We start from the raw sequence: 57,671 nt of genomic DNA, 5'->3' as shown, positions 1-57,671 counted from the left end.
CGTGCGCCAGCAGCGGACCGGCGGCCTTCTGGCAGCCCTTGCCGAAGGCGGTGGCGTCGGCGAGGTACGCCTGCTCCTCGGCCGGGGTGTCCGGGGTGGCGTCGACCGACTCGGCCGCCTGGATCTCCTTGTCGCTCCGGCAGCGGACGCCCTCGCTGGCGCCCACCCCGCGCGGGTCCCAGCTCACCAGGTCGTAGCGCTCACGCAGGGAGGAGACGGTGGAGGCGAATCCGGGCAGACCGGACACGCCCGAGCCGCCGGGGCCGCCGAAGTTGAACAGCAGCGATCCGATCCGGTCGCCGCCGCTGGCCTTGGCGCGCACCAGTGCGAGATCGATCGTGGGGCCGTCCGGTGCGGACCAGTCCAGCGGTGTCCTCAGCTTCGTGCACTGCCACTCGCGGCCGGGCGCGGGGGAGTCGGCGGTGCTCCCGCACCGGCCCCAGTGGAGCTTCTGTCCGGTCAGCGACGCGGGCAGGGCCGTCGTGGCCGGCGAGGTGCTCACCGGTGGTGTCGCGGTCGGTGACGGGTGGTCCGCCTTGTCGTCCTTGCCGTCGCCGGACGCGCCGCTGCAGCCTCCCACCAGCAGCGCGGCGGCGGCCCCGAGCGCCGCCAGGCGTACGAAACGCGCCATGTGCTCTTCCCCCCTCGTGAGCCGTCCGCACGGTGCGGCGAAACGGCGGTCCGGCCATCCTAGGCGGATCGGGCCGACCGCATCGAAGCCTGTGGATAACGCACTGACCTGCGGATTCAGTGGTCGGGTCAGGAGCAGACGGTGCCCGCGGCGGGCACCTTGCCGTCCAGGAGGTAGCCGTTCACCGCGGTCTGCACGCACCTGTTCTTGCTGTCATAGGCGCCGTGCCCCTGGCCCTTGTACGTCAGCTCCACCCCGACGCCCCCGCCGAGGGCGTCCACCATCTTCCGGGCCCCTTCGTACGGCGTGGCCGGGTCGCCGGTGTTGCCGACGACGAGGATCGGCGCCGCTCCCGGGGCGCTGACGTCCGGGTGGTCGGCGGCCCCCGGGACGGCCCAGTCGGTGCAGCTGACCAGGGACCAGGCGAGGAAGTCCCCGAACAGCGGGGACGCGGCCCGGAAGGCGGGCAGCCGGCCCTCGACGTAGGCGGGGGAGTAGCGGGGCCGGTCGTCGGCGCAGTTGATGGCGATGTTGGCGGGGACCAGGTTGCTGTACTCGCCGTTCTCGCCGCGGCCGTTCATCGAGTCGGACAGCAGCATCAGGGTGCGGCCGTCCCCGTCGTAGGCCTGCTCCAGGCCCTCGGTGAGGTACTCCCAGAAGTCCTTCGAGTACAGGGCCTGCGCGATGCCGTTGGTCGCCGCGCTCTGGGTCAGCTCGCGCGGGAAGACGCCCGGGAGGGGGTTGGTGTCGAGCTGGGCCAGCAGCCGGGCGATACGGTTCTTCACGTCCTCGGGGGTATCACCGACGGGGCAGTCCTCGGGCTTCGACGTGCAGTCCTCGGCGTAGTTGTCGAGGGCGCGCTGGAAGCCGCGGGCCTGGCCGAGCGCGCCCTGCTCCGACGTCTGGGTCGGGTCGACGACCGCGTCGAACACGGCCCGTCCCACGTGCTGCGGGAACAGGTGGGCGTAGACCCCGCCGAGCTCGGTGCCGTAGGAGATGCCGAAGTAGTGCAGCTTCTGGTCGCCGAGGACCTGGCGCATCAGGTCCATGTCGCGGGCCGCGTCGGTGGTGCGCACGTGCGGCAGGACTTTTCGGCTGTTCTTCTCGCAGGCCGCGTTGATCTGCTTGGTGTTGTCCAGGTACGTGGTGCGCTCGGCGGCGTCGTCGGGCGTCATGTCCTGCTGGAAGTAGGCGTCGAGCTGCTGGTCGTTCTCGCACCTGACCCCGTCGCTTCGGCCGACGCCGCGCGGGTCGAAGCTCACCAGGTCGTAGCGGGTGCGCAGAGCCGCGTAGTCCTCGCCGAACGCGGGCAGCGTGGTGACGCCCGAGCCGCCGGGGCCGCCGAAGTTGAACACCAGTGAGCCGATCCGCCGGGCGTCCCCGCCGCTCGCTCGGGCGCGGATCAGTGCGATGCCGAGGGTGTCGCCCTCGGGGTCGTCCCAGTCCAGGGGCGCCTTCATGGTGGCGCACTGCCACGCGTCGCCGTCGGGCAGCGGGGAGGGGGCGCTGCCGCCGCCCTCCGCCCGGGACGGGGCCGGGCAGTCCTTCCAGTGCAGCTTCTGCGCCGTCAGGTCCTCGTCCCGGGAGTCGTCGTCCGAGCACCCGGCCACCAGCGACGACAGCAGGACGAGGGCGGTCAGCGCGGCGGCGCGCGGGCGCGAGGTGGGCATGCCCCCATCGTGGCGCCGCACTTCGCCACGCGCGCGGGACGCGGGCCGTCCGGGGGTACCGACCGCGCCTCGTGGCACGGACCGTCGCTACAGCGCGCCCTTGCGGGTGAGCTGGGTGAACGCCAGCCAGCCCGGCAGCACCGGCAGCCACAGCGTGAGCAGCCGGAACAGCAGCACGGCGGGGGCGGCGACCTCCTTGGGCAGGCCCACCGCGATCAGGCCGACCGTCAGGGTGGCCTCCACCGCGCCGACACCGCCCGGCGTGGGCGCGGCCGAGCCGAGCGCGTTGCCGGCCAGGAAGACGACGGCGACGCTGGCGATGCTCAGCGAGGTGGAGTCGTCGCCGAACGCGCGGATCGAGGCGTCCAGGCACATCACGAAGCAGGCCGTCAGCAGCAGCATCCCGCCGATGCCGGTGACGAGCTTCTGCGGCCGCTGGAGCACGTCCAGCATGCGCGGCACCACCCCGGCGAACAGCGACCGCACGCGCGTGACGACGAACTTCCGCAGGAACGGCACCGACGTCACGACGAGCACCAGCACCGCCACGGTCAGCAGGCCCGCGATGACCGTGCGGGACGGCGACAGCGACGGCGTCTTCTCGGTGCCGGTCAGATAGCCGAACGACAGCAGCATCAGGATGTGGCACCCGAGCCCGAACAGCTGCGAGGCGCCCACGCTCGCCACCGCGAGCCCCGGACGCACCCCCGCGCGCTGCAGGAAGCGCGTGTTCAGCGCGACGCCGCCCACCGCGGCGGGCGCCACGATCTTCACGAACGACCCGGCGACCTGCGCCGCCACCGTCCGCGGGAATGGCACCCGCTCCGGGACGAAGCCGAGCAGGCTCATCGCGGCGGCCACGTAGCTCAGCGCCGAGAACAGCACGGCCGCCGCGACCCAGCCCCACTGCGCGTTCGCGACGAGCGGCCCGAACTCGATGTGGGTGAGCTGCGTCAGCAGGAAGTACGCGCCGATCGCCCCGGCGATGAAGCTGATCAGCGTGCGCGGGCGCACCCGCTCCAGGCGGGCCGGCTCGACCGGCGCCTGCGGCCGGATGCGCAGCACCTGGTGGCGGATCTGGGTGAGCAGGTCCTCCTCGCGGGCCTCCTCCAGCGCCTCGTCGATGGCCCGCTTCTCGGCCCGCGCCTGCGCGCGTACGGCCTTCTTGTCGGTCTTCTCCGGGACGGCCTCGGCGCCGTCCTCCCCGGCGGCCTCCAGGCGGGCCTGCCGGGACAGCCGGGACGCCTCCAGCACCGCCTCGCGCTCGCGCTGCGCGCGCTCCCGGGCCAGCCGGCGCAGCGTCGCGCGCGTGGAGCGGGTCAGCGCGATCGGCTGGAGCATCGGCAGGCAGTCGGCCACGGCGTCCGGCCCCAGCACGCCCACCGCCGACGCCACCGCCCGCTCGGCCCCCGCCCGCAGGGCGAGCGTCGTGACCAGCTGGGCGACGTCCATGCGCAGCAGCAGGTCACCGGCCGCGATCTCACCACCGCGCAGATCGGTGAGGATCACCGCGCCGGAACGATCCACCAGGATCGCGTCACCGGCGAGCCTGCGGTGCGCGATGCGCCGGGACTGCAGCGCTTCCACCTGGCGCCAGGTCGAACGCAGCAGGTCGTCGGTGATCTCCTCGTCCGCCAGCGAGTCCAGGGTGCGTCCGCCGGTGTGCTCGTAGACGAGCATCACGGCGTCCGGTCCGAGTTCGCTCGTGGCGATGAGCTTGGGCGCGTTGGCGCCGGCCGCGATCGCCGCGTAGGCCAGCAGCGCCTCCTGCTCCAGCGCCTGGCGCAGCGACTGCAGGCTGCTGCGGGTCGCGAAGCCGCGCAGCGTCAGGTTGCGCCACGCGCGGTAGAAGAAGCCCTGGGCCTGCTGCTCGCGGTCGACGACCGTCACGTCCAGCGGCGGGCCGTCCTCCAGGGTGACGAAGTAGCGCCGGCCGCGGTCGCCGTTCTCCGCGGTGTCCGCCACCGCCTCCTCCCGGGCCGCGCTCACCGGGTGGAAGCCGACGGTCCGCAGGCCCGCCATGAGGGTGCGGCCGGTGGGCCGGACGTTCGGCGAGCCGACGGCGTACAGCGTGCCGTAGGCCACGCTCCAGCCGATCAGGACGGTGAGGATGATCGAGAACGGCGTCGTGTACCCGGTGACGAGCATCGAGAAGGCGTCGAGCATCAGCACGATCCATAGCACCGCGCGCCAGCGCGGGCGCCGGGACATGCCGACGGCGGTCATGTACGCGATGACCGGGGCCAGGTAGCCGTGCACCGGGTCGGTCAGGGCGTGCACGTCACCGGGGGAGGGCTGCGTCAGCGCGTCCTGGATGGAGTGGGGGGCGGCCTTGGCGACCCACAGGTCGGTGGCGAGTGTCACACCGTGGGCCAGTACCGCGGCGAGCACGCCGTCGGCGATCCGCAGCCCGTCCCGTTTGATCAGCCGCTCGATCGCGAACGCGACCGGCACCAGCAGGATCGCGATGCTGGACACCAGCCCGGCGAACTTGATCAGCAGGTCGGGCGCCTGGCCGGTGCCCTTGTTGATGTCCTGTTCGAGGCCCGAGGTGGTTCCGTGGGCGAACGCCGCGACGGCGAGCAGCACCACGATCGCCAGCACACCCACCAGCAGCCGCATGAGGTCGGAGGGGCGGTGCACGCGCGCGGGGAGCAGCGGTTCGTCGCCCTCCACCTCGTCGGCGTGGGTCACGTCCCCGGACTCCGCGTGCGGGGTGCCCGCGGCCTCGGGGTCGCCCCCGCCGGCCGCCGGGTCAGCGGCGTCCGCGGAGGGCTGCGCCTGGCCGTCGTGACCTGCGGAAGCGGCCTTCTTCGCGGTGTCCGGGCGCGACGCAGCATCAGAGGTCCCCTCCGCGTCCTCGGGGTGCACGCCCTGCTGCTTCATCGACTCTTCTTGATCTCGTATCACCGGTCACCGCCCGCACGATGGTGGCACGTCCCACCGGCACACGGGGCATTCAGGGTGCGCGTGCGGGGCGCACAGTCTGCCCGAAGCGACGCCGTGGGGGCGAGGGTCACCCACCGTCGCCGGCCCGTCGCACTGTCGGTGGGGTGGGGCAGGATGGGACGGATGAGCGAGCTGAGCCCTCCGGACGACGACGCCCGCCCGGAGTACACCGACGCCCTGCCGGAGTACGCCGAGCGGGTCCTCGACGTGGCCGACCGCATCCCGCCGGGCCGGGTGATGACGTACGGGGACGTCGCGGAGTGGCTCCAGGAGGGCGGACCGCGCCAGGTCGGCCGGGTGATGGCCCTGTACGGCGGAGCCGTCCCGTGGTGGCGCGTGGTGCGCGCCGACGGCGTGCTGCTGCCCGGGCACGAGCTGGACGCCCTCGGCCGCTACCGGGCGGAGGGCACACCGCTGAAGGAGGCGGGCCGGGCCGCCGAGGGCCACCTGCCGCGCCTCGACATGAGACGGGCGCGCTGGGACGGCGGCGAACACGCGCAGGGTCACACCTGACAGCTTCCGCCATCGGACGGCGCGCCGGGCGACCTCTGCTCCGAACGGGGGAAAGGGGGGACGTCCGTGGCATGACGTACGTTCGAGGGGCGAGGGGCCCACGTGGCCGGCGAGGCCCACGGGAAAAAGCGGAAGTCCTGCTTCCGCTGACGTCCCGGGCGTAGCGTCGGCTGCACGCGTCCCCCTCATCCCGCCACCACCGCCCGGCACGAGCGGCGGACCGACCACCAGCACACCCACCAGGACCGGCGAACCACGTGAGCTCCTCCTCCTCCACCGGACGACTGCCGCACCCCCAGGCGCGGCAGGGGAGCCGTGGCGCTTACCGACTGGTCCGTACTCCTGTGGCCCGTGTGGATCCCCCTGAACTGGACGCAGCCCAGCGCGCCGTGGTTGACCACCTCAGCGGACCGCTGCTCGTCCTCGCGGGTCCGGGCACCGGGAAGACCACCACCCTGGTGGAGTCCGTGGCCGCGCGCGTCGCCCGCGGCGCCGACCCCGCACGGATCCTGGTGCTCACCTTCAGCCGCAAGGCCGCCGTCGAGCTGCGCGACCGCATGGCCCTGCGGATGGGCGCCGCCCACGCCCCCCAGGCGACCACCTTCCACTCGTTCTCCTACGCCCTGGTCCGCGCCCACCAGGACAGCGACCTGTTCGTGGAGCCCCTGCGCCTGCTGTCCGGCCCCGAGCAGGACGTCACGGTCCGTGAACTGCTCGCCGGCCAGGTCGACCTCCAGCGCCTCGGCCTCTCGCACGTCCGCTGGCCCGACGACCTGCGCGCCTGCCTCACCACGCGCGGGTTCGCCGACGAGGTCCGCGCGGTGCTCGCCCGCAGCCGCGAACTGGGACTCGACCCCGGCGCCCTGGACGCCTTCGCGCGCCGTATCGGCCGCCCCGACTGGCGCGCCGCGGCCGCCTTCCTCGCCGAGTACCTGGACGTCCTCGACCTGCAGGGCGTCCTCGACTACGCCGAACTCGTCCACCGCGCGGTGCTCCTCGCCCGCCGTCCCGAGGCCGCCCGGCGGCTCGCCGGGCAGTACGACGCCGTCTACGTCGACGAGTACCAGGACACCGACCCCGCCCAGGTACGCCTGCTGCACGCCCTCGCGGGCGGCGGCCGCACCCTGGTCGCGTTCGGCGACCCCGACCAGTCGATCTACGCCTTCCGGGGCGCCGACGTGAACGGCATCCTCGACTTCCCGCGCGCGTTCCCCCGCGGCGACGGCCGTCCCGCGCCCGTCGAGGTGCTGCGCGTCTCCCGCCGCTCCGGAGCGGCGCTGCTGGCCGCCACCCGGCTGCTCACCCAGCGCATGCCGCTGACCCGCCTCCCCGCCGAGAAGGTGCGCGCCCACCGGGACCTCACCCCCGTACGCGACGGCGGCCGCGTCGAGGTCTACACGTACCCGACGCCCGGCACCGAGCTGGACAACGTCGCCGACATCCTGCGCCGGGCCCACCTGGAGGACGGCGTCCCCTGGGGCGAGATGGCCGTCCTCGTACGCGCGGGTGCCCGCACCATCCCCACGGTCCGCCGCGCCCTCACGTCCGCCGGCGTTCCGCTGGACATAGACGGCGACGACCTGCCCCTGCGCCACGAACCGGCCGTCGCCCCCCTCCTGACGGCCCTGCGCGCGGTGGCCACCGCGGAGGCGGCGGAGCGGACGGAGGACGCGGCGACCGTCGCACCGGACGATGCGGCGCCCCCCGCACCGGACGATGCGGCGCCCCCCGCACCGGACGATGCGGACGGACCGGTCGCCGAAGGGCGCCCGGCGGACCCGGCGGACCCCGGTGCGGACGAACACGGCACCGGCCCGCAGGACCGGCCCGAAGCCGTCACCCCCTGCTGGCTCGACACCGAGACCGCCCTCACCCTTCTCACCTCCCCGCTCGCCGGGATGGACGCCGCCGACCTGCGCCGCCTCGGGCGCGCCCTGCGCGACGAGGAGCGCGCCGGGGGCAACCCGCTGCCCCCGCCCTCCGACGCGCTGCTCGCCCGGGCACTCGCCGAGCCGGAGCGGCTGGCCGTGCACGACCCGACGTACGCGCGCGGGGCGCAGCGCCTCGGCGCGCTGCTCCGCAAGGCCCGCGAGCGCCTCGCCGGCGGCGGCACGGCCGAGGAGGCGCTGTGGGACCTGTGGGACGGCACGCCCTGGCCGAACCGCCTGGAGCGGGCCGCCCGGCGCGGCGGCGCGGCCGGACGCAACGCCGACCGTGACCTCGACGCCGTGTGCGCCCTGTTCGCCACGGCCGCACGCGCGGAGGAGCGCACCGGAGGCCGGGGCGCCCTGAACTTCCTCGAGGAGCTCGAGGCCGAGGACATCGCCGCCGACACCCTCACCCGGCGGGCCGTGCGCCCGGACGCCGTGCGCCTGATGACCGCGCACCGCTCCAAGGGACTGGAGTGGCGGCTGGTCGTCGTGGCCGGCGTCCAGGAGGGGCTGTGGCCCGACCTGCGCCGCCGGGGCTCGCTGCTGGAGGCCGACCGGATCGGCCGCGACGGGCTGGCCGAACCGCTCACCCCGGGCGCGCTGCTCGCCGAGGAACGCCGCCTGTTCTACGTCGCCGCCACCCGCGCGCGGGAACGCCTCGTCGTCACCGCCGTGAAGGCCCCCGCCGACGACGGCGACCAGCCCTCCCGCTTCCTCGCCGAACTCGGCGTCGAGCCGCGGGACGTCACCGGCCGCCCGCGCCGCCCCCTGTCGGTCGCCGCGCTCGTCGCCGAACTGCGCGCCACCACCGTCGACCCGCGCGCCTCCGCGCCCCTCAGGGAGGCCGCCGCCCGGCGCCTGGCCCGCCTGGCCGCGCTCGCCGACGAGGACGGCCGCCCCCTGGTGCCGTCCGCGCACCCGTACCGCTGGTGGGGCATGTGGGACCCGACCGAGAGCAAGGTGCCGCTGCGCGACCGCGACGAGCCCGTGGTGCTGTCCGGCAGCGCGCTCGACCAGCTCGCCAACACGTGCTCCCTGCAGTGGTTCCTGGGCCGCGAGGTGAAGGCCGACGCGCCCGCGACCGTCGCACAGGGCTTCGGCAACGTGGTGCACGTCCTCGCCGACGAGGTCGCCTCCGGGCACACCCCGGCCGACCTCGACGTGCTCATGGAACGCCTGGACTCCGTGTGGAACGCGCTCGCCTTCGACGCGCCCTGGAAGTCGCAGCAGGAGAAGGACAACGCGCGCGTGGCGCTGGAGCGGTTCCTGAAGTGGCACGTCATGGACCGCACCGGCCGCACACCGGTGGCGAGCGAGCACGACTTCGACGTCACCCTGGAGGCCGGCGACTACCAGGTGCGCATCCGCGGCCAAATGGACCGCGTCGAAGTCGACGGCGACGGCCGCGCCTACGTCGTCGACTTCAAGACCGGCAAGCAGGCGCCGACCGCGCGCGAGGTGGAGCGCCACCCCCAGCTGGCCGTCTACCAGCTCGCGGTCCGCGCCGGAGCCGTCGACGACGTCTTCGACGGGGTGCGCCCCGAGCCCGGCGGTGCGGAACTCGTCCACCTCCGCCAGGGCGCCGCCCAGCGCGACGGCGGCGAGACCCTGCCCAAGGTGCAGGCGCAGGAGCCGCTCGAAGGGGAGTGGGTCGGCGACCTGCTCGCCACGGCGGCCGGCAAGGTCCTCGACGAACGGTTCACCCCGTCCGCCGGCCAGCACTGCACGCACTGCGCGTTCCGGGCGTCGTGCAGCGCACGGCCCGAGGGTCGCCACGTCGTCGAGTGACGAGGGCCGGGGCAGGGGCCGTCGGCGTGCGGGGCCCGGAAGGAACGAGGGCCCGGTCGGCGGACGCAGCGCCCGGACCGAGACCCCCGCGTCGAACGGGAGTGACGTATCGCACCACACGGGCTGACCTGCGCTTCTGGCGCCTCGCAGCGCTGAACGGGCCCCGGCTGTCAGTGCCCGCCGCTAGCCTCTGACGACATGCCCGCCCGTATCACCGACCCCGAGCAGCTCAAGGAGCTCCTCGGCATCCCCTTCACCCCGGAGCAGACGGCCTGCATCACCGCGCCGCCCGCGCCGCAGGTGATCGTGGCCGGCGCCGGGTCGGGCAAGACGACCGTGATGGCCGCCCGCGTGGTGTGGCTGGTCGGCACCGGACAGGTCGCCCCCGAGCAGGTCCTCGGCCTGACCTTCACCAACAAGGCCGCGGGCGAGCTCGCCGAGCGCGTGCGCAAGGCCCTGGTCCGGGCGGGCGTCACCGACCCCGACGTCATCGACCCGGACAACCCGCCCGGCGAGCCGGTCATCTCCACCTACCACGCCTTCGCCGGCCGCCTGCTGACCGACCACGGCCTGCGCATCGGCCTGGAGCCCACCTCCCGCCTCCTCGCCGACGCCACCCGCTACCAGCTCGCCGCGCGCGTGCTGCGCGAGGCACCCGGCCCGTACCCGGCGCTCACCCGCTCCTTCGCCGACCTCGTCAGCGACCTCCTCGCCCTCGACGCCGAACTCGCCGAACACCTCGTACGCCCCGAGCAACTGCGCGCCTGGGACGCCGAACTGCTGCTCAGCCTGCAGAACGCCAAGCTCACCAACGCCGACCTGCGCAAGGTGCCCGAGACCGCCGCCGCCCGGCGCGACCTCGCCGAGCTGGTGATCCGCTACCGGGCCGCCAAGCGCGAGCGCGACCTGCTCGACTTCGGCGACCAGATCGCCCTGTCGGCGCGGCTCGCCGGCATCCCCGAGGTGGGCCGCGTCCTGCGCGACGAGTTCCGCGTGGTCCTCCTCGACGAGTACCAGGACACCTCCGTGGCCCAGCGCGTCCTGCTGGCCGGCCTGTTCGGCGACGGCACCGGCCACCCGGTCACCGCCGTCGGCGACCCCTGCCAGGCCATCTACGGCTGGCGCGGCGCCTCCGTCGCCAACCTCGACGACTTCCCCGAACACTTCGCGCACGCCGACGGCGGCCCCGCCGGCCGACGGGCCCTCAGCGAGAACCGCCGCAGCGGCGGCCGCCTCCTGGACCTCGCCAACGGCCTCGCCGCCCCCCTGCGCGCCCTGCACGCGGGCGTGGAGGCCCTGCGCCCGGCACCCGGCGCCGAACGGGACGGCGTGGTGCGCTGTGCCCTGCTGCCCACCCACGCCGAGGAGATCGACTGGCTCGCCGACTCCCTCGCCCACCTGGTGCGCACCGGCACCCCGCCCGGCGAGATCGCCGTCCTGTGCCGCACGGCGACCGACTTCGCCGAGATCCAGGGCGCCCTGGTCGCACGCGACGTGCCGGTCGAGGTGGTCGGCCTGTCCGGGCTGCTGCACCTGCCCGAGATCGCCGACCTGGTCGCCGTCTGCGAGGTCCTCCAGGACCCCGGCGCCAACGCCTCCCTGGTCCGCCTGCTGACCGGCCCGCGCTGGCGCATCGGCCCGCGCGACCTCGCCCTCCTCGGGCGGCGGGCCCGGTTCCTGGTGGCGCACGCGCGCACGGACGACGCCGGCGACCCCGACCGCCGCCTTGCCGAGGCCGTCGAGGGGATCGACCCGGCCGAGGTGATCTCGCTCGCCGACGCCCTCGACACGTTTCTGGAGACCCCGCTGGACAACGCCGGGGACGACGACGGGCTGCCGTTCTCGCCGGACGCGCGCGTGCGCTTCGCCCGGCTCGCCGCCGAGCTGCGCGACCTGCGGCGCTCGCTGTCCGACCCGCTGATGGACGTCCTGCACCGGGTCCTCGCCGTCACCGGCCTCGAGGTCGAGCTGTCGGCGTCCCCGCACGCGCTCGCCGCGCGCCGCCGTGAGACCCTGTCCAACTTCCTCGACGTCGCCGCCTCCTTCGCGGCCCACGAGAACGAGGCCAGCCTGCTGGCCTTCCTCGGCTTCCTGCGCACCGCCGCCCAGTACGAGAAGGGCCTCGACAACGCGCTGCCGGGCGGCGAGAACACCGTCAAGGTGCTCACCGCGCACAAGTCCAAGGGCCTGGAGTGGGACGTCGTCGCCGTCCCCGGCCTGGTCACCGGCACCTTCCCCAGCACACAGGGCCGCGAGAAGTGGACCTCCCAGGCCAAGGTGCTCCCGCACGCACTGCGCGGCGACGCCGACACGCTCCCCGACGTCGCGTCGTGGGACGCGCGCGGCATGCGCGCCTTCCACGAGGCCATGAAGGACCACCAGCACACCGAGGAACTCCGCCTCGGCTACGTCACCTTCACCCGCCCCCGCTCCCTCCTGCTGGGCTCCGGCCACTGGTGGGGCCCCAACCAGAAGAAGCCCCGCGGCCCGTCCGACTTCCTGATGGCGCTGTACGAGCACTGCGCGGCCGGCCACGGCGAGATCGAGGTCTGGGCCGACCCGCCCGAGGACGACGAGGAGAACCCCACCCTCCACCGGGTCACCGTCGACCAGGTCTGGCCCCTGCCCCTGGACGACGCCGCCCTGGCCCGCCGCCGCGCCGCCGCCGCGACGGTCCTGGCCCACCTCGACGACCTCGCCTCCCACCAGGACACCCACCCCGCCGCGGCCCACGAGCGCGACACCTACGACGACCCGGACTGGCCCCCGCCCCCGGAGGAGGACGACGAACCCCCGTACGACGAGGAGCCGCCGCAGGACCCGCCCCACGACGAGCTCCCGCCGCAGGAAGAACCGCCGTACGACCCCGAGTCGCCCTTCGCCGGGCCGACCCACGACCCCGCACCGCGCCCCACCGTCCCGCACCAGGCGGCACCCCCCGAGGTTCCCCCGGCCCGCGAGCGGCTCACCCCCGAGGAGGCCCGCGCCGTCGCCTCCTGGGACCGCGACCTCGACGCGCTCACCGGGGAGCTGCTGCGCGCCCGGCGGGCCGTCACGGACGTGCCGCTGCCCACGACGCTCACCGCCTCGCAGATGATGCGCCTGGCCGCCGACCCGGACGGGTTTGCGCGGGACCTCGCGCGGCCCATGCCGCGCCCCCCGCAACCGGCCGCGCGCCGGGGCACCCGGTTCCACGCGTGGGTGGAGGCCCGCTTCGAGGAGCTGACCCTGCCCCTGCTGGAACCCGAGGACCTGCCGGGCGGCGACGCGGAGATCGCCGACGAGCGCGACCTGGAGGCCCTCAAGGAGGCGTTCGAGCGCACCGCGTACGCCCGGCGCACCCCGTACCGGGTCGAGGCGCCCTTCCAGCTCGCCCTCGCCGGGCGGGTCGTGCGCGGCCGCATCGACGCCGTCTACAAGGAGGGCGACGGCGCCAGGGCGACGTACGAGATCGTCGACTGGAAGACCGGCCGCGGCCGCACGGGTGACCCGCTGCAGCTCGCCCTGTACCGGCTCGCGTGGGCCGAGCAGCAGGGCGTCCCTGTGGAATCGGTCACGGCGGCGTTCCTTCATGTCCGCACCGGGGAGGTCGTCCGTCCGGCCGACCTGCCGGACCGGGCCGCGCTGGAGCGGCTGTTGACGCAGGAAGAGGCCCTCACGCACGCGTACGCCGACGGCTCCGGGCCGGCAGGTGGTGCGCAACCGCCCGGCGGGGATGCCGGCGCGGGCCGATAGGCTCGTGACCATGAGCCATTCCGTTGACAGCGACGTCAGCGCCGTCCGCAGCTACATCGAGCGGCACCGCGCCGCGTTCCTCGACGACCTCGCCGAGTGGCTGCGCATCCCGTCGGTGTCGGCCCAGCCCGACCACGCGGACGACGTGCGGCGCAGCGCGGACTGGCTCGCCGCCGCCCTGCGCGCGACCGGCTTCCCCACGGTCGAGGTCTGGCCCACCCCTGGCGCCCCCGCCGTCTACGCCGAGTGGCCCTCCGACGACCCCGGGGCCCCCACCGTGCTCGTCTACGGCCACCACGACGTGCAGCCCGCCGCACGCGAGGACGGCTGGGACAGCGACCCCTTCGAGCCGGTCGTCCGCGGCAACCGGCTGTACGCGCGCGGGGCCGCCGACGACAAGGGCCAGGTGTTCTTCCACACCCTTGGGGTGCGCGCCCACCTCGCCGCCACCGGCCGGACCGCCCCGGCGGTCCACCTCAAGCTCCTCATCGAGGGCGAGGAGGAGTCCAGCTCCCCGCACTTCCGGGCACTGGTGGAGGCGAACGCCGAGCGGCTCGCCGCGGACGCCGTGATCGTCTCCGACACCGGCATGTGGTCCGAGGACACCCCGACCGTGTGCACCGGCATGCGCGGCCTCACCGACTGCGAGATCCGCCTGTACGGCCCCGACCAGGACATCCACTCCGGGTCGTTCGGCGGTGCCGTGCCCAACCCGGCCACCGCGGCCGCCCGCCTGGTGGCCGCCCTGCACGACGAGCACGCACGCGTGGCCATCCCCGGGTTCTACGACGGCATCGTCGAGCTGACCGAGCGCGAGCGCGCGCTCTTCGCCGAGCTGCCCTTCGACGAGGAGCAGTGGTTGCGCACCGCCAAGTCCCACGCCACCCACGGCGAGGCCGGGCACACCACCCTGGAGCGCATCTGGGCCCGCCCCACCGCCGAGGTCAACGGCATCGGCGGCGGCTACCAGGGTCCCGGCAGCAAGACGATCATCCCCGCCTCCGCCATGGTCAAGCTGTCGTTCCGGCTCGTCGCCGGACAGGACCCCGACCACGTCGAGAAGGCCGTGCGGAACTGGGCGGCCGGGCAACTGCCCGCGGGCATCCGCCACGAGATCGAGTTCAGCCCCGCCACGCGCCCCTGCCTGACGCCACTGGACCACCCGGCGCTGCAGTCCGTGGCCCGCGCCATGGGACGCGCCTTCGGCACGACCGTCCGCTTCACCCGCGAGGGAGGCTCCGGCCCGGCCGCCGACCTCCAGGAGGTCCTCGGCGCCCCCGTCCTCTTCCTCGGCATCTCCGTCCCCTCCGACGGCTGGCACGCCCCCGACGAGAAGGTCGAGCTGGACCTGCTGCTCAAGGGCGTCGAGACCACCGCGTACCTGTGGGGCGACCTCGCCGCGACCTGGCGCCGTGCGCCCTGACACCCGCGCACGGGCCGCGGCGGACGACGGCGGGGGCACACTGGAAGGGCCACCCCACCCCGGCCGCGCACCGGACCCGGTCGCCCCCTGCCGCACGCCCCGCTGAACCGCCGCCCGAAACCACCGTTCCACCGGGGGAGTTGGAAGCACCCGTGACCACCTGGACCGACCAGAACGCCGATCGACCCATCTCGCTCACCGCTCCGAGCGGCATCGACCGGGCCGCGCACCACCGGCTCGACGAGGCCTGGCTCGCGGCGGCGTGGAGCCACCCCACGACGCGCTGTTTCGTGGTCTCCGGTGGTCAGGTCCTCATCGACGAGACACCCGACGGCCGCACCGAGCTCGTCATGACCCCGTCCTTCGAGGCCCCGCTCACCGAGGCCCACCGCTACTTCCTCGGCATCGACGCGGACGGCGTCAGCTACTTCGCCCTCCAGAAGGACGCGCTGCCCGGACGCATCGACCAGTCCGCGCGCCCGGCCGGGCTGCGCGAGGCGGGCCTGCTGCTGTCGCCGCGGGACATCGGCCTGATGGTGCACGCCGTCGGCCTGGAGAACTGGCAGCGCACCCACCGCTTCTGCTCCCGCTGCGGCGAGCGCACGGTGATCGCGGCGGCCGGTCACATCCGCCGCTGCCCCGCGTGCGGTGCCGAGCACTACCCGCGCACCGACCCGGCCGTGATCATGGCCGTGACGGACGAGGACGACCGCATCCTCCTCGGCCGCCAGGTGCACTGGCCGGAAGGCCGCTTCTCGACGCTCGCCGGTTTCGTCGAGCCCGGCGAGTCCATCGAGCAGGCGGTGCGCCGCGAGGTGGCCGAGGAGGTCGGCGTCACCGTCGGCCCGGTCGAGTACATCGCGAGCCAGCCCTGGCCCTTCCCGTCCAGCCTGATGCTGGGGTTCATGGCCCACGCCACCACCACCGACATCGACGTGGACGGCGACGAGATCCACGAGGCCCGCTGGTTCTCGCGGGACGAGCTGGGTGCCGCCTTCGAGGCCGGTGAGGTCCTGCCGCCCTACGGCATCTCCATCGCGGCCCGGCTGATCGAGCTCTGGTACGGCAAGCCCCTGCCGACCCGCGGCTTCGTCTGAGCAAGGCCGCTGCCGGCCCCCGGACACGGCGAAAGGGCGGCCCCCCGCACGGGGGGCCGCCCTTTCCCGTGGCCGTTCAGGCGTTCACGGGGCCGCTCAGGCGCCGATCTTCTGCTTCACCTGCGCCAGCGACGGGTTCGTCAGCGTCGAACCGTCCGCGAAAAGCACGGTCGGGACCGTCTGGTTCCCGCCATTCGCCTTCTCCACGAAGGCCGCGGACTCCGGGTCCTGCTCGATGTTGATCTCGGTGTACGCGATGCCCTCGCGGTCCAGCTGCTTCTTCAGCCGCTGGCAGTAGCCGCACCAGGTGGTGCTGTACATCGTCACAGTGCCCTGCATGTCTCGCGCGCTCCTCAGCCGGCTCGGGAACAGGTCCTACACAGGCACGAACGCACACCACCGGCGGACCATTCCCGCCCGGGGTATGCCGGGCGGCCGGGCAGCCCGACCGCGGCTCACGTGACGCTCGCCGCATTCGTACGACCATCAGTGCCCGCCTGTGGACAACCGGCTCGGCCGTCTCCCGCGACCTGGCAGCATGGCGGTGTGACAGCAGCAACGCACTCCTCCCTCTTCCCGCAGGTACCGGACTCGGCCGACGCGGTGCTCGAAGGGCTCGACCCCGAGCAGCGCGAGGTCGCCACCTCCCTGCACGGACCGGTGTGCGTGCTGGCGGGAGCCGGCACGGGCAAGACCCGCGCCATCACCCACCGCATCGCCTACGGCGTCCGGGCCGGCATCCTCCAGCCCTCCAGCGTCCTCGCCGTCACCTTCACCGCCCGGGCCGCCGGCGAGATGCGGGGCCGGCTCCGCCAGCTCGGCGCCCACGGCGTCCAGGCCCGCACCTTCCACTCCGCCGCCCTGCGGCAGCTTCAGTACTTCTGGCCGAAAGCGATCGGTGGCTCCCTGCCCCGGATCATCGACCGCAAGGTCCAGCTCGTCGCCGATGCGGCCGCCGCCTGCCGCGTCCGCCTCGACCGCGGCGAGCTGCGGGACGTCACCGCGGAGATCGAGTGGTCCAAGGTCACCCAGACCGTCCCCGCCGACTACCCGCTCGCCGCCGCCAAGGCCGGCCGCGAGACCCCGCGCGACCCCGCCGAGATCGCCCAGCTCTACTCCGCCTACGAGGACCTCAAGCGCGACCGCGCCGTCATCGACTTCGAGGACGTCCTGCTGCTCACCGTCGCCGTCCTGCAGGACCGGCACGACATCGCCGAGCAGGTCCGCGCCCAGTACCAGCACTTCGTCGTCGACGAGTACCAGGACGTCAGCCCCCTCCAGCAGCGCCTGCTGGAGCTGTGGCTGGGCGACCGCGACACCCTGTGCGTCGTCGGCGACGCCAGCCAGACCATCTACTCCTTCACCGGAGCCACCCCCGACCACCTCCTCGACTTCCGCACCCGCCACCCCGGTGCCACCGTCGTCAAGCTGGTCCGCGACTACCGCTCCACCCCCCAGGTCGTCCACCTGGCCAACGGCCTGCTCGCCCAGGCCCGCGGCCGGGCCGCCGACCACCGGCTGGAGCTGGTCTCCCAGCGCGCCCCGGGCCCCGAACCGGTCTACGCCGAGTACGCCGACGAACCCGCCGAGGCCGAGGGCGCCGCCCGCCGCATCCGCGACCTCCTCGACGCCGGGGTCCCGGCCTCGGAGATCGCCGTCCTGTTCCGCACCAACGGCCAGTCCGAGACCTACGAGCAGGCCCTCGCCGACGCCGGCATCCCCTACCAGCTGCGCGGCGCCGAGCGCTTCTTCGACCGGCCCGAGGTGCGCAAGGCGGGCATCGCCCTGCGCGGCGCGGCCCGCTTCGGCGGCAACGACTCCGCCCTGGAGGACGCCGTCGACCTGCCCTCCCAGGTGCGCGCCGTCCTGTCCGGCGAGGGCTGGAGCCCGCAGCCCCCGGCCGGCTCGGGCGCGGTCCGGGAGCGCTGGGAGTCGCTGGCCGCGCTGGTGAACCTCGCGCAGGACTTCGCCGCCGCGAAGCCGGACGCCACCCTCGCCGACCTCGTCGCCGAACTCGACGAGCGGGCGGGCGCCCAGCACGCGCCCACGGTCCAGGGCGTCACCCTCGCCTCCCTGCACTCGGCCAAGGGCCTGGAGTGGGACGCCGTGTTCCTCGTCGGGGTCGCCGAGGGCATGATGCCGATCACCTACGCCCGGACCGACGAGCAGATCGAGGAGGAGCGCCGGCTGCTCTACGTCGGGGTCACCCGGGCCCGCGAGCGGCTGCACGTCTCCTGGGCCCTGTCCCGCGCACCCGGCGGCCGCCCGAACCGCCGGCCCAGCCGCTTCCTGGACGGCCTGCGCCCCGGCTCCGGCACGGCGGCCGGCCGGACCCCCGCCGGAGCCGGCGGGGGCATCGAGCGCGGCTCGGCCGGCACACCGACGACGAGCACGCCCGCCGTGCCCCGCCGCGGCCAGCGCGCCCCGGCCCGCTGCCGGGTGTGCGGACGGACCTTGACCGACGGCGGCGAGCTGAAACTGCTGCGCTGCGAGGACTGCCCGTCCGACATGGACGAGGGGCTGTACGAGCGACTGCGGTCCTGGCGCGCCGTCCAGGCCCGGCGCTCGGGCCAGCCGGCGTTCTGCGTCTTCACCGACAAGACCCTCATGGCCATCGCCGAGACCGTCCCCGAGGAGCCCGGCGAGCTCGCCCGCATCCCGGGCGTCGGCGTGCGCAAGCTCAACCGCTACGGGGCCGATGTCCTGGCCCTCTGCGCAGGCCAGGACCTGGGCGGGGAGGACGAGGAGGAATGATCCGAACTCTTCGAAAAAATAGTTTGCGCATGCCCCAGCGATCCCCATAGGTTCTTAGGCACGGGAACGGCGGCCTTCTCGAAGGCCCTGATTCCGTGCTGTACTTGCGTATCCGCCGGATCGGGCTCACGCCCGGTCCCTTGAGACGCCGAGAGGAGGCGATTCCAGTGATCAGCATCAACAACGCCGGTTCCATCAACAGCGCCAAACTGACCGATCGCTCGGTCGTCTCCCTGTGCCTGCTCGGCTCCTCCCACCGTGGCACCGGTCTGTCCGGCATTCGTGTCGAGCGTCCGGCGTCCTCCGTCGCCCCCGCGGGCCTTCCCGTCCGTGAGCGTGACGAGCGACCGACCAAGGCACTGGAAGCAGCAGTAATGGCGCAGGCGCAGGCCTATGCCTTTACGGCGACCGGTGCCGGATTCCGGAAGCAGACGACGCAGCACCACCTGATGTGGGCCTTCCGTGGGCCAGAACCCTGGAGTGATCCAGCCTGATCTCGATCAGGCCGGCGCCTTCAGGGCCGCGGAACCCCATCCGGGATCCGCGGCCCTTCTGTTTTCCCCGAACGGGGACGGCAGAGCGAAGGGGCCTCGGGACAAGAAAAGAACCCGGTACCCAGCCGACACCCGGCCCCACAGGGCCGGACCGACCAGACGAGGAAGACCACCCGTGCAACTCGAAGCGCACGCCCCGTCCGTACCGCCTTCCGAAACGATCCCGCCGCCCGGCCTCACGGAGGACTCCACCTTGACCCCGCTCACCCCCCTCACCGCGCTCACCGCGCTCGACGACGCCATCGAGAACCTCGGCGTACCCGTCCCCTGCCGCACCTACGACCCGGAGGTCTTCTTCGCCGAGTCGCCCGCGGACGTCGAGTACGCCAAGTCCCTCTGCCGCACCTGCCCGCTGATCGAGGCCTGCCTCGCCGGCGCCAAGGAGCGGCGTGAGCCCTGGGGTGTCTGGGGTGGCGAGCTGTTCGTCCAGGGGGTCGTCGTCGCCCGGAAGCGGCCGCGTGGCCGCCCGCGCAAGAACCCGGTCACGGCATGAACACCACCGGAACCATCGACCGTCCCCTCACGCACGACCCCAAGAAGCAGGCCCCGATGAAGCCGTCCACCAGCGAGCCCGCCGGCTCCGTGATCGAAGACGTCACCACCACCAGCGCGATCGACTCGCGCCAGAACAGGACCCGAGAAATGCAACTCATCCCAGAAGCCCTGGCTCGTGCGCATATGCACGAGCGACTGCAGGAGGCCGAGCGGGAACGCCGGGCCGTGCGCCTGGCCACCGCCCGCCGGATGCAGCGCCGGGCCGAGCGCGCCTCGATGCGTGCCCGCCGTGCGCTCGCCATGGCCGTGATGCAGTGACCCAGTCCACCTGAAGCGGTGGCCTCCCCGACCCCGGGGAGGCGAAGCTCTCCTCGCGGGGGCCGGTCCGACCGAACGGACCGGCCCCCGCGGCGCGTCCGCCGTCAGACCTCCGTGGGCGGCCCGGGCACCCGCCAAAGGCTCACGCCTGCGCCACCGAGTCCCCGTCCGCCCCGCCTTCTTCGTACGCCTCGTCCGCCGGCAGTTCCTCCTGCGGGACGAAGCCCGGCAGCCACTCCTCCAGCTCCTCGCGCAGCCGGACCGTCGCGCCGAGCTGGCACAGGACGCCGATGGTGCTGAGGGTGACGCGGTGGATCAACAGGTACGCCGGGGGCAGGTTGAGCCGCTTGCCCAGCTGGTAGGCGGGGGAGCGGGGGTCGGCGATCCGGGCCGCCTGGCTGCGCATCCAGCCCCGGGTGAAGGTGAACTCCTCCACCTGGGCCGGCTCGATGATCGGCAGCAGGTAGTCCAGGACCGCGTCCGGGTCCAGCTCGATGGAGTCCTTGACGAAGCCCTCCGTGCGCAGCAGCTCATAGACGGCGTCCGCGCGGCCGTCGAGGGTCTTCCGCAGCGACTCGCCGATCGTGATCGGCAGTCCGCCGGGCAGCCGGTCGACCGTGCCGAAGTCCAGCACGCCGAGGCGCCAGTCGTCCTCGCCCTCCGGGCCGCCGGGCAGCAGCCGGAAGTTCCCCGGGTGCGGGTCGGCGTGCAGCAGGCCGGTGCGGGCCGGACCGGAGAACAGGAAGCGGGCCAGCAACTGACCGGCGCGGTCGCGCTGCTCCGGCGTGCCGTCGGCGATCACCTCGGACAGCGGCACCCCGTCGATCCACTCGGTGATCAGGACCTGGTCGCACTGGTGCACCACGGCCGGCACCACCACGTCCGGGTCGTCCGCGAACTCCTGCGCGTGGGCCTGCTGGGCGCCGGCCTCCAGCGCGTAGTCCAGCTCCTCGGAGACACGGTCGCGCAGCTCGGCGATCAGCGGCTTGATGTCCATGCCGGGGATGAGCGGACCCAGCAGGCGCGCGAACCGGCCGAGCTGGTTCAGGTCGGACAGCAGGGCGTCGCCCGCCCCCGGGTACTGGACCTTGACCGCGACCTCGCGGCCGTCGTGCCACACGCCCCGGTGCACCTGGCCGATCGACGCGGCCGCGGACGGCTTGTCCTCGAACTCCAGGAAGAGCTGGGGCCAGTCCTCGCCCAGGCGCTCCGCCAGCACCGCGTGCACGGTGCGTGTCGGCATCGGCGGCGCGGCCTCCTGGAGCTTGGTCAGGGCCGCCCGGTAGGGGCCGGCGACCTCCTCGGGCAGCGCCGACTCGAAGACGGACAATGCCTGCCCGAACTTCATCGCACCGCCCTTGAGCTCGCCGAGCACCTTGAACAGCTGCTCGGCCGTGCGCTGCTGCAGCTCGCGGCCGACGATCTCCGCGGACTCGCCGACGATGCGTTTGCCCAGCCCCCAGGTCGCCCGGCCGGCGAAGCCGAGCGGGAGCGCGGCGAGCTTGGCGGTCCGGGTGACCGCCTTGCGGGGAAGATCAGACATGCGCCCTCCAGGTCCCAGCCAGCCGCGCCGTGTGTGCCGTACGGCCCAACTCCTCAGAATGCCGTTGCTCCCCCATTGTCTCGTGTGTGCCCGCGTCCTCCGAGGGGTGTTCTCCCTCACCTTCCTCGGCTGGGCCGTCCGCACGGTGGTCCGCCGCTCCACAGGGGCAGGCCGGGTGCGCCCACACCGGTCGAGCATGCCACTGGAAGACCGGTGCGGAGACCTCCCAGCGGGCCCCGGCGCTCGACGGGCCGCGGCCGTCGAGGAAGGCCAGGGCGTGCGCGGCGGCCAGACCGGCGACCGTCGTGGCCAGCGCCAGGTCGCAGGCGCGGGCCGGGCGGCGGGGCCCCGAGCGCCACTGGGTGACCAGCCGCGGCCAGGTCGGATCGCGGTCGACGCGCTCCTGCTGCAGACAGCCGGCGCAGCCCGTCTCCCCCGGGAGGACCAGCGGCCCGACGACGCCCGTGGCCTCCACCACCCCGGCGTACAGATGAGGGATGCCGGACGCGATCAGCGGCTGCGCGGCCGCCGGATCGGGGGCGTGCACGGCGACGTCGTCGCGCGGGGCGAGGACCACGAGGGAGAAGGCGCCGGGCTCGGTGCCGGCCGAGGGGCCGGGACTGCGGCGGGGCGGCTGGTCGGGCGCGGACCGGCGCACCGCGCGGCGGGCCGCCTCGTCCCGGCGCTCGCCGACCGCCTCGGCCGGCAGGCCGCCCGGTGCCACGTCGCCCGGCTCCACCCGGCCGCCGTCGCGCACGTCGACCTCGCCGACGCCCGCGCCGGACAGCAGCGAGGCGATCACCGCGCCGACCCGGCCGGCCCCGCGCACCTGCACCCGTAGCCGGCGGCGTGCGGCCAGCAGTTCCATCGCCTCGCCCGGCCCGGGCGCCACCAGCGACAGCGCCGCCAGGTCGGGCCGCAGCCGGTCCAGCGCCTCGGGTCTGGCGCGCAGCGCGTCCGCGTCCGCACCGCCCCCGCGTGCGTCGTCGACCAACCCGGCCCGCGCAAGCCGTCGCACCAGCAGGTCGACGTGGCCGTCCGGCAGGTCCATCCGGCGGCCCTCCTCCCGCAGGAGCGGCAGCCCCCGGGTGCCGTCCAGCAGGTCGAGGAAGCTGCCTGTCGCCGTGTCCATCGGCCCGAGCGTCAGCGCGTGCGCCGGGGTCATCCCGAACTGCACGGTGTTGAGATCACGCCAGCCGCGCCGCAGCGCGGGTTTCACCATCGGATGCATGCACGGCCCCCGTAGCCATCGATCGTCCCCGTACCGGCGGCGGAGCGGGGGTGGGAGGCCCGGGCTCCGCCGACGAGTGCCAGCATGCCGGGGAACGCCGAGCGGTGCGCCGAGTTGTCCACAGGCGCCCCGATTCGTCGTACTAATCCGTCGTACGCCGCACCCAGGGGGTGCCGCTTCGGCACCGAACCGTCCCGGAGCCGGGACTTCCCCCAGGTGCAGCGGGTAACGTCGGGGCGTGCCCGCCGACCCACTGCACCGCGCCGGAACCCCACAGCGCAGCACGACGAGCCAGCCGCCGAGCGGCTCGGGGGCGAGCGCGATCGAGGTGCGCAGGAGTACCCGCCGACGGCGGACGGTCTCCGCGTACCGCGAGGGCGATCGCACCGTCGTGCTCATCCCTGCCCGCATGTCCAAGGCCGAGGAGCAGCGCTGGGTCAGCGTCATGCTCGACAAGCTGGCCGCCCAGGAGAGCCGGCGCGTGCCCGGGGACACGGAGCTCGCCGAGCGGGCGGAGCGGCTGTCCGCGCAGTACTTCGAGGGCCGGGCCCGGGCCCGCTCGGTGCGCTGGGTGACCAACCAGAACACCCGCTGGGGCTCGTGCACCCCGGCCGAGGGCAGCATCCGCCTGTCGCACCGGCTCAAGGGCATGCCCGAGTACGTCATCGACTACGTGCTCCTGCACGAGCTCGCCCACCTCCTGGTGCCCGGGCACGGCCCCGACTTCTGGCGGCTGCTGGAGGCCTATCCGCGCACCGAGCGCGCCCGCGGCTACCTGGAGGGAGTGGTGGCCGCCGAACGGCTGCCGCACCTGCCGGGCACGCGCGGACAGTGAGCACGTCCGCCCACGCGCGCGTTGTGTACCGGCTCTGTACCGACATCGTTCGATGTCAGGGTTTGCCGTTAGCCTGGCGCGACGCACTCACTTCGGGATGGGGGACGGTCGTAACGCATGCCCAGGGAATTCCAACGCGGCCACAAGGCCAGGATCAGTGACCTCACCGCGGGCACGGATCTGTACGTAGGCGTGCAGATCTCCGCCCCCGGCCTGAACTTCGACATCAGCTGCTTCGGACTGGACGCCGACGAACGGCTCTCGGACGACCGGTACTTCATCTTCTTCAACCAGCCGAAGTCCCCGGAGGAGTCCGTCCAGCTGCTGGGAGCCCAGGCCGGCGACACGGAGTCCTTCCGGGTCACCCTCGACCGGATCCCGCCGCAGATCCAGAAGCTGTCCTTCACCGCGACCGTCGACGGCGCCGGACAGATGTCCCAGATCGGCCCCGGGTACCTGCGCATCGTCGCCGGCGGCGAGGAGGTGGCCAGGTACTCCTTCGACGGCTCGGAGTTCACCACCGAGCGGGCCGTGATGCTCGGTGACTTCTACCTGAAGGACGTGTGGCGGTTCGCTGCCGTCGGCCAGGGCTTCGACGGCGGCCTGGAGGCGCTGCTGAAGAACTTCGGCGGCGAGGTCCTCGAGGAGGAGGCACCCGCCGCACCGCAGCAGCCGCAGCAGCCGCAGCAGCAGCCCGCGGCCGGCGGCGCCCCCGGCTTCGCCCCGCCCGCGCAGAGCGCCGCCCCGCCCGCCTTCGGCGCCCCGTCGGCACCGGCGTCCGTGCCGCCCGCACCCCAGCCGCAGCCCGCCGCGCAGGGCTTCGCGCCTCCCGCGCCCCCGCCGGGCACCACACCGCCCCCGCCGTCCGCGCCGCACCCCAACGTGCACGGCGCGCCGACCCTCATCGCCCCCATGACCCCGCCCGGCGGCGTCCAGGTCCCGCCGCCGGGCCCGGCTCCCGCGCCCTACGGCCAGCCGCCCCAGCCGCCGTACGGCCAGCCCCCGGCCCCGTCGGCGCCCCCGCCGCCCGGTTACGGCCAGCCCCCGGCCCCGCAGGCCCCCATGCCGCCCGGCTACGGCCAGCCCGGCCCGCCCCCCGGCTACGGGCAGCAGCCGCCGTTCGGGCAGATCCCCGGCCAGCACACGTACGGTGTGCCGCAGGGCGCGCCCCCCGGCGGCGCCGGGGTGGGCGCCGCGCTGCAGAAGTTCCGGGAGACGCCCACCGGACAGCGCTGGACCCAGCAGAACAGCAAGCTGATCCGCGTGGACCTCGGCATCGGCGGACAGCCGGTGCTGGCGCGGCAGGGCAGCATGGTGCTCTACCAGGGCAAGGTCGACTTCAGCTACAAGGGCGCCGGGTTCGCCGGCCGGATCGTGGGCAACGCCACCGGCCAGGAGATGCAGCTGATGCGCTGCACCGGCCAGGGGCAGGTGTTCCTCGCCGAGAACTCCACGATGCTGCACCCCATCGAGCTGCAGGGCGACGGCATCTGCGTCTCCGCCGAGAACGTCCTCGCCTTCGACGAGAGCCTGCAGTACGAGGTCCGCCGCATCGAGGGCCACGGCATCCCGGGCGGCGCGCTGTTCACCATGCAGTTCCAGGGCACCGGCACCATCGTCGTCAAGACGCACGGCACGCCCGTGGTGCTCCCGGTCACGCCGACCACGTTCGCCGACTGCAACGCCGTCGTCGCCTGGTCGTCCGCCGCGCAGGTGATCGTCTCCAGCCAGGTGCGGATGCGCCGCAACGCCTACCCGGGCGACACCGGCGAGAGCATCAACCTCCAGTTCCGGGGCGCCCCCGGCAACTTCATCGTCGTCCAGCCGTACGAGGTCTGAGGGAGCCCGTCATGAACCAGCAGCTCGCGGGCTACGCCCCCGCACCCGTCACCGCCCGCATGGAGAACCACGGCAACCACATGCTGAAGGTCGCCCTGCAGACCGGGAACGACCTCCTCGCGCGCGTGGGCTCGATGGTCGCCTACGAGGGCTTCGTCCAGTACGAGCCCAACCCGCCGGCCGTGCGCCAGATCGCCCGCGACTGGATGACCGGTGAGGGCGCCCCCTTGATGAAGTGCTCCGGCGACGGCCTGCTCTACCTCGCCGACTACGGCGCGGACGTGGTCGTCATCAACCTCAACGGCGACGGCATCTCCGTCAACGCCACCAACCTGCTCGCCTTCGACGCGCACCTCACCTGGGGCGTGGAGCGGGTCAAGGGGCTCGCGAAGTTCGCCGGGCAGGGCCTGTGGAACACCAAGATCTCCGGGCAGGGATGGGTGGCCCTCACCTCCCGGGGCAAGCCGATCGTCGTCGACTGCGGCGGCGGCGAGGACGAGACCTACGTCGACCCGGACGCGCTGGTCGCCTGGTCGCCGAACCTCAAGGTGAAGGGCAAGCGCAGCTTCAAGGCGCAGTCGCTCATCGGCCGGGGCAGCGGCGAGGCCTACCAGATGGCCTTCTCCGGCCAGGGCATCGTCGTCGTCCAGCCCAGCGAGGACAGCACCGACCGCCTCCGGTTCCGGGGCTGAGGGGGAGCCAGAACACCATGCAGAGCCCGCTTTTCGCGTACAACGACCAGCAGACCCAGGAACGCTGGAGCCTGCAGAACAAGCACATGCTCCGCGTCACCCTGGAGGGCCACGACGACGTCCTCGCCCGCAAGGGCACGATGGTCGCCTACCAGGGCCTCGTCGAGTTCGACGCCGAGTGGCAGAACACCAGCCAGCGCCGCGCTCGCGCGCGGACCGGCGAGGGCCTGGACCTGATGCGCTGCCACGGGCAGGGCACGGTGTACTTCGCCAACCTCGCCCAGCACATCCACGTGATGGAGGTGGAGCAGGACGGCCTGACCGTGGACAGCAGCTATGTCCTCGCCATGGACTCCTCGCTGCACCACGAGGTCATCGCCGTCGACAGCGTGTACGGCATCTCCGGCTCCGGGAAGTACCAGCTCAACATCACCGGGCGCGGCCGGGTCGCCCTGATGACCTCGGGCGCCCCGCTGCTGATGCAGGTCACGCCCGACAAGTACGTCAACTGCGACGCGGACGCGATCGTGGCCTGGTCCACCGGGCTGCGCGTGCAGATGCAGGCCCAGACGCACTCCTCGGGCGTCTGGCGCCGGCGCGGCAACACCGGCGAGGGCTGGGAGCTGAGCTTCATGGGCAGCGGCTTCGCGCTCGTCCAGCCCAGCGAACTGCTGCCGCCGCAGAACGCCCAGATCGGCCAGGGCCTCGCCGCGCAGTACGGCATGGGCCAGCACGGGGCGCGCGCACAGAACCAGGGCAACGTCTGGAGCTGAGCCCCGGGCCGACGCCCGGGGCGTCACGTCACCGCAGCCGCACGTGAGGGGCGACCGCCCGGGCGGTCGCCCCTCACGCCTTCACAGCCGGGCGCGCGTCGCCTCCACCAGGCGTACGACCGAGTCGTCGGCGACCGACGCGACCTCCGCGTAGGGGAACCAGCGCAGGTCGAGGGACTCGTCACTGATCGCCTCCACGGCGCCGGCGGGGGCGAGCGCGGCGTACTGCACGTCCAGGTGCCAGGCGCAGGGCGTGAGATGACGGTCCAGGCGCACCGGGCCACCGGGCAGCAGCGCCAGCCCGGGGATGCCCGACTCCTCGCGTCCCTCGCGCAGGGCGGCCTCGGCCAGGGTGGCGTCGACCGGCTCGCAGTGACCGCCCATCTGCAGCCACATCCGCAGCTTCCTGTGCAGCGTCAGCAGCACACGGCCCCGCTCCGGGTCGACCACCAGGGCGCTCGCCGTGATGTGCCCGTCCCGGCAGGCCTTCCACATCCCGTCCGGGTGCGCGGCGAGGTGGTCGAGGTAGAGCCGGCGCAGGCCGCCCTGGTCCTCGTACTCCTTGAGGACCAGGACCGCGTCGTCGTACAGGCTCACTCGGTGCCGTCGCCCTTGCCGCCGTCGCCCTTGCCCGGGGCGTCCTCGCCGGAGTCGTCCGCCTGCTGCCCGCCCTGGTCCGGGCCCTTCGTGAGGTCGGGCTTGCCGGCCGCCTCGCCGAGCATCTTGTCCAGCTCGGAGAAGTCCATCTGCTCACGGTGGACGAAGCCGTCCGGGTCGTCGAGGTCGCCGGCCGTCGGCAGCATGTCCGGGTGGGCCCACAGGGCGTCGCGTCCGTCGACCCCGCGCGCGTCCGTGAGCGAGGCCCACAGGCGGGAGGCGTCGCGCAGCCGGCGCGGGCGCAGCTCCAGGCCGATCAGCGTGGCGAAGGTCTGCTCGGCCGGACCGCCCGAGGCGCGGCGGCGGCGCAGCGTCTCGCGCAGCGCGTCCGCTGACGACAGGCGCGGCTTGGCGGCGGCGTGCACCACCGCGTCCACCCAGCCCTCGACGAGCGCCAGGGCCGTCTCCAGACGGGCCAGCGCCGCCTTCTGCTCGGGCGTGTCCTCCGGCTGGAACATGCCCTGCTGGAGGGCGTCCTGCAGCTGCTCGGGGTTCTGCGGGTCGAACTGGCCGACCACGTCCTCCAGCTTGGCGGTGTCGACCTTGATCCCGCGCGCGTAGCCGTCGACCGCGCCGAACAGGTGCGAGCGCAGCCACGGCACGTGCGCGAACAGGCGCTGGTGGGCCGCCTCGCGCAGTGCGAGGTACAGCCGCACCTCGTCCCGGGGGACGCCCAGGTCCTTGCCGAACGCCTCGATGTTCGCCGGCAGCAGCGCGGCGCGGCCCGCCGGGCCGAGCGGCAGGCCGACGTCGGTGGAGCCGACGACCTCGCCCGCGAGGACGCCGACGGCCTGCCCGATCTGCGAGCCGAACATCGCGCCGCCCATCGAGCGCATCACGCCGATCAGCGGGCCGGCCATGGCCTGCATCTCCTCCGGCAGGACGTCGCCCATCGCCGTGCCCACGCGCTCGGCGACCGGGTCGACCAGCTCCTGCCACGCCGGCAGCGTCGCCTCGACCCATTCCGCGCGCGACCAGGCGACCGCGGAGGCCGCGCCGGACGGCAGGGACGTCACGTCGTCCAGCCACAGGTCGGCCAGGCGGACGGCCTCCTGGACCGCGCTGCGCTCGGCGGGGCCGATGCTCGCGTCCTTCACGCCGTCCGGCGTGCCCTGGGCGACGGTCTGGCGGGCGATCTGCTTGGCCATGTCCCAGTTCACCGGGCCGCCCTCGTAGGACAGCATCTGGCCGAGCTGCTGGAAGGCGGCGCCCAGGTCGGTGGGGTTCAGCGAGCCGAACATGGCCGCGAACGGATTGTCACCGCCGGGGCCGCCCGCTCCGGGCAGCCCGAATCCGAACGGGTTGGCCGGGCCCTGACCACCACCGCTCTGCGGGTCCTTCTGCTTGCCCTCGTCGCCGTCTTCCGGCTCCTCCGGCGGAAGGCCGAAGCCGAATGGGGTGTCACTCACGGGATTCCTCGGCTGGTAAGGCCGCCGGTTCTCGTCCGGCGGCGCGGCTGCCCTGCAACACCACCCAGCGTAGACACCCCGGGCCCGATCGGGCCTCGGTGCTTCGCCGACTCGCGGCCTGCGGCAGGATGGATGCCACCTGGTACGTACGCGTCACTCGCGCTCGTATGGATGACAACCGCTGGAGACGCCTGGTGAGTTCCCCAGATCCGCAGGTTCGCGCAGCGCGAAACCACGCAACCCCCGCCGGCGGGCGGCGCCCCGTCGTCGCCGTGACCGGCGCCGCGACCGGGGTGGGCGCGCTGCTCACCGAGCGGCTCGCCGCCTCCGAGGAGATCAAGCAGGTCGTGGCCGTCGACGAACGGCGCGGCGAGTGCGACGCGGCGGAGTGGCACATCCTCGACGTCCGCGACCCGGCGATCGCGGAGAAGCTGCGCGGTGCCGACGTCGTCGTGCACCTCGCGCTCGATCTCGACCTGGGGAGTGACGCCGCCGCCCGGACGGCGTACAACGTGCGCGGCACGCAGACCGTGCTGACCGCCGCCGCGGCGGCCGGTGTGCACCGGGTCGTGCTGTGCACCTCCGCGATGGTCTACGGCGCACTGCCCGACAACGAGCTCCCGCTGTCGGAGGACGCGGAGCTGCGCGCCACGGCCGAGGCGACCGGCGTCGGGGACCTGCTGGAGATCGAGCGGCTGGCCCGGCGCGCCCCGCGCGCGCACCCCGGCCTCAACGTCACCGTCGTACGGCCCGCGATCCTGGTGGGCGGCACCGACACCGCCCTGACCCGGTACTTCGAGTCGCCCCGGCTGCTGGTGGTGGCCGGGTCGCGGCCGGTCTGGCAGTTCTGCCACGTCGAGGACCTGTGCAGTGCCCTGGAGTACGCCGTCCTGGAGAAGGTGGACGGGGAGCTCGCGGTCGGGTGCGACGGTTGGCTGGAGCAGGAGGAGGTCGAGGAGCTCAGCGGCATCCGGCGCATGGAGCTGCCGTCCGCGGTGGCCCTGGGGGCCGCGGCCCGGCTGCACCGCATCGGGCTGACGCCGTCCCCGGCGGGCGACCTGGCCTACACGATGTACCCGTGGGTGGTCAGCGGCAGCCGGCTGCACGACGCCGGGTGGCGGGCGCGGTGGACCAACGAGGAGGTGCTGGCCGAGCTGCTGGCGGAGGTGGCCGGACGGCACACGGTCGCCGGGCGGCGGCTCGGGCGAAAGGACGCGACGGCGGCCGGTGCCGCGGGCGCGACGGTGGCGCTGCTCGGCGCGGCGGCCGTCGTGCGCCGCGCCCGCAAGGCCCGGCGGCGGTAGGGACCCCCCAGCCCGAGGGGCTTCCCACTGGGAGGGGCAGGCCCCTCGGCCGGCGTGTCTGTAGGAGGCTCCAAACCCCCACGCGCGTGTGTCGGGGCTTTCCGCGATTCCACGGGGTTCCGGGTGTGGGGCACGATGGGGGCATGGCACCTATCAGTGATCACCCCGGTGAGCAGGGCGCGCGCGACGCGATCAAGCTGATCGCGGTACGGGACACCCCTCTGTCGCTCGACGAGGTCTTCCGCGCCGTCGGGGACGACGCGTCCGGTGGCACCGCCCTGTTCGTGGGGACCGTGCGCAACCACGACGGGGGCGCCGACGTCGACCGGCTCGGGTACTCCTGCCACCCCAGCGCCGAGGCCGAGATGCGGCGGGTCGCGGAGAAGGTCGTCGCCGACTTCCCCGTGCGGGCGCTGGCCGCCGTCCACCGGGTGGGGGACCTCGGGGTGGGAGACCTGGCGGTGGTCGTGGCCGTGTCGTGCCCCCACCGCGGGGAGGCCTTCGAGGCGTGCCGCAAGCTGATCGACGACCTCAAGCACGAGGTGCCCATCTGGAAGCACCAGACCTTCTCCGACGGCACCGAGGAGTGGGTGGGCGCCTGCTAGGCCCGCACTCCGGTTGCGTAACCGGACCCCCGGCGTGAGCGTTGTCCGTGCGGATGGTTAATCTGCTGATCAGTCAGTTGCGGTCGCTCACGTGGGGCTGGGAGGTCGGGATGGCGGCGCTCGCCTGGTTGCTGATTCCGCTGGTGGCGGCGATCTTCGCGGGGCTGTGGGGCAGTTGGGCCAACCGCACCCGCAAGGCCCGCAGCGACGGGCCCGAGCTCGACGGGTACGCCCGCTTCCGCGCCGCGATGGAGAAGGACAGGACCCCCACGCACTCCGGGTCCTGACGCCCCGACCCCCCGCCCGGCGGCCCTGACGGTGCGCTGACAGAGGCGTCCCGTACTGTCGAGGCATGCCACGCCGCACCGCGACGATGCTCGCCTCGACCCTGGTCCTGATCGCGCTCCTGTGCGCGGGAGTCCTGATCCGCGTGCCGTATGCGGAGATGTCGCCGGGCCCGACGGTCAACACGCTCGGGGAGCACGACGGCGAGCCGGTGCTGCAGATCGCCGGCCGCAAGACCTACCCGACCGACGGTCACCTGAACATGACCACGGTGCGGGTGACCAGCGCGGACTACCGGATGAACCTGGTCGAGGCGGTGTACGGCTGGCTCGCGCACGACGACAAGGTCGTGCCGCACGACACGCTCTACCCGGACGGCAAGACGGAGGAGCAGTCGACCCAGGAGAACGCCGAGGAGTTCAGCCAGTCCCAGGAGAGCGCCAAGGTCGCCGCCCTGGAGGCGCTGCACATCCCGGTGCGGTCCTGGGTGATCGTCTCCACCGTGGTGAAGGACTCGCCGGCCGAGGGCAAGCTGCACGCGGGCGACGTCATCAAGGCCGTCGACGGCACCGCGGTCAAGGAGCCCGGTGACGTGGCCAAGCTGGTCACCCGGCACAAGCCCGGTCAGGACGTGGTGTTCACGATCGTCCCGGCCAAGGAGCAGGCCGCCGCCGAGAAGGCGAACCGGACGGCGACCACGACCGAGAAGGTCACGATCACCACCGCGAAGTCGGACGACAGCGGCGCCCGGCGGGCCATCGTCGGCATCTCCGCGGGCACCGACCACACGTTCCCGTTCAGCATCGACATCAAGCTCGCCGACGTCGGCGGCCCCAGCGCCGGCCTGATGTTCGCCCTCGGCATCTACGACAAGCTCACCCCGGGCAGCCTCACCGGCGGCGCGTTCGTCGCGGGCACCGGCACGATCGACGACGAGGGCAAGGTCGGACCCATCGGCGGCATCGAGATGAAGACGGTGGGGGCGCGCAGCAAGGGCGCGCGCTACTTCCTCACGCCCGCCGAGAACTGCGCGGCCGCGGCCAAGGACACCCCGGGCGGGCTGCGGCTCGTCAAGGTCTCCACCATCGACGACGCGCTCGACGCCCTGAAGGACATCCGCAGCGGGGACACCGACGCCCTGCCGAAGTGCACGACCAAGGGCTGACCGGCCCGACGGCAGTACGGCGCCGGGGGCGCCCTCGTCGACGAGGGCGCCCCCGGGCGCGTACGGGATCAACCGCCGCCGGTGAACCGCGGGCGGGGGAGCGGTCCGCTCAGTCCTCGAAGGTCGCCGACAGGGCCTGGGCGAGGCCCGGCACCAGGTCGGCGCCGGTGAGCACCTCGGTGGGGCTGTCCTTCTCGCGCAGGCGCAGCGCCGACTCGCGGGAGCCGTCGCGCAGCACCGCGACCGTCATGCGGACCTCCTGGCGCTCGGGGTGCTCGGCGACCCACTTCGCCAGCTTGGCCTCGTCGAGGTCGTCGGGGACCTGGGTCTCGGCGGACGGCGGGAGCATCAGGCGCTCGATGGTGAGGGCGCAGCCGGTCACCGCGCCGGGCCAGGCGATGGTGGCCAGGAACTCGTCGAGCGGCTTGTCCGTTGGCACCTCGTCCTGCTCGATCGGGGTCAGACCGGTGGTCTCGGGTCCGTCCGCCAGACCGAGCTGGGCGGCCAGCGCGGGTTCCTGGGTCCGCAGCTGCGCGGTGTCGACGAGGGCGAAGAGGCGTGCGGGCTGGTCCCAGCCGAGGCCGGAGGCGTACTCGTCGATCTCGAGTACGGCCCGGGTGAGGGGGCTCGCTGCCATGGGAGTGTTGGACATGGTCACAATCCTGCCTCGTTCCCGGCCCGGATCGGGAACCGAGTAAACGGTGAGTAAGTTGCATAGGTGTGGGGCCGCGATCACCGGGGCCCGCACGGGGCCGGCGAACACGCGGGTCCGACCGATCGAGTAGCGAACTTCGAGGTGCGCACCTTGGCTTTCCAGATGCCGGACCGCGGCGGAGGCCCGACAGGGCCGCGGATGAGAGTGGGCCGTCCGTCCCGGCGTGTCCGGACCCTGCTGATGACGCTGGGCGTCCTCGCCGTGCTCGGCATGGCGTTCACCATGTTCGCCGGGTTCTGGACCGACTGGCTCTGGTACCGGTCGGTGAACTACTCCTCCGTCTTCACCACCACCCTGTGGACCAAGATCGGACTGTTCTTCGTCTTCGGTCTGCTGATGGCGCTCGCGGTCGGGTTCAACATCTGGCTCGCCCACCGGCTGCGGCCGCCGCTGAGCGCGATGTCGATGGAGCAGCAGAGCCTCGACCGCTACCGCATGGGCATCGCGCCCTACAAGAAGTGGCTGCTGCTGTCGATCACCGCGCTGGTCGGGCTGATCGCCGGAGCGTCGGCGTCCAGCCAGTGGCGCACCTGGCTGATGTGGGTCAACGGCGTGCCCTTCCACCAGAAGGACCCGCAGTTCCACCTCGACGTGTCCTTCTACGCCTTCGACCTGCCCTGGTACCGGTTCCTGCTCGGCTTCGGCTTCGCCGCCACGATCCTGTCGCTGATCGCCGCCGCGCTCACCCACTACCTCTACGGCGGGCTGCGCGTCACCAGCCCCGGGGCCCGTGCCACCGCGGCCGCCACCGGCCACCTGTCGGTGCTGCTGGGCGTCTTCGTCGCGCTGAAGGCGGTCGCCTACTGGCTCGACCGGTACGGCCTCGCGGTGAAGTCCAGCGACTTCAAGGCCACCGACAACTGGACGGGCCTGCGGTACGTCGACGCCAACGCCTACCTGCCGGCCAAGACGATCCTGTTCTGCATCGCCGTCATCTGCGCCCTGCTGTTCTTCGCCACCCTGTGGCGGCGCACCTGGCAGCTCCCCGTCATCGGCTTCGGCCTGATGGTCCTGTCGGCCATCCTCATCGGCGGCCTCTACCCGGCGATCGTGCAGAAGTTCCAGGTCCAGCCGAACGAGCAGGCCAAGGAAGCGCCGTACGTCCAGAAGAACCTCAAGGCGACCCGCGAGGCGTACGGCATCGACGACACGCAGGTCAACGAGTACACGGGCACCAGCACCACCCAGGACAAGTCGACGCTGCGCGACGACGTCTCCAAGACCGCCAGCATCCGTGTGCTTGACCCGAACATCGTCTCGCCGACGTTCCAGCAGCTCCAGCAGATGCGGAAGTACTACGCCTTCCCGACCAACCTGGACGTGGACCGCTACAACCAGAACGGCACCGACCAGGACACGGTGATCGGTCTGCGCGAGCTGAACCTCGCGGGCGTGGACAAGCAGAACTGGATCAACAACCACTTCCGCTACACCCACGGTTACGGCGTGGTCGCCGCCAAGGGCACCACCGCCGACGCCGAGGGGCGCCCGGTGTTCACCGAGTCCGACCTGCCGTCCAAGGGCGACCTGGGCTCGTACCAGCAGCGGATCTACTACGGCGAGAAGACGACCACGTACTCCATCGTCGGCGGTCCCCAGAAGGAGATCGACTACTCCGACGACAACGGTGAGAAGACCACCAGCTACCAGGGCAAGAGCGGCGTCAACCTCTCCAACCCGCTCAACCGGGCGGCGTACGCGGTCGCGTTCGGCGAGCCCCAGATCCTGTACTCGGGCGCCATCGGCGACGGGTCGCGGATCCTGTACAACCGCACGCCGAAGGACCGCGTCGAGGCGGTCGCCCCGTGGCTGACCATCGACGGCGACGCCTACCCGGCGGTCGTGGACGACAAGATCCAGTGGATCGTCGACGCGTACACGACCACCAACGGCTATCCGTACGCCTCCCGTACGACCCTCGGCGACACCACCGCCGACTCGCTGACCGCCGCCAACGACAACCGTGCGGTGGTGGCCCAGCAGAACCAGGTCAACTACATCCGCAACTCGGTGAAGGCGACCGTCGACGCGTACACCGGCGAGGTCAAGCTCTACCAGTGGGACACCCAGGACCCCGTCCTGAAGACGTGGATGAAGGCGTTCCCGCACACGGTGAAGTCGAAGTCCGACATCTCCCCGTCGCTGATGGCCCACCTGCGCTACCCGCAGGACCTGTTCAAGGTGCAGCGCGAGCTGCTCTCCCGCTACCACGTGAAGGACGCGCAGACGTTCCTCAGCGGCAGCGAGGTGTGGCAGGTGCCGGACGACCCGACCAACAAGTCGGGCGACGCGGTGCCGCCGTACTACCTGAGCATGAAGATGCCCGACCAGCAGGCCCAGGCGTTCTCGCTGACGACGACGTTCACGCCCAACGGCCGGGACAACCTCAGCGCGTTCATGGCCGTGGACTCGGAGGCGGGCACACCGGACTACGGGAAGATCCGCATCCTGAAGCTGCCGACGAGCACGACGGTCGACGGACCGAAACAGGTGCAGAGCCAGTTCAACTCCGAACAGAACATCGCCGAGTCCATCCGTCTGCTGCGCGGCGGCGACTCGGAGGTGGAGTACGGCAACCTGCTCACGGTGCCGCTCGACGGCGGACTGCTCTACGTGGAGCCGGTGTACGTCCGCGGTGGCGGGCTGAAGTACCCGCTGCTGCGCAAGGTGTTGGTGACCTACGGCGGCAACACGGCCTTCGAGAACACGCTGGACGAGGCGCTCGACAAGGTCTTCGGGGCCGAGAGCACCACGCCCCGGCCACCGGACTCCGGCACCAAGCCGCCGCCGTCGACCGGCAACGCCACCGTCCAACAGGCGCTCCAGGACGCCCAGAAGGCCTTCGACGCGGGTCAGGAAGCGCTGAAGAAGGGTGACTGGGAGGCGTACGGCAAGGCCCAGAAGGACCTCCAGGACGCACTCCAGCGGGCCGAGGACGCGCAGGCGGCCGCCAAGGGCAAGGGCGGCGCCGGGAGTTCGGGCGGCAAGGCGAGCAGCAGCCCGAGCAGCAAACCGAGCGCCGGCGCGAGCAGCGCGCCGAGCGGCAGCCCCAGCCCGACGGCCGGCGCCGGTGGCTGAGACCGGCGGCTGAGCTGCCGAGCGGGCCCCCCTCCGTGCCGTGATACGGTGATGGAACACGGCGCGGGGTGGAGCAGCTCGGTAGCTCGCTGGGCTCATAACCCAGAGGTCGCAGGTTCAAATCCTGTCCCCGCTACTGCAGGACGAAGGCCCGGATTCCTCACAGGGATCCGGGCCTTCGTCGTGTGCGAACGGATGTACCGAGGGGGCGTACGGCCGCGCCGCCGCGGCGAGTTGGGGTGACCTGTGTTTGACTTGTCTCTCTGTGGGCATGTCGACAAAACGCTGAAGTGACCTCACTGGCTGCGGTATACCAGGTGTACCCGGGTTGCGGGTGGTGCGACGATGGACGTTATGGGGGACAAGGCAACTCTGTTCGAGACAGGGCGATTTGTGCAGCCTTCCCGTGAGGAGGCGGAAGCGGCCCCGGACGTCGACGAGACGGGGGAGGCCGCTGAAGAGGTGCGCCTCCGGCTCGCCGCCGAGACCGGCGACGTCGAGGCGGCCAGCGTCCTCGGCGCCCTGCTGCTGCGCCGCGCCGACCTCGACGGAGCCGAGCCCCACCTGCGTGCCGCCACCGCGGCCGGGGACCGCGCCGCCGCCAACAACCTGGGTGTCCTGCTCCACCAGCGCGGCTACGCCGACGAGGCCGCCGGGTGGTGGCGGGTCGCCGCCGTCGCCGGGTCCGCGGCCGCCGCGCACGCGCTCGGGCGGCACCACCGCGAGCGCGGCGACGAGCCCGCCGCCGAGTACTGGCTGCGCCAGTCCGCCGAGCAGGGACACGTGCTCGGCGCGTACGCGCTCGCCGACCTGCTGGAGCACCGCGGCGACGACGGGGCCGAGCAGTGGATGCGGGCCGCGGCCGAGCGCGGACACCGCGAGGCGGCCTACCGGCTCGCCCGCGCGCTGGACCGCCGGGCGGCCGAGCGCGGCGCGCTCGAGCGGGGCGCGGTCGAGAGCGCCGAGCCGGGCCGCGCGGGACGGACCGCCGGTACGCCCGGGGCCGGTGCCGTGCACGCGGACGACAGGTCCGCGGCCGGCCGGCGCACCGACGCGGCCCGGGACGCCGGACCGCGGTCCGGCACGGGCCTCGGTGTCCCGCCGGCCGAGGAGGCCGAGCAGTGGTACCGGCAGGCCGCCGCGCGCGGCCACCGCCGGGCCGCGCTGCACCTCGGGGCGATCCTGGAGCGCCGCGGCGAGCTGAAGGAGGCCGGGCGCTGGTACCTGACCAGCGCCAAGGACGGCGAGGCGCGGGCCGCCTGCGCGCTCGGGTTCCTCCTGCGCGACGCCGGTGACACCGAGAACGCCGCCGTCTGGTGGCTGCGCGCCGCCCAGGACGGCGACGGCAACGCGGCCAACGCACTCGGCGCGCTGCATGCCGAGCGCGGGCAGACGCAGACCGCCGAGCGCTGGTACCGGGCCGCCCTGGACGCCGGCGACGTCAACGGCGCCTACAACCTCGGGCTGCTCTGCGCCGAGCAGGGACGGACCGCCCAGGCCGAGCAGTGGTACCGGCACGCCGCGTACGCCGGGCACCGGGAGGCCGCGAACGCGCTGGCGATCCTGTTGCTCCAGGGCGGCGACACCACCGGGGCCGAGCCGTGGTTCTCCAAGGCCGCCGAGGCCGGGAGCGTGGACGCCGCGTTCAACCTGGGGATCCTCTACGCCGGGCGCGGTGAGGACGCGGCGGCGCTGCGCTGGTACGAGCGGGCGGCCGCCGCCGGTCACACCGAGGCGGCCCTCCAGGTCGGGATCGCGCGCCTGCGGGACGGGGACGAGCAGGAGGCCGAGCTGCACCTGCGGTGCGCCGCGGGCGGGGGCAGCGCGGAGGCGGCGTACCGGCTCGCCACCGTGCTCGACGCGCGGCGGCCCCGGCCGTCGGCGCACGAGCTCGGCGAGGTGGTGCACGAGAAGACCGAGTGCGAGGAGTGGTACGAGCGCGCCGCCTCCCAGGGCCACCGCCGGGCCCAGGTGCGGGTCGGGATGCTGGCCGCCGCGCGCGGTGACGTCGTCGAGGCGGCGCGGTGGTACCGGCTGGCCGCCGAGGCGGGGTCGCGCAACGGCGCGTTCAACCTCGGGCTGCTGCTCGTGCGGGAGGGCAGCGAGCCCGAGGCGGTGGTCTGGTGGACCCGGGCGGCACGGGAGGGGCACGGGCGGGCGGCCCTGCGGCTGGCCCTGGTCTACGCGCGTCGTGGTGAGCTGGACGAGGGACAGCGCTGGGCGGACCGCGCGGTGACGCTGGGGCCGGCCGAGGTGGCCGAGCGGGCGGCGCGGCTGCGGGACGCGCTGCGCCAAGAGCTGACGGCGTGAGGCAGGGGTGGGACGGACGTGCCCCGGGCGGTGATTTGCTTCCGTCCTCCTCCTTGACGTAACATTGCATTCACCGACGCGGGGTGGAGCAGCTCGGTAGCTCGCTGGGCTCATAACCCAGAGGTCGCAGGTTCAAATCCTGTCCCCGCTACTGATGGACGAGGGCCGGAATCCGAATGGGTTCCGGCCCTCGTCGTGTGCCGTGCTCCGCCCTCGCGCCCCCCCTCCGCTCTCCTTAAGCGTGGTTTAAACACGGATTAAGCGTGCTTCGGGTTGTCGGCGTTACTTGAGGTAATCCCAGGTCAGGGCCTGATTCGAGGATGCGGGTTCCGGTTGGCAGGGGCAACCTTCCTGCGTATCGTCTGGGCTCGCCGACGGTGCCGTCCGCGCAGCGTGAGAGCGCTCTCAGAACCGGTGCGTCGGCCAGGAAGACCCTCCCCGACGACAAGGTGTGTTCTCCCCATGGCCGCTCATCGCGCACGCAGATGGTCGTTCGGAGGGCTGGCGCTGCTGACGCTCGCCGCCCTCGCCGCCGCCCTCCTCCTCAACACCTCGGACCCGGCGACGAACCGCGCGAGCGCCGCCACCGCCACCACGACCTGGTCCGACGACTTCGAGGGCGGTGCGGGCAGCGCGCCCAGCGCAGCGAAGTGGACCCTGGAGACGGGCGGCGGCGGGAACGGCAACCACGAGCTGCAGTACTACACGAACAGCACGGGCAACGCCGCCCTCGACGGCAACGGCCACCTGGTGATCACCGCCCGCAAGAACACGGACGCCGGCCTGCAGTGCTGGTACGGCACGTGCCAGTACACCTCGGCCCGGCTGAACACCGTCAGGACCTTCACGCAGAAGTACGGCCACTTCGAGTCCCGGATCAAGGTCCCGCGGGGCCAGGGCGTGTGGCCGGCGTTCTGGATGCTCGGCGACGACCTCGGCAGCGCGGGCTGGCCCGCCAGCGGCGAGATCGACATCATGGAGAACGTCGGCAAGGAGCCCGGCACCGTGCACGGCACGATCCACGGCCCCGGCTACTCCGGCGCGGGCGGCATCGGCGCCGGGTACACCCTGCCGAACGGCGCCTCGTTCGCCGACGACTTCCACGTCTTCGCGGTCGACTGGAGCCCCTCGGCGATCACCTGGTCCGTGGACGGCAGGCCCTACGAGACCCGCACCCCCGCCGACGTGGGCGGCAACAGGTGGGTCTACGACCACCCGTTCTTCCTCATCCTGAACTTCGCGGTCGGCGGTGACTGGCCCGGGAGCCCGGACGCCGGCACCTCCTTCCCGCAGACGATGACCGTCGACTACGTCCACGTCACCACCTCGGACTCCGGCACGGGCGCGGGCACCGGCTCCGGCACCGCCCCCCGGGCCGGCGCCCTCAAGGGCATCGGCGACATGTGCGTGGACGTGGCCGGCGCCGGCACCGCCGACGGCACCCCCGTCCAACTGCACACCTGCACCGGCAACGACGCCCAGCGCTGGACCCTCGGCAGCGACGGCACCGTACGCGCCCTGGGCAAGTGCCTGGACGTGCAGGGCGGTTCGCACGACGACGGCGCGGTCGTCCAGCTCTACACGTGCAACGGCACCCCGGCCCAGCAGTGGACGTACACGGCGGCCCGCGACCTGACCAACGTCGGCGCCGGCAAGTGCCTGGACGCCAAGGGCAACTCCGCCGCCGACGGCACCCGCCTGCAGACCTGGACCTGCTCCGGCAACGCCAACCAGAAGTGGTCCCTCGTCTGAGCCCCCACCACGGCCCCCCACGACCCCTCCTCGCGGCACCCCCCACCGCCGCACTCCCCAAGGAGCACCCCTCATGGCACCTCGTCACCAGCGCAGCCTGACCCGCCGCAAGATGCTGTTCGCCCTCGGGGGCGCCGCCGTGGGCGTCCCGGCGATCGCCGCCGTCGCCCCGCACGCCCTCGCGGGGCAGAGCGGCGGGTCCGCGCCCGCGGCGGGCGGCGCGCTCCCGGTCACCGTGGTCAACAACAGCGGCTCGTTCGGGAACGGTTCGGTGCACCTGTACGTCGTCGGCAACGCCGACGGCAAGCAGGTGCGGCTCACCCCGGACGGCACCCTCGCCCCCGTCGCGCTCTCGGACAACGGCCCCGACGGCTTCACCGACTACGCGATACCGCTCGCGGGCAGCGGCGCGACCACGCTGTCCCTGCCCCGCATGTCGGGCCGCATCTACGTCTCGCTGGGCGCGAAGCTCAAGTTCAAGGCCGTGACCGACGGCAACGGCGACGCCGCCCTGCAGTACCCGGCCGGCTGGGTCGCCTCGGACCCCAACTACGGGATCCTGCACGACTGCGCGGAGTTCACCCACAACGCGGACGGGATGTTCTGCAACACCACGATGGTGGACATGTTCAGCGTCCCGATGAGCATCCGGCTCACCGGGGAGAAGGACCAGACGACGGGCGCCGTGCGCGACGGCGGCCGGGCCGCGGCCTTCGCGGCCCTGCGGCAGGTGGAGGAGTTCGCCCCGCTGGTCGTGGACGACACGCGGATCATCGCCCCGGGCCACGGCCTGGACGCGGGCCTGTTCCCCGAGGACTACTTCGCGCCGTACATCGACGAGGTGTGGAGCACGTACACCGGCAAGGACCTCACGGTCAGCACGAACGCGGGGACGTTCACCGGACGCGTCCGCGGCGAGCGGCTCACCTTCGACGGCCCGGCGGCGGTGTCGTTCGCCAGGCCCTCCACCCGTGACGTCCTCTTCTGCGACGGCAACCTCGCCGCCCCCAACGACGGGACGACCGGCCCGGTGGCCGCGGTCCTGGGCGCGGCCTTCAACCGCTCCACCCTGATCAGCCACCCCGCGCAGCCGGCCACCGACCCGGCGACGTTCTACCGGGGCGCGCTGACCAACCACTACGCGCGGGCCGTCCACGCGGCCACCGTGGACGGCAAGGCCTACGGCTTCGCCTTCGACGACGTGGCCGACTTCGCCTCCTACGTCCAGGACACGAAGCCCACGGGCTTCACCCTCACCCTGACGGCGTTCTGAGGCGCCGGACCACGACGCTCACACGAAAGGGCACCGCACTCCCCGGTCAGGGGGAGTGCGGTGCCCTTCGGCGTGGTGACGGCTCGGGGGGCCTACGCCGCCGCGCAGTTGGGGCAGACGCCGCGGTAGGTGACCTCGACGTCCGACACCGTGAAGCCGAAGCGCTCGGAGTCGGGGAGGTCGGCCAGCGGGTTGCCCGACGGGTGCACGTCCCGGATCGCACCGCACCGCGCGCACACCAGGTGGTGGTGGGGGCGGTGCGCGTTCGGGTCGTACCGCTTGGCGCGCTGGTCCGTGCTGACCTCGAGCACCTCGCCGAGGGTGACCAGCTCACCGAGGGTGTTGTACACGGTCGCCCGGGAGATCTCCGGCAGCTTGGCGACGGCCCGTGCGTGGACCTCGTCGGCCGTGAGGTGGACGTGCTCGCCGTCCAGGACCTCGGCCACGACACGCCTCTGCGCGGTCATCCGCCATCCGCGTCCGCGCAGCCGTTCCAATAGGTCGCTCATACTCTTCAGCCTAACAGCAACCGGACCAGGTTCCGAATAGGTGTGACTTTGGACGTTCATTTGACTTGGACTGAGTCCAATGTAGGATCGAGACTGGCTTTGGTCGAGTAACAGGAAGACGCAGGAGGCGCACGTGACGCAGGGACCGCTCACCACGGAGGCCGGTGCACCGGTTGCCGACAACCAGAACAGCGAGACCTCGGGCGTCGGCGGCCCGGTCCTCGTCCAGGACCAGCTCCTGCTGGAGAAGCTGGCCCACTTCAACCGGGAGCGCATCCCGGAGCGCGTGGTGCACGCCCGCGGCGCCGGCGCCTACGGCACCTTCACGGTGACCGCCGACGTCACGCCGTACACGCGTGCCGCCTTCCTCTCCGCGGTGGGCAAGGAGACCGAGGTCTTCCTGCGCTTCTCGACCGTGGCCGGCAACCTCGGTGCCGCGGACGCCGTGCGCGACCCGCGGGGCTTCGCGCTGAAGTTCTACACCGAGGAGGGCAACTACGACCTCGTCGGCAACAACACCCCGGTGTTCTTCATCCGGGACGCCATCAAGTTCCCGGACTTCATCCACACCCAGAAGCGCGACCCCTACACGGGCTCGACCGAGCCGGACAACGTGTGGGACTTCTGGTCCCTGTCGCCGGAGTCCACGCACCAGGTGACCTGGCTGTTCGGCGACCGCGGCATCCCGGCCTCGTACCGGCACATGGACGGCTTCGGCTCGCACACCTACCAGTGGAACAACGCCGACGGCGAGGTCTTCTGGGTCAAGTACCACTTCAAGACCGACCAGGGGATCAGGAACCTCACCGCCGAGGAGGCCGACGTCCTCGCCGGCAAGGACCCCGACTCCCACCAGCGCGACCTGCGCGAGGCGATCGAGCGCGGCGAGTTCCCGAGCTGGACCGTGGGCGTGCAGATCATGCCCGCGGCGGACGCGGCAGCGTACCGCTTCAACCCGTTCGACCTGACCAAGGTGTGGCCGCACGCGGACTACCCGGTGATCGAGTTCGGCCGGCTGGAGCTCAACCGCAACCCGCGCAACGTCTTCGCCGAGGTCGAGCAGAGCATCTTCTCGCCGGCCCACTTCGTGCCGGGCATCGGCCCCTCGCCGGACAAGATGCTGCAGGGCCGCCTGTTCGCCTACGGCGACGCGCACCGCTACCGCGTCGGCATCAACGCCGACCACCTGCCGGTGAACCGCCCGCACGCCACCGAGGCGCGCACCCACTCCCGCGACGGCCACCTCTACGACGGCCGGCACGGCGGCGAGAAGAACTACGAGCCCAACAGCTTCGGCGGGCCGTACCAGACGGGCCGTCCGCTGTGGCAGCCGTTCGACGCCGTCCCCGGCGGCACCGGCGCCCACCCGACGCCCCGCCACGCCGAGGACGACGACTTCGTGCAGGCCGGCAACCTCTACCGGCTGATGCGCGAGGACGAGAAGGAGCGCCTGGTCGCCAACCTCTCGGGCGCGCTCGCGGGCGTCTCGCGCGACGACATCGTCGAGCGGGCGGTGGAGAACTTCCGCCGGGCGGACGACGACTTCGGCAAGCGGCTGGAGGCCGCGGTCCAGGCCCTGCGCGGCTGATCACCAGCACTGGACCGCTTGCCGGGGGACGGGCCGGACCCTTCCTCGACCGCTCCACTCCGGTGGGGCCCGTCGAGGGGGGTCCGGCCCGTTCGTGCGCCCGGGCCGTGCGGCCGGGCCGCGGCTCAGGCCGGCACCTGCTGCCGGTCCGGGGCCCAGCAGCGGATGATGTCGCGGACCGAGACGACGCCGGTGACGTCACCGCGGTCGAGGACGACGAGGTGGCGAAAGCCGCCGTGGGTCATGGAACGGGCCGCCTCCTCCAGCGTCCAGCCCGGGGCCGCGAACACCACGTCGGTGGTCGTGTGGTCCTGGGTGCGCTCGGTGTCGGGGTCCTGGCCGAGGCCGACGGAGTTGAGGATGTCGCGCTCGGTGAGGATGCCGATCCCTCCGGCGTCGGGGTCGTGCACGACGGCCGCGCCGACCCGGCGGGCGGACATCAGCGCCGCCGCCTGCCGCAGGGTGTGGTGGGGGCCGATGATGAGGACCACGGTGCTCATGGCGTCACGGACGAGCATGGATCGAGCCACCTCCTGGTGTGTCCCGCCTGGGTGTCCCCGCCCTTCCTGCCTTGTTCAGCCCTTTGTTCAGCGTTTCACAAATGCACAAGTGGGGGGATTCTCAGAGTGGCAGGCAAAGCGGGGGTCAACAAGAGGGCGCGTGCGGCCGGTTGAGGGCGCACGCGCTCATCCGCCCCTGGGGCGAGTGCGCCGGACGTGGCGTCAGTTCACCCGCGCGGGTGGAGGTGGTCCAGCAGTGCGTCGTGCAGCAGGCCGTTCGACGCGGCGGCGTTGCCGCTGTGCGGGCCGGGACGGCCGTCGAGGCCGGTGAAGGTGCCCCCCGCCTCCGTCACGACGATCGCGGTGGCGGCCATGTCCCACAGCGACAGCTCGGGCTCGGCGCACAGGTCCACCGCCCCCTCGGCGACCATCATGTACGGCCAGAAGTCCCCGTACGCGCGCGTGCGCCAGACCCGGCGGGTGAGGTCCAGGAAGCCGTCCAGGCGGCCCTGCTCCTCCCAGCCGGACAGGGACGAGTAGGCGAAGGAGGCGTCCGCGAGGTCGGCGACCCGCGAGACGTGCAGCCGGGTGGCGGAGGACAGGCTGCGCCCGGAGTAGGCGCCGTGCCCCTTCGCGGCCCACCAGCGGCGGCCGAGCGCCGGAGCGGACACGACCCCGACGACCGGCTGGTAGCCGCCCTCGCCCGCCTCCATGAGGGCGATCAGCGTCGCCCACACCGGGACGCCCCGGACGTAGTTCTTGGTGCCGTCGATCGGGTCGACCACCCAGCGGCGCGGGCCGGTGCCCTCCACCCCGTACTCCTCGCCGAGGATCGCGTCCCGGGGACGGGCGCGCTGGAGCTGGCCGCGGATGATCTCCTCGGCCGCCTTGTCCGCCTCGCTCACCGGGGTCATGTCCGGCTTCGTCTCCACCTTGAGGTCGAGGGCCTTGAAGCGGGCCGTGGTGGCGGCGTCGGCGGCGTCCGCGAGGACGTGGGCCAGCCGCAGGTCGTCGAGGTAGTCCGGCATGTGACGAACGGTATCCGTCCCGGCGGGCGCGGGGCCACAGGGGGCCGGGGCACCCGGTGGACGCCCGCCCGGGGCGGCCGGGCAGGATGCCGCGATCCGCCCCCTCCGCGACCCCTTGACAGTGCGGACAAGCCCGTCAAATCTGGGCGCAGTGCCGTCGCAGGGAGGCGAGGATGCCGGGTGCGCGGGAGTCACTGCTGGACGCCGCCTTCGCGGCCCTGACGCGTCGGCCGTGGTCCACGGTGCGCATGGTCGACGTGGCCGCGGCGGCCGGGGTGTCCCGGCAGACGCTGTACAACGAGTTCGGCAGCAAGGACGGCCTCGCCCGCGCCCTGGTGCGCCGCGAGGCCGACGGCTACCTCGCCGGGGTGGAGCGGGCCCTCGCCGGGCACGGCGACGCCCGGGAGCGGCTGACCGCCACCGCCGAGTGGACCGTGACCGCCGCCCACGACAACGCGCTGGTCCGCGCCCTGCTCACCGGCTGCTGGAGCGAGCGCCTGCCGACGCCCGCGCTGCGGCCCGCCCCGGCCTCCGCCGCGGTACCGGCGCAGCGGCGGGCGGACGGCCCGCTGCCCTCGCCCGGGGACTTCGTGGCCCTGGTGCGCGACCGTGCCGTGGCGGTGCTGGCCGGGCCCGCCGCCAGGCCGGACACCGCCGAGCTGGCCCGCTCCTGCGAACTGGTCGTCCGCGTCGCCCTGTCCTGCGTGGCCGCGCCACCGGGTGAGGGCGGCCTCGCGGACCTGGTGCGCGGCGCCCTGCACCGCCCGCCGGCCTGAGCGCGCCCGCCGTGGCCCCGCCGGTGCCCGCGCGCCCGCCGGCGCCTCAGTGCGTCGAGCCGGAGAGCTGGAGCCCGATCACGCCGATGATGACCAGGCTGATCGAGACGATCTTCAGGGTCGACACCAGGTCGCCGAGGAAGACCATGCCGTAGATCGCCGTGCCGGCCGCGCCGATGCCGGTCCACACCGCGTACGCGGGTCCCACGTCCAGCTTGCGCAGGGACAGGGTCAGCAGGCCGAAGCTGCCGAGGGCGAACACGCAGAAGGCGATCGTCGGCCACAGCCGGGTGAACCCGTGGGAGAGCTTCAGACACACGGCGAAGCCGGTCTCGAGCAGTCCGGCCACCATGACCAGCAGCCACGCCATGTGCTGTCCTCCCGTAGGTACCGGATCACCGCTCGGTGCGATTATGCACTTACCGGGGTCCGGCCCCACCAAACAACGCGGTGCTCAGTCGCCTTCCGTGCGCTCACGCGTCGACAGCAGCCGACGCAGCGAGTACAGCCGCGCCGGGTCCGCGTGCCCCTCGGCCACCCACGCGTCCAGCGCGCAGTCCGGCTCGTCGTGACTGCACGCGCGCGGGCAGCCCGCGGTGCCCGGTTCCAGGTCGGGGAAGGCGTGGATCACCCGGGACGGGTCGACGTGCGCGAGACCGAAGGACCGCACGCCCGGGGTGTCGATCACCCAGCCCGCCGCGCCGTCCAGCGGCAGCGCCAGCGCGGAGGTGGTGGTGTGCCGGCCGCGGCCGGTCACCGCGTTGACGTGACCGGTCAGGCGCCGCCGCTCCTCGGGCACCAGCGCGTTCACCAGTGTCGTCTTGCCGACGCCCGAGTGGCCGACGAACGCGGTGACGCGTCCCGCCAGTTGCTCGCGCACCCGGTCCGCCGCGGTGCCGTTCTCCAGCTCCTCGCGGCTGGTCACCACGTAGGGGATGTCCAGGTCGCCGTACAGCTCCAGCAGCTTGTCCGGCGGGGCGAGGTCGGACTTGGTCAGCACCAGCAGCGGTTCGAGGCCGCCGTCGAACGCGGCGACCAGGCAGCGGTCGATGAGCCGCGGGCGGGGCTCCGGGTCGGCGAGGGCGGTGACCACGGCGAGCTGGTCGGCGTTGGCCACCACCACCCGCTCGTAGGGGTCGTCGTCGTCGGCCGTGCGGCGCAGCACCGAGGTGCGCTCCTCGATGCGGACGATGCGGGCCAGCGTGTCCTTCGCGCCGGACAGGTCGCCGACCAGCGCCACCCGGTCGCCGACCACGGCGGCCTTGCGGCCCAGTTCACGGGCCTTCATCGCCAGCACCGTCCGGCCGTCGACCAGGCACGTCAGCCGGCCCCGGTCGACGGTCAGAACCAGGCCCTCGGCGGCGTCCTCGTGCTTGGGCCGGATGTTGGTCCGCGGCCGGTTGCCCTTGCGGTTGGGGCGGCTGCGGATGTCGTCCTCGTCGGTGTGCTTGCCGTAGCGGCGCATGGCTGTTCCCCGCGTCCCTACGCCGCCCCGAGCATCGCGGTCCACAGGTCCGGGAAGTCCGGCAGGGTCTTCGCGGTGGTCGCCACGTTCTCGATGCGCACGCCCTCGACCGCGAGGCCGATGACCGCGCCGGCGGTCGCCATGCGGTGGTCCTCGTAGGTGTGGAAGACACCGCCGTGCAGCGGGCGGGGGCGGATGCGCAGGCCGTCGGCCGTCTCGGTGACGTCGCCGCCGAGCTCGTTGATCTCCTTGGTGAGCGCGGCCAGCCGGTCCGTCTCGTGCAGCCGCAGGTGCGCCACGCCCCGCAGGGTCGAGGGGGAGTCGGCGAGGGCCGCCACCGCCGCGATGCCCGGGGTCAGCTCGCCGACGTCGCCGAGGTCGACGTCGATGCCGTGGACGGCACCCGAGCCGGTGAACTCCAGGCCGTAGTCGGTCAGTCGGCAGGAGCCGCCCATCTCGGTGAAGATCTCCCGCAGCCGGTCACCCGGCTGGGTGGTGCGGGCCGGCCAGTCCGGGACGACCACGCGGCCCCCGGTGACCAGCGCCGCCGCCAGGAACGGCTGGGCGTTGGACAGGTCCGGCTCCACCGTCAGGTCGCGGCCGAGCAGCGCGCCGGGCGTGACCCGCCAGACGCCGGGCTCGCCGCCCGACTCGGGGGTGTCCACCTGGGCGCCGACCGCGCGCAGCATGTCCACCGTCATCTGGATGTGCGGCAGCGACGGCAGGGTGGAGCCGGTGTGACGGACCTCCACCCCCTGGTTGAAGCGGGGTCCCGACAGCAGCAGCGCCGAGACGAACTGGGACGACGACGAGGCGTCGACCTCGACCGGGCCGCCGTCCAGCGCGCCGACGCCGTGCACCGTCAGCGGCAGCGCGCCGCGGCCGTCGTCGTCGATCCGCGCGCCGAGCGCCCGCAGCGCGTCGATCACCCCGTGCAGGGGACGCTCGTGCGAGCGCGGGTCGCCGTCGAAGTGCACCGGCCCGTCGGCCAGCGTGGCGACCGGGGGCAGGAAGCGCATCACGGTGCCGGCGTTGCCGACGTCCACGGTGGCCGGGCCGCGCAGGCCCGCCGGCAGCACCCGCCACGCCTCGCCGGTGCCGTCGGGGCCCACGCCCTCCTCGATCTCGATGCCCATCGCGCGCAGGGCGTCCGCCATCAGCAGGGTGTCGCGCGAGCGCAGCGGACGGCGCAGCCAACCCGGCTCGGAGGCGAGGGAGGCGAGCACGAGGGCGCGGTTGGTGACCGACTTGGACCCGGGCACGTGGACCGTCGCGTCGACGGCTCCGCTCGCGTGCGGCGCGGGCCAGAGGGCGGTGGGTGCGGGGGTACGGGCCATGGGGCCCACTCTATAAGGAGGGCGGTCCGCCGGACTGTCCCTCGTCCGCCGCTTCCGGTGCCGTCCTGGCTGGTCGAACCGTTCGCCGCAGGTCGGCCGCGCCCCTCAGCCGGGCGGCTCGTGCGGGGTGCGCCGCGCAGCGGACGATCCACTCCATCGGGCGGCTCCCGCGGCTGCGCGGTGACGCCGCGGCGGGACGGCCGTCACAGCCCGAGGAGCCACCGGCCGCCCCCCGTCAGCGAGCACAGCGACACCGCGTGGAACAGGAACAGCCACAGCCCCGCCGGCACGTGCGTCAACCGGGACAACTGGTCGGCGTCCGAGTCGCCCGCGCCCGCGTGCCGGCGCTTCGCCTGGAGCTCGAAGGCCGGGCGCACGCCCCCCAGCAGCAGGAACCACACCACCGCGTAGGCGAACGCCGCCTGCACCTGCGGTCCGGCCAGCCACGACACCAGCAGGAACGTGCCGCAGGCGAGCAGCACCGTCAGCGCGCCGTAGGCGTTGCGGATCATCACCAGCATCGCCAGCAGCAGGGCCGTCGCCGCCCACAGCAGCAGCGTGATGCGCCCGGCGCCCAGCAGCGCGGCACCGCCCAGGCCCAGCAGCGGGGGAGCGGTGTAGCCGGCCGCGGCCGTGAGGATCATGCCGAGGCCGTACGGCTTGCCGCGGCTCAGGGTGAGGCCGCTGGTGTCGGAGTGCAGCCGTATGCCGGTCAGGGTGCGGCCGGTCAGCAGGGCGACCAGACCGTGGCCGCCCTCGTGGGCGATGGTGATCGCGTTGCGCGACAGGCGCCACAGCGGGTGGGGCACCACGACGGCCAGCGCCGCGGCCAGGGTGGCGCACACCACCCACAGGTCGGGGTCGGACTGGGTCCCGGTGAGCCGGCCCCAGAGGTCGGGCAGCGCGAGGGCGGCGAGGCTGTCCATGCTCTTCATGTAGGGCGGTGGCTCCCTTTCCGTCGGACGGATCTGGCAGTGTGGCACGCATGTGCGGACGGTATGCAGCCAGTCGTGGGCCCGAGGATCTCGCGGCGGTCTTCGGGATTGAGATGGGGGTCCCCCCAGGGCGAGCGCAGTCGAGCCTCTGGGGGAGGGAGCCGGCCGAGACATTTGAGCCCGACTACAACGTGGCCCCGACGAAGGAGGTCCACGTCGTCCTGGACCGTCCCGTGAAGGACGCGGACGACCCGCGGCCGGTTCGCCAGCTGCGCACCCTGAGGTGGGGCCTGGTCCCCTCCTGGGCCAAGTCGCCCGAGGGCGCCGCCCGGATGATCAACGCCCGCGCGGAGACGGTGCACGAGAAGCCGTCGTACCGCCGGGCCTTCGCCGCCCGGCGCTGCATCGTGCCCGCCGACGGCTACTACGAGTGGGTCACCGGAACCGAGGAGCGGGAGCTGGAGGTCGAGGGCCGCCGCAAACGCCCGCGCAAGCAGCCGTACTTCGTGCGCCCGGCGGACGGCTCGGTGTTCGCGATGGCCGGGCTGTACGAGTTCTGGCGGGACCGGACCCTGCCGGACGACCACCCGCGGGCCTGGTGGGCGACCTGCTCGGTGATCACCACCGAGGCCGAGACCACCCCGCTCGCCGCCGCCCCCGCCGAGGGACCCCGCACGCTCGCCGACATCCACCCCCGGATGCCGCTGATGCTCACCCCGGACCGCTGGGACGCCTGGCTCGACCCGTCCCGCACCGACCCCGGGGAACTGCGGTCGCTGCTCGCCCCGCCGCCGCCCGGACTCCTGCGCGCCCACCCGGTCTCCACCGCCGTCAGCAACGTCCGCAACAACGGCCCGGAGCTGCTGAAGGAGCTGGCGGGGCCCGAGGAGGGCACACTCTTCTGACGTGACGAACGACACCAGCGGGCGGGCCCCCGCCGACGGCGCCCCCGCCGAGACCGTCCCCACCGAGACCGGTGACGCCCGGATCACCTGGCACCGGGCCCCGCGCGCGGCGCGCCTCGTCCTCGCCGTCAGCCACGGCGCCGGCGGCGGCATCGAGGCCCGCGACCTGCGGGCGCTCGCCGCCGAGCTGCCCGCGCACGGTGTCACGGTCGCCCTGGTGGAGCAGCCCTGGCGGGTGGCCGGCAAGAAGCTCGCGCCGGCGCCGAAGACCCTGGACGCGGGCTGGCGCGGGATCTGGCCGGCCCTCGCCGCGGCCGGGCTGCCGGTGGTCTCCGGCGGGCGCTCCGCGGGCGCCCGCGTCGCCTGCCGCACGGCGGCCGAGCTGGGCGCCGCCGCCGTCCTCGCGCTGAGCTTCCCGCTGCACCCGCCGGGCAGGCCGGACCGCTCCCGCGCCGCCGAGCTGCTCGGCGCGGGCGTGCCCACCCTGGTCGTGCAGGGCGGCAACGACCCCTTCGGCCGGCCCGCGGAGTTCCCGGACGGGGACCACGACCTCGTCGCGGTGCCCCACGGCGACCACGCGTTCGCCGTGCCCAAGCGGGCGGACATCACCCAGGAGCAGGCGCTCGGGATCATCACGGCGGCGGTCGTGGAGTGGACCGCGTCACTTCCCTGACACTTCCCTGACCGGCCGCTTCGCCGCCTGCTCCACGGGGCGCTCCACCGGCCACGCCACCGGGGTGCCCCGCGTGGGGTACGTCACCCCGCCGGCCGGGCGGTGCCCCGGGTGGGGCGCGTCACGGGAGCGGGAGGCGGGGAATGCCGCGCTCCCGGCCGCTGTTGTGCCGGACAGACGTGCTGGACAGCCAGCACGGACGTCGTGGGAGAGGAAGTTCGCCGCATGGGTTCGACCATCTGCCCCAGCCGTGGCAACCGCGCCGACCTGGACTGGACGGTGCTGCACGCGGCCAAGACCGCTCCTATTCGAGCGGCGGCGGGGACGGGTCGTGTTCTATCCTCCGATTCTGGTGGGATCGGTCTCGGTCCTGCCCGGAATCTTGAGGAGGTGGGTCCGGTTCCCGGTACCGACGCAGGGACCGACGACGGCCAGGCGGAGCTGCCCGAGGGCCAGGGCATCGGCGCGGACGCGGGGGCGATCCCCGAGTCGACCACGCAGCGCAGCGCGCGCTTCGAGCGGGACGCGCTGGAATTCCTCGACCAGATGTATTCGGCCGCACTGCGCATGACGCGCAACCCCGCCGACGCGGAGGACCTGGTGCAGGAGACGTACGCCAAGGCGTACGCGTCCTTCCACCAGTTCCGCGAGGGCACCAACCTCAAGGCGTGGCTGTACCGGATCCTCACCAACACCTTCATCAACTCGTACCGCAAGAAGCAGCGCGAACCCCAGCGCAGCGCGGCCGAGGAGATCGAGGACTGGCAGCTCGCCCGTGCCGAGTCGCACATGTCGACGGGTCTGCGTTCCGCCGAGTCGCAGGCGCTCGACCACCTGCCCGACTCGGACGTGAAGGAAGCGCTCCAGGCGATCCCCGAGGAGTTCCGCATCGCCGTGTACCTCGCGGACGTCGAGGGCTTTGCCTACAAGGAGATCGCGGACATCATGGGGACACCCATCGGTACGGTGATGTCCCGGCTGCACCGGGGCCGCCGTCAACTGCGCGGCATGCTCGAGGACTACGCCCGTGAGCGCGGGCTGGTCCCGGCCGGCGCCGGAGAGTCGAACGAAGCGAAAGGCTCGGGCTCATGAGCTGCGGAGAGCCGCACGAGACGGACTGCTCCGAGGTCCTCGACCACCTGTACGAGTTCCTCGACAGCGAGATGCCGGACGTCGACCGCGACAAGTTCCAGCAGCACTTCAAGGAGTGCTCGCCGTGCCTGGAGAAGTACGGACTCGAGCAGGCCGTGAAGAAGCTGGTCAAGCGGTGCTGCGGTCATGACGACGTGCCCGTGGACCTGCGGGCCAAGGTGATGGGGCGGCTGGAGCTGATCCGCTCCGGCCAGACCGTGCCCGAGCACGACGTGAGCGCCGCCTCCCCGGGCACCCCCCAGGAGTCCTGACCGCCGCCGTCCGCCCCCGGGCCGCCGCCCGCCACGCGGCCCGTGCCCGCGCGGTCGTCACTCGAACGTGCTAACCCGCGGGTGATACGCCCGCCCCTCTGCCCGGCCGGTCCTAGGCTCCCAGCCCGGACATCTACGGGCTGGGGGAGGCGGCATGGAGGCGATTCCCGGGCGGGCCCGGCTCTACGTCGGCTGCGCCGCCCTCACCGCCCTGCTCTGCCTGGCCCCCGTGCCCGCCCTCGCCGGCGCGCCCGGCCCCGACCCGTCCCGGTGGGCCGCGGGCCTGCTGCGGGCCGACTCGTCCACCTGGGCCGTGATCCTGCTCGCCGCGCTGTACGCGGCGGGCCGGTGGGCGGCACGCGCCCGGTTCCGCGGCCCCGGACCGGCCACGTCCCCCGCGGCGCCCGTCTTCCACCCCGTGCTGCTCGCCGGGGCCTTCCTGCTGCCGCCGCCCGCCGCGGCCCTCGTCCCGCTGCCCGGGGTCCTGCTGGCCCGCGTCGAGCAGCGCCCGGCGGCCGTGCGGCGGCTGTGGCGGGCCGCGCAGTGCGTGCTCGCCGTGTGGGCCGCGGCCCGGGTGCACGGGCTGCTCGGCGGCCGGGACGCCGTCGCCGCCTGCGCCGTCCCCCGGGCGCTGCTGCCCGCCGGGGCCGCCGTGCTCGTCTACTGCGCGGTGCTCGCATTGCTGGACGGCGGCATCCGCGTGCTCGCCGAACGCGTCCCGCCGCGCCGGGCCTGGCGCGGGCTGTTCTCCCGCTCGCTCGCGCCGCTCGCCGTGCACGGACTGGCCGGGCTGATGATGGCGGTGCTGTGGCACAGCCCGTACGGGCCGGTCGCCGCGCTGCTCGTGCTGTTCCCGATGGGCGTGGCCTGGTGGGTGTTCGCGCAGTACCACCGGGAGCGGGCCGCGCACCACGCGACCATCCGGGCGCTGGTGCAGGCCGTCGACATCAAGGACGGCTACACCCGCGGCCACAGCGAGCGGGTCGGCCAGGCCTCCATGATGATCGCCCGGGAACTCGGCATGGACGAGCGACGCATCGAGGTGCTGCGCTTCGCCGGGATCCTGCACGACGTGGGCAAGCTGGGCGTGCCGACCCGGCTGCTGCGCAAGGACGGCCCGCTGACCCCCGAGGAGCGGCGCGTCATCGAGCTGCACCCCGAGTACGGCCACGAGATCACCCGGGGGATCACCTTCCTCGGCGAGGCCCGCTCGGCGATCCTGCACCACCACGAACGGCTGGACGGCAGCGGCTACCCGTACGGGCTGGTCGGCCGTCAGATCCCCGAGCCCGCGCGCGTGGTGGCCGTGGCCGACGCCTTCGACGCGATGACCTCCACCCGGTCCTACAGCAGGGCCCGGCCCGTCGCCGTCGCCCTGGAGGAGCTCGGGCGGTGCGCGGGCACCCAGTTCGACCCGCGCATGGTCGGCGCCCTCGTCCGTGCCCTGGACCGCCACGGCTGGCACCCCGTGGTGACCGCCGACGAGAGCGCGCCCACGCTGCCCGCACCGGCGTCCGCGGGCGACCGGCGCGGGGTGGCGCGGTGACCTCGGCCGCCCTGTCCGGGGCGGGCGCCCGCAGCCGCGCGGCCGGGTGGCGCCCCCCGCACCACCGGCGCCCGCTGGTGCTCATCCACACGGCCGCCGGGCTCACCGTCGCCGTCGCGCTGGCCGCCACCGTGCGCAGCGGGGTGCTGGAGCGGCCGCTCGCGCTCGCCTTCGGGGTGTTCGTCGCGGTGGGGGAGCTGAGCCGCTGGAGCGGGGCCGGGGTGCGCGAGGCCGCGCCGCTCGGAGCCGCCGGGGCGCTGGCGTTCGCGCTGCTCGGGGAGAACGCCGGGCACCCCACCCAGCACGGGGCCGCGCAGGTCGTCGCGGTGGTCGCCGGGGCCTCGCTGCTGGGCTGCGTGCCGCACGTGGCGCGCGGCCGGGGGCCGGTCCTGGACCACCTGGCCCGGCGGGTGCTGACCGTGGCCTTCGCCGCGGTGTGCTTCCAGCCGCTGCACGAGGGAGGCGTCCTCGAACGCTTCGGCGGCCCCGTCTACGCGCTGCTGCTGCTCGCGCTGCTCGTCCTCGGCGTCCTGTGCGACGTCGTGCTCGCCGCGGCGCTCGCCCACGCCCGCACCGGCTGGCCGTACGGCCCCCTGCTGCGCGACGAGCTGCGGGCGGTGCCCGGGATCGGGTCGGCGGTGTGCGCCACCGGCGCGGTGATCGCGCTGGCGGTCGCCGTGGTCGGCCTGTGGGCGCTGCCGCTGTTCTCGCTGCCGCTGCTGCTCACCCAGCTCGCGCTGCGCCGGTACGCGGCCGTCCGCGCCACCTCCCGGCAGACCATCGCCTCCCTGGCCCGCGCGACCGAGATCGCCGGGTACACGCCGCCCGGGCACGCCCGCCGGGTGGCCGCGCTGGGCGTGGCCGTGGGACGCGACCTGGGCCTGTCCGGGCCGGAGCTCACCGTGCTGGAGTACGCGGCGCTGATGCACGACATCGGTCAGCTCAGCCTGGTCGACCCGGTGCCGGCCGGGGCCACCGCCCCCCTGTCCGCGCGCGAGCAGCGGCGTATCGCCCTGCTCGGCGGGGCCGTCGTACGGCAGACCGGGGCGGGCGAGCAGGTCGCCGCCGTGGTGGAGCGGCAGGCCGACCCCTGTGCGGAGCAGCCGGTGGCCGCCCGGATCGTCCGCGTGGTGAACGCCTACGACGAGAAGGTCCACGGCGCCGGGCCCGGCGGGCCGCTCACCGCCCTGGAGGAGCTGCGGCTGGCCGCGGCCGGGGAGTACGCGCCGGAGGTGGTCGAGGCGCTGGCCCGGGTGTTGGCGCGGGCCAGTCTGACCCTGCCCGCCGGTGGGTAACCCATGGGTAATGAGCGCCTCTCCAGCCGCTCGTGGTTGGATGCGAAGGGAGAGGGTCTTCGAGAGGCTGTCAGGGGGCGCAGCCGGCCCACTCCACGGAACTGGCAGGCGGGAATCGTGAGGATCTTCGGCAAGGGACGGCACCGGCCCTCCGCCTCGTGGCGGCAGGCCACCGATCGCGCGTTCACGCTGATCGGCGACGGGCGCTACGAGGACGCGGGCGCGCTGCTGACGCGCGCCGCCGACCTGGAGCCCTGGCTGTCGGAGTCCTGGTTCAACCTCGCCCTGCTGCACAAGTTCCGCCACGACTGGGAGCAGGCGAGGACGGCCGGGCTGCGCGCGGTCGCGCTGCTGGACCGCGAGGCCGGGGCGCCCGACTGGTGGAACGTCGGCATCGCCGCCACCGCGCTGCAGGACTGGCCGCTGGCCCGCCGGGCCTGGCAGGCGTACGGGCTGCACGTGCCGGGCGGTGCGACCGCCTCCGGGGAGCCGGCCGGCATGGACCTGGGCAGCGCGGCCGTGCGGCTGTCGCCCGAGGGCGAGGCCGAGGTGGTGTGGGGGCGGCGGCTGGACCCGGCGCGGATCGAGGTGCTGTCCATCCCGCTGCCGTCGTCCGGGCGGCGCTGGGGCGAGGTCGTCCTGCACGACGGGGTCCCGCACGGCGAGCGGACCACCTCCAGCGGGCACTCCTACCCGGTGTTCGACGAGATAGAGCTGTGGGCGCCCTCGCCCGTGCCGACCTGGGTGGTGCTGCTGGAGGCCGCCACCGAGGCGGACCGGGACGCCCTGGAACAGCTCGCCGCGGACGCCGGGTTCGCCGCGGAGGACTGGTCGTCGTCGGTGCGGCTGCTGTGCCGGATGTGCTCGGAGTCCCGCATGCCGAGCGACGAGGGCGACGGGGTGCACCTGGATCCGCACGACCACAGCGAGCCGGGGCACCCCGGGCCGCTCGGGCACCGCACCGACGGGCAACTGTGGGTGCCGGAGCGCGAGTGCGGGGTGGCCGCGCCGGCGTCGCTGGTACGGGGCCTGCTCGACGGCTGGGTGGCGGACGCGCCCGACTCCCGGGACTGGCGGGACCTGGAAGAGGTCTGCTGAGCGACGGCGGCCGCGCGATTAGGCTGTACTCCGCAATCGTTTTCTCCCGGACGATCTCCGACCCCCAGGAAGGCACACGTCGGTCATGGCGCAGCAGGACACCGATCAGCAGCACGCGGGCGTGCTCCCCGTGGACGACGAGGGCTTCGTCATCGACACCGAGGACACGGAGGAGCGCGAGCTGGCGTGGCGCGAGGCCGGCACCTCACGGCCCATCACCGTCGTCGGCAACCCCGTGCTGCACAAGGAGTGCAAGGACGTCACCGAGTTCGGCGACGAACTCCGGGAACTGGTCGCGGACATGTTCGCCTCGCAGCGCACCGCCGAGGGCGTGGGCCTGGCCGCCAACCAGATCGGCGTCGACCTGAAGGTCTTCGTCTACGACTGCCCGGACGACGAGGGCGTGCGGCACGTCGGCGTGGTGTGCAACCCGAAGCTGGTGGAACTGCCCGCCGAGCGGCGCCGGCTGGACGACAGCAACGAGGGCTGCCTGTCGGTGCCGACGGCGTACGCGCCGCTGGCCCGCCCGGACTACGCCGAGGTGACCGGGCAGGACGAGAAGGGCAACCCGATCAAGGTGCGCGGCACCGGGTACTTCGCCCGGTGTTTGCAGCACGAGACCGACCACCTGTACGGCTCCCTGTACATCGACCGGCTGTCCAAGCGGGAGCGCAAGGACGCGCTGCGGCAGATGGCCGAGAACGAGCCGCGCTACCCCGTGGTCCCCAACGACTGACCCGCACCTGCGCGTTCACGGCGCCCGGCCTGGGATCCCTCCCGGCCGGGCGCCGTTCGTTTCTCGGCAGGTTGGGGTAGTGAATGGAGCAAATCCGTTCCCAGAACGGTCAGTTGTAGTGCTGAATGGAAGTGCGGGGATACGCAACGGCGCACGCCCGGCACAGCGGGAGGGGCATGCGTCACTGGCGGCTGAGAGGGGTTGTTCGTGCCAGCTTTCCCATACAGCACCACATACCGCGGTACCTCCACGGCGACGGCGGTCGCGGTTCCACCGTCGCTCGCCCTTCCGGTCATCGAGGCGGCGTTTCCCCGTCGACTGCACCCGTATTGGCCCCGGTTGCAGGAGAAGACCCGCTCCTGGCTGCTGGAAAAACGGCTCATGCCGGCGGAGAAGGTCACGGAATATGCCGACGGACTGTGCTACACCGACCTGATGGCGGGCTACTACCTCGGCGCCCCCGACGAGGTGCTGCAGGCCATCGCCGACTACAGCGCGTGGTTCTTCGTCTGGGACGACCGGCACGACCGTGACATCGTGCACGGCCGCACGG

General features: G+C 73.4%; 48 protein-coding genes and 2 tRNA genes (2 of these 50 running past the window's edge). 34 read left to right on the top strand and 16 right to left on the bottom strand.

Going from position 1 to position 57,671, the window contains the following annotated elements; translation table 11 throughout:
* From E4U92_RS20760 to E4U92_RS20750, 3 genes are all read right to left on the bottom strand, one after another.
* Positions 1-631: the 5' portion of an alpha/beta hydrolase gene (locus E4U92_RS20760; RefSeq protein ID WP_137301934.1), read on the bottom strand. The gene continues 923 nt to the left of window position 1, outside the view; only the first 631 of its 1,554 coding nucleotides appear in the window; the start codon lies at positions 629-631; the stop codon falls past the left edge of the window.
* Between the two features lie 128 nt (positions 632-759).
* Entirely contained in the window at positions 760-2,301 is a 1,542-nt protein-coding gene (locus tag E4U92_RS20755) for an alpha/beta hydrolase (RefSeq protein WP_137301933.1), read from the bottom strand.
* Between the two features lie 87 nt (positions 2,302-2,388).
* Positions 2,389-5,187, bottom strand: coding sequence for a lysylphosphatidylglycerol synthase domain-containing protein (locus E4U92_RS20750; RefSeq protein ID WP_137301932.1), 2,799 nt, complete (start codon positions 5,185-5,187; stop codon positions 2,389-2,391).
* 186 nt (positions 5,188-5,373) lie between these two features.
* Between E4U92_RS20750 and E4U92_RS20745 the strand changes: the two genes are divergently transcribed.
* The 5 genes from E4U92_RS20745 (at position 5,374) to nudC (ending at position 15,737) form a co-directional block, all read left to right on the top strand.
* On the top strand, positions 5,374-5,763 hold the full coding sequence (locus tag E4U92_RS20745; RefSeq protein ID WP_137301931.1) for an MGMT family protein: 390 nt from the start codon (positions 5,374-5,376) through the stop codon (positions 5,761-5,763).
* A gap of 257 nt (positions 5,764-6,020) precedes the next feature.
* Entirely contained in the window at positions 6,021-9,482 is a 3,462-nt protein-coding gene (locus E4U92_RS20740) for an ATP-dependent helicase (RefSeq protein ID WP_137301930.1), read from the top strand.
* Between the two features lie 198 nt (positions 9,483-9,680).
* Positions 9,681-13,217, top strand: coding sequence for an ATP-dependent helicase (locus E4U92_RS20735; protein ID WP_137301929.1), 3,537 nt, complete (start codon positions 9,681-9,683; stop codon positions 13,215-13,217).
* Between the two features lie 10 nt (positions 13,218-13,227).
* The gene (locus E4U92_RS20730; RefSeq protein ID WP_137301928.1) at positions 13,228-14,640 is read left to right on the top strand and encodes a dipeptidase; all 1,413 of its coding nucleotides are present in this window, start codon (positions 13,228-13,230) and stop codon (positions 14,638-14,640) included.
* 152 nt (positions 14,641-14,792) lie between these two features.
* Positions 14,793-15,737 (top strand): NAD(+) diphosphatase, encoded by a 945-nt coding sequence (gene nudC, locus E4U92_RS20725; RefSeq protein ID WP_168725164.1) that lies wholly within the window; start codon positions 14,793-14,795, stop codon positions 15,735-15,737.
* Between the two features lie 96 nt (positions 15,738-15,833).
* Here nudC and E4U92_RS20720 read toward each other — a convergent pair whose 3' ends face one another.
* Positions 15,834-16,076 carry a mycoredoxin gene (locus E4U92_RS20720; RefSeq protein WP_067236789.1) on the bottom strand — a complete coding sequence of 81 codons (243 nt, stop codon included), beginning with the start codon at positions 16,074-16,076 and terminating at the stop codon, positions 15,834-15,836.
* 207 nt (positions 16,077-16,283) lie between these two features.
* Between E4U92_RS20720 and E4U92_RS20715 the strand changes: the two genes are divergently transcribed.
* From E4U92_RS20715 to E4U92_RS20700, 4 genes are all read left to right on the top strand, one after another.
* Complete coding sequence (locus E4U92_RS20715) at positions 16,284-18,491, top strand: ATP-dependent DNA helicase UvrD2 (RefSeq protein ID WP_229862818.1); 2,208 nt, start codon at positions 16,284-16,286, stop codon at positions 18,489-18,491.
* Between the two features lie 167 nt (positions 18,492-18,658).
* Positions 18,659-18,985, top strand: a complete 327-nt coding sequence (locus E4U92_RS20710; RefSeq protein ID WP_168725163.1) for a hypothetical protein — start codon at positions 18,659-18,661, stop codon at positions 18,983-18,985.
* A gap of 175 nt (positions 18,986-19,160) precedes the next feature.
* Positions 19,161-19,538 carry a WhiB family transcriptional regulator gene (locus E4U92_RS20705; RefSeq protein ID WP_137301925.1) on the top strand — a complete coding sequence of 126 codons (378 nt, stop codon included), beginning with the start codon at positions 19,161-19,163 and terminating at the stop codon, positions 19,536-19,538.
* Positions 19,535-19,858 carry a hypothetical protein gene (locus E4U92_RS20700; RefSeq protein WP_137301924.1) on the top strand — a complete coding sequence of 108 codons (324 nt, stop codon included), beginning with the start codon at positions 19,535-19,537 and terminating at the stop codon, positions 19,856-19,858. Before E4U92_RS20705 ends, E4U92_RS20700 begins: the two co-directional genes overlap by 4 nt.
* Positions 19,859-20,000: 142 nt before the next feature.
* Here the strand turns inward: E4U92_RS20700 and E4U92_RS20695 are convergent, their stop codons facing one another.
* Positions 20,001-21,401 (bottom strand): ABC1 kinase family protein, encoded by a 1,401-nt coding sequence (locus E4U92_RS20695; protein WP_137301923.1) that lies wholly within the window; start codon positions 21,399-21,401, stop codon positions 20,001-20,003.
* The gene (locus tag E4U92_RS20690; protein ID WP_137301922.1) at positions 21,394-22,632 is read right to left on the bottom strand and encodes a TOMM precursor leader peptide-binding protein; all 1,239 of its coding nucleotides are present in this window, start codon (positions 22,630-22,632) and stop codon (positions 21,394-21,396) included. The genes E4U92_RS20695 and E4U92_RS20690 overlap by 8 nt, the downstream gene beginning before the upstream one ends.
* 238 nt (positions 22,633-22,870) lie before the next feature.
* On the opposite strand from E4U92_RS20690, the gene E4U92_RS20685 reads away from it, so the two are divergent.
* The 4 genes from E4U92_RS20685 (at position 22,871) to E4U92_RS20670 (ending at position 26,771) form a co-directional block, all read left to right on the top strand.
* On the top strand, positions 22,871-23,467 hold the full coding sequence (locus E4U92_RS20685; protein WP_137301921.1) for a M48 metallopeptidase family protein: 597 nt from the start codon (positions 22,871-22,873) through the stop codon (positions 23,465-23,467).
* A 117-nt stretch (positions 23,468-23,584) separates the two neighbouring features.
* Positions 23,585-25,306: a TerD family protein gene (locus E4U92_RS20680; RefSeq protein ID WP_137301920.1), complete on the top strand. Its 1,722-nt coding sequence runs from the start codon at positions 23,585-23,587 to the stop codon at positions 25,304-25,306.
* 11 nt (positions 25,307-25,317) lie between these two features.
* Positions 25,318-25,998, top strand: coding sequence for an AIM24 family protein (locus E4U92_RS20675; protein ID WP_137301919.1), 681 nt, complete (start codon positions 25,318-25,320; stop codon positions 25,996-25,998).
* A 17-nt stretch (positions 25,999-26,015) separates the two neighbouring features.
* Entirely contained in the window at positions 26,016-26,771 is a 756-nt protein-coding gene (locus tag E4U92_RS20670) for an AIM24 family protein (RefSeq protein ID WP_137301918.1), read from the top strand.
* A gap of 81 nt (positions 26,772-26,852) precedes the next feature.
* On the opposite strand, the gene E4U92_RS20665 is transcribed toward E4U92_RS20670, so the two are convergent.
* Together E4U92_RS20665 and E4U92_RS20660 are read right to left on the bottom strand one after the other, a co-directional pair.
* A complete protein-coding gene (locus E4U92_RS20665; RefSeq protein WP_137301917.1) occupies positions 26,853-27,368 on the bottom strand; it encodes an NUDIX hydrolase in 516 nt (171 codons plus the stop codon).
* Entirely contained in the window at positions 27,365-28,837 is a 1,473-nt protein-coding gene (locus tag E4U92_RS20660) for a zinc-dependent metalloprotease (protein ID WP_137301916.1), read from the bottom strand. The genes E4U92_RS20665 and E4U92_RS20660 overlap by 4 nt, the downstream gene beginning before the upstream one ends.
* A gap of 194 nt (positions 28,838-29,031) precedes the next feature.
* Between E4U92_RS20660 and E4U92_RS20655 the strand changes: the two genes are divergently transcribed.
* The 4 genes from E4U92_RS20655 (at position 29,032) to E4U92_RS20640 (ending at position 32,196) form a co-directional block, all read left to right on the top strand.
* Positions 29,032-30,141, top strand: coding sequence for an SDR family oxidoreductase (locus E4U92_RS20655; RefSeq protein ID WP_137301915.1), 1,110 nt, complete (start codon positions 29,032-29,034; stop codon positions 30,139-30,141).
* A 143-nt stretch (positions 30,142-30,284) separates the two neighbouring features.
* Positions 30,285-30,746: a molybdenum cofactor biosynthesis protein MoaE gene (locus tag E4U92_RS20650; protein WP_137301914.1), complete on the top strand. Its 462-nt coding sequence runs from the start codon at positions 30,285-30,287 to the stop codon at positions 30,744-30,746.
* A gap of 53 nt (positions 30,747-30,799) precedes the next feature.
* Positions 30,800-31,033: a hypothetical protein gene (locus E4U92_RS20645; RefSeq protein ID WP_137301913.1), complete on the top strand. Its 234-nt coding sequence runs from the start codon at positions 30,800-30,802 to the stop codon at positions 31,031-31,033.
* Between the two features lie 65 nt (positions 31,034-31,098).
* Complete coding sequence (locus tag E4U92_RS20640) at positions 31,099-32,196, top strand: YlbL family protein (protein ID WP_137301912.1); 1,098 nt, start codon at positions 31,099-31,101, stop codon at positions 32,194-32,196.
* A gap of 109 nt (positions 32,197-32,305) precedes the next feature.
* Here E4U92_RS20640 and E4U92_RS20635 read toward each other — a convergent pair whose 3' ends face one another.
* Positions 32,306-32,848 carry a PPA1309 family protein gene (locus E4U92_RS20635; RefSeq protein ID WP_137301911.1) on the bottom strand — a complete coding sequence of 181 codons (543 nt, stop codon included), beginning with the start codon at positions 32,846-32,848 and terminating at the stop codon, positions 32,306-32,308.
* 165 nt (positions 32,849-33,013) lie between these two features.
* On the opposite strand from E4U92_RS20635, the gene E4U92_RS20630 reads away from it, so the two are divergent.
* The 6 genes from E4U92_RS20630 to E4U92_RS20605 all read left to right on the top strand — a co-directional run bounded on the left by E4U92_RS20630 (position 33,014) and on the right by E4U92_RS20605 (position 41,324).
* Entirely contained in the window at positions 33,014-35,989 is a 2,976-nt protein-coding gene (locus E4U92_RS20630; RefSeq protein WP_137302015.1) for a UPF0182 family membrane protein, read from the top strand.
* A 62-nt stretch (positions 35,990-36,051) separates the two neighbouring features.
* Positions 36,052-36,125 (top strand) — tRNA-Met (locus E4U92_RS20625).
* Between the two features lie 209 nt (positions 36,126-36,334).
* Positions 36,335-38,299: a tetratricopeptide repeat protein gene (locus E4U92_RS20620; protein WP_137301910.1), complete on the top strand. Its 1,965-nt coding sequence runs from the start codon at positions 36,335-36,337 to the stop codon at positions 38,297-38,299.
* A gap of 77 nt (positions 38,300-38,376) precedes the next feature.
* Positions 38,377-38,450, top strand: a tRNA-Met gene (locus tag E4U92_RS20615).
* A 311-nt stretch (positions 38,451-38,761) separates the two neighbouring features.
* Entirely contained in the window at positions 38,762-40,051 is a 1,290-nt protein-coding gene (locus tag E4U92_RS20610; protein ID WP_137301909.1) for a glycoside hydrolase family 16 protein, read from the top strand.
* 73 nt (positions 40,052-40,124) lie between these two features.
* Positions 40,125-41,324, top strand: a complete 1,200-nt coding sequence (locus tag E4U92_RS20605) for a glycoside hydrolase family 64 protein (RefSeq protein WP_137301908.1) — start codon at positions 40,125-40,127, stop codon at positions 41,322-41,324.
* A 92-nt stretch (positions 41,325-41,416) separates the two neighbouring features.
* Here the strand turns inward: E4U92_RS20605 and E4U92_RS20600 are convergent, their stop codons facing one another.
* On the bottom strand, positions 41,417-41,833 hold the full coding sequence (locus tag E4U92_RS20600) for a Fur family transcriptional regulator (RefSeq protein ID WP_067236834.1): 417 nt from the start codon (positions 41,831-41,833) through the stop codon (positions 41,417-41,419).
* A gap of 133 nt (positions 41,834-41,966) precedes the next feature.
* Between E4U92_RS20600 and E4U92_RS20595 the strand changes: the two genes are divergently transcribed.
* A complete protein-coding gene (locus E4U92_RS20595) occupies positions 41,967-43,421 on the top strand; it encodes a catalase (protein ID WP_137301907.1) in 1,455 nt (484 codons plus the stop codon).
* Positions 43,422-43,546: 125 nt separating this feature from the next.
* On the opposite strand, the gene E4U92_RS20590 is transcribed toward E4U92_RS20595, so the two are convergent.
* Complete coding sequence (locus E4U92_RS20590; protein WP_137301906.1) at positions 43,547-43,939, bottom strand: CBS domain-containing protein; 393 nt, start codon at positions 43,937-43,939, stop codon at positions 43,547-43,549.
* Between the two features lie 209 nt (positions 43,940-44,148).
* Positions 44,149-44,949, bottom strand: a complete 801-nt coding sequence (gene hisN / locus E4U92_RS20585) for a histidinol-phosphatase (RefSeq protein WP_137301905.1) — start codon at positions 44,947-44,949, stop codon at positions 44,149-44,151.
* Between the two features lie 173 nt (positions 44,950-45,122).
* Here hisN and E4U92_RS20580 point away from each other — a divergent pair, with 173 nt between their 5' ends.
* Positions 45,123-45,725, top strand: coding sequence for a TetR/AcrR family transcriptional regulator (locus tag E4U92_RS20580; RefSeq protein WP_137301904.1), 603 nt, complete (start codon positions 45,123-45,125; stop codon positions 45,723-45,725).
* A 46-nt stretch (positions 45,726-45,771) separates the two neighbouring features.
* Here E4U92_RS20580 and E4U92_RS20575 read toward each other — a convergent pair whose 3' ends face one another.
* The 4 genes from E4U92_RS20575 to E4U92_RS20560 all read right to left on the bottom strand — a co-directional run bounded on the left by E4U92_RS20575 (position 45,772) and on the right by E4U92_RS20560 (position 49,453).
* Complete coding sequence (locus tag E4U92_RS20575) at positions 45,772-46,095, bottom strand: DMT family transporter (RefSeq protein ID WP_137301903.1); 324 nt, start codon at positions 46,093-46,095, stop codon at positions 45,772-45,774.
* Positions 46,096-46,179: 84 nt separating this feature from the next.
* Positions 46,180-47,190: a ribosome small subunit-dependent GTPase A gene (rsgA, locus tag E4U92_RS20570; RefSeq protein ID WP_137301902.1), complete on the bottom strand. Its 1,011-nt coding sequence runs from the start codon at positions 47,188-47,190 to the stop codon at positions 46,180-46,182.
* 17 nt (positions 47,191-47,207) lie between these two features.
* On the bottom strand, positions 47,208-48,527 hold the full coding sequence (gene aroA / locus E4U92_RS20565) for a 3-phosphoshikimate 1-carboxyvinyltransferase (protein ID WP_137301901.1): 1,320 nt from the start codon (positions 48,525-48,527) through the stop codon (positions 47,208-47,210).
* Positions 48,528-48,730: 203 nt separating this feature from the next.
* Positions 48,731-49,453 carry a M50 family metallopeptidase gene (locus tag E4U92_RS20560; RefSeq protein WP_137302014.1) on the bottom strand — a complete coding sequence of 241 codons (723 nt, stop codon included), beginning with the start codon at positions 49,451-49,453 and terminating at the stop codon, positions 48,731-48,733.
* 59 nt (positions 49,454-49,512) lie between these two features.
* Here E4U92_RS20560 and E4U92_RS20555 point away from each other — a divergent pair, with 59 nt between their 5' ends.
* The 9 genes from E4U92_RS20555 to cyc1 form a co-directional block, all read left to right on the top strand.
* On the top strand, positions 49,513-50,367 hold the full coding sequence (locus tag E4U92_RS20555) for an SOS response-associated peptidase (protein ID WP_137301900.1): 855 nt from the start codon (positions 49,513-49,515) through the stop codon (positions 50,365-50,367).
* Between the two features lies 1 nt (position 50,368).
* A complete protein-coding gene (locus E4U92_RS20550) occupies positions 50,369-51,040 on the top strand; it encodes an alpha/beta hydrolase family protein (protein ID WP_137301899.1) in 672 nt (223 codons plus the stop codon).
* A gap of 390 nt (positions 51,041-51,430) precedes the next feature.
* Entirely contained in the window at positions 51,431-52,132 is a 702-nt protein-coding gene (locus E4U92_RS20545) for a sigma-70 family RNA polymerase sigma factor (protein ID WP_190046407.1), read from the top strand.
* Positions 52,129-52,443, top strand: coding sequence for a mycothiol system anti-sigma-R factor (gene rsrA / locus E4U92_RS20540; RefSeq protein WP_137301897.1), 315 nt, complete (start codon positions 52,129-52,131; stop codon positions 52,441-52,443). Before E4U92_RS20545 ends, rsrA begins: the two co-directional genes overlap by 4 nt.
* A 154-nt stretch (positions 52,444-52,597) precedes the next feature.
* The gene (locus E4U92_RS20535; protein ID WP_137301896.1) at positions 52,598-53,989 is read left to right on the top strand and encodes an HD-GYP domain-containing protein; all 1,392 of its coding nucleotides are present in this window, start codon (positions 52,598-52,600) and stop codon (positions 53,987-53,989) included.
* Positions 53,990-54,063: 74 nt separating this feature from the next.
* Positions 54,064-55,284 carry an HD-GYP domain-containing protein gene (locus E4U92_RS20530; RefSeq protein WP_229862858.1) on the top strand — a complete coding sequence of 407 codons (1,221 nt, stop codon included), beginning with the start codon at positions 54,064-54,066 and terminating at the stop codon, positions 55,282-55,284.
* 117 nt (positions 55,285-55,401) lie between these two features.
* Positions 55,402-56,382 (top strand): tetratricopeptide repeat protein, encoded by a 981-nt coding sequence (locus E4U92_RS20525; RefSeq protein ID WP_137301895.1) that lies wholly within the window; start codon positions 55,402-55,404, stop codon positions 56,380-56,382.
* Between the two features lie 85 nt (positions 56,383-56,467).
* Positions 56,468-57,118 carry a peptide deformylase gene (gene def, locus E4U92_RS20520; protein WP_137301894.1) on the top strand — a complete coding sequence of 217 codons (651 nt, stop codon included), beginning with the start codon at positions 56,468-56,470 and terminating at the stop codon, positions 57,116-57,118.
* Positions 57,119-57,325: 207 nt separating this feature from the next.
* On the top strand, positions 57,326-57,671 hold the 5' portion of the coding sequence (gene cyc1 / locus E4U92_RS20515; RefSeq protein WP_137301893.1) for an epi-isozizaene synthase. The gene runs 752 nt beyond the window's last position; only the first 346 of its 1,098 coding nucleotides appear in the window; the start codon lies at positions 57,326-57,328; its stop codon lies beyond the right edge, outside the window.

Origin of the sequence: Streptomyces galbus (assembly GCF_005280195.1) — a bacterium.
GTDB lineage: Bacteria > Actinomycetota > Actinomycetes > Streptomycetales > Streptomycetaceae > Streptomyces > Streptomyces galbus.
The sequence above is the reverse complement of the archived record's forward strand: the minus strand, read 5'-3'. Positions and strand labels throughout refer to the sequence as shown.

What these genes read in the sequence shown, in the direction of transcription:
- E4U92_RS20610 (WP_137301909.1), top strand. Translation starts at nt 38,762, where the DNA reads ATGGCCGCTCATCGCGCACGCAGATGGTCGTTCGGAGGGCTGGCGCTG.
- def (WP_137301894.1), top strand. Translation starts at nt 56,468, where the DNA reads ATGGCGCAGCAGGACACCGATCAGCAGCACGCGGGCGTGCTCCCCGTG.
- E4U92_RS20590 (WP_137301906.1), bottom strand. Translation starts at nt 43,939, where the DNA reads ATGCTCGTCCGTGACGCCATGAGCACCGTGGTCCTCATCATCGGCCCC.
- E4U92_RS20605 (WP_137301908.1), top strand. Translation starts at nt 40,125, where the DNA reads ATGGCACCTCGTCACCAGCGCAGCCTGACCCGCCGCAAGATGCTGTTC.
- E4U92_RS20650 (WP_137301914.1), top strand. Translation starts at nt 30,285, where the DNA reads ATGGCACCTATCAGTGATCACCCCGGTGAGCAGGGCGCGCGCGACGCG.
- hisN (WP_137301905.1), bottom strand. Translation starts at nt 44,949, where the DNA reads ATGCCGGACTACCTCGACGACCTGCGGCTGGCCCACGTCCTCGCGGAC.
- E4U92_RS20560 (WP_137302014.1), bottom strand. Translation starts at nt 49,453, where the DNA reads ATGGACAGCCTCGCCGCCCTCGCGCTGCCCGACCTCTGGGGCCGGCTC.
- E4U92_RS20600 (WP_067236834.1), bottom strand. Translation starts at nt 41,833, where the DNA reads ATGAGCGACCTATTGGAACGGCTGCGCGGACGCGGATGGCGGATGACC.
- E4U92_RS20670 (WP_137301918.1), top strand. Translation starts at nt 26,016, where the DNA reads ATGCAGAGCCCGCTTTTCGCGTACAACGACCAGCAGACCCAGGAACGC.
- E4U92_RS20645 (WP_137301913.1), top strand. Translation starts at nt 30,800, where the DNA reads ATGGTTAATCTGCTGATCAGTCAGTTGCGGTCGCTCACGTGGGGCTGG.
- E4U92_RS20675 (WP_137301919.1), top strand. Translation starts at nt 25,318, where the DNA reads ATGAACCAGCAGCTCGCGGGCTACGCCCCCGCACCCGTCACCGCCCGC.
- E4U92_RS20700 (WP_137301924.1), top strand. Translation starts at nt 19,535, where the DNA reads ATGAACACCACCGGAACCATCGACCGTCCCCTCACGCACGACCCCAAG.
- E4U92_RS20695 (WP_137301923.1), bottom strand. Translation starts at nt 21,401, where the DNA reads ATGTCTGATCTTCCCCGCAAGGCGGTCACCCGGACCGCCAAGCTCGCC.
- aroA (WP_137301901.1), bottom strand. Translation starts at nt 48,527, where the DNA reads ATGGCCCGTACCCCCGCACCCACCGCCCTCTGGCCCGCGCCGCACGCG.
- rsrA (WP_137301897.1), top strand. Translation starts at nt 52,129, where the DNA reads ATGAGCTGCGGAGAGCCGCACGAGACGGACTGCTCCGAGGTCCTCGAC.
- E4U92_RS20635 (WP_137301911.1), bottom strand. Translation starts at nt 32,848, where the DNA reads ATGTCCAACACTCCCATGGCAGCGAGCCCCCTCACCCGGGCCGTACTC.
- E4U92_RS20730 (WP_137301928.1), top strand. Translation starts at nt 13,228, where the DNA reads ATGAGCCATTCCGTTGACAGCGACGTCAGCGCCGTCCGCAGCTACATC.
- E4U92_RS20720 (WP_067236789.1), bottom strand. Translation starts at nt 16,076, where the DNA reads ATGCAGGGCACTGTGACGATGTACAGCACCACCTGGTGCGGCTACTGC.
- E4U92_RS20745 (WP_137301931.1), top strand. Translation starts at nt 5,374, where the DNA reads ATGAGCGAGCTGAGCCCTCCGGACGACGACGCCCGCCCGGAGTACACC.
- E4U92_RS20750 (WP_137301932.1), bottom strand. Translation starts at nt 5,187, where the DNA reads ATGAAGCAGCAGGGCGTGCACCCCGAGGACGCGGAGGGGACCTCTGAT.
- E4U92_RS20580 (WP_137301904.1), top strand. Translation starts at nt 45,123, where the DNA reads ATGCCGGGTGCGCGGGAGTCACTGCTGGACGCCGCCTTCGCGGCCCTG.
- E4U92_RS20680 (WP_137301920.1), top strand. Translation starts at nt 23,585, where the DNA reads ATGCCCAGGGAATTCCAACGCGGCCACAAGGCCAGGATCAGTGACCTC.
- E4U92_RS20690 (WP_137301922.1), bottom strand. Translation starts at nt 22,632, where the DNA reads ATGCATCCGATGGTGAAACCCGCGCTGCGGCGCGGCTGGCGTGATCTC.
- E4U92_RS20735 (WP_137301929.1), top strand. Translation starts at nt 9,681, where the DNA reads ATGCCCGCCCGTATCACCGACCCCGAGCAGCTCAAGGAGCTCCTCGGC.
- E4U92_RS20755 (WP_137301933.1), bottom strand. Translation starts at nt 2,301, where the DNA reads ATGCCCACCTCGCGCCCGCGCGCCGCCGCGCTGACCGCCCTCGTCCTG.
- E4U92_RS20630 (WP_137302015.1), top strand. Translation starts at nt 33,014, where the DNA reads ATGCCGGACCGCGGCGGAGGCCCGACAGGGCCGCGGATGAGAGTGGGC.
- E4U92_RS20640 (WP_137301912.1), top strand. Translation starts at nt 31,099, where the DNA reads ATGCCACGCCGCACCGCGACGATGCTCGCCTCGACCCTGGTCCTGATC.
- E4U92_RS20555 (WP_137301900.1), top strand. Translation starts at nt 49,513, where the DNA reads ATGTGCGGACGGTATGCAGCCAGTCGTGGGCCCGAGGATCTCGCGGCG.
- E4U92_RS20535 (WP_137301896.1), top strand. Translation starts at nt 52,598, where the DNA reads ATGGAGGCGATTCCCGGGCGGGCCCGGCTCTACGTCGGCTGCGCCGCC.
- E4U92_RS20620 (WP_137301910.1), top strand. Translation starts at nt 36,335, where the DNA reads ATGGACGTTATGGGGGACAAGGCAACTCTGTTCGAGACAGGGCGATTT.
- E4U92_RS20575 (WP_137301903.1), bottom strand. Translation starts at nt 46,095, where the DNA reads ATGGCGTGGCTGCTGGTCATGGTGGCCGGACTGCTCGAGACCGGCTTC.
- rsgA (WP_137301902.1), bottom strand. Translation starts at nt 47,190, where the DNA reads ATGCGCCGCTACGGCAAGCACACCGACGAGGACGACATCCGCAGCCGC.